Origin of the sequence: Dyadobacter sp. SG02, from assembly GCF_900109045.1 — a bacterium.
Taxonomy (GTDB): Bacteria; Bacteroidota; Bacteroidia; order Cytophagales; family Spirosomataceae; genus Dyadobacter.
In genome coordinates this window covers 288,358-346,028 of sequence record NZ_FNYL01000005.1, presented here as the reverse complement: position 1 = coordinate 346,028, position 57,671 = coordinate 288,358, and the positions used below count along the sequence as shown (strand labels likewise).

The 57,671-nt window shown below is 51.6% G+C and carries 49 protein-coding genes (2 of these 49 only partly in view); 19 read left to right on the top strand and 30 right to left on the bottom strand.

Annotated elements, in window-relative coordinates; genetic code table 11:
- Nucleotides 1-267, bottom strand: the beginning of a protein-coding gene (locus BMW93_RS14390) for an alpha/beta hydrolase (RefSeq protein ID WP_090377136.1). Its footprint begins 1,101 nt before the window's first position; 267 of the gene's 1,368 nt are visible here — the first part of the coding sequence; it begins with the start codon at nt 265-267; the stop codon falls past the left edge of the window.
- Between the two features lie 177 nt (nt 268-444).
- On the opposite strand from BMW93_RS14390, the gene BMW93_RS14385 reads away from it, so the two are divergent.
- Nucleotides 445-903, top strand: coding sequence for a glycine zipper family protein (locus BMW93_RS14385; RefSeq protein ID WP_177194088.1), 459 nt, complete (start codon nt 445-447; stop codon nt 901-903).
- 62 nt (nt 904-965) lie between these two features.
- On the opposite strand, the gene BMW93_RS14380 is transcribed toward BMW93_RS14385, so the two are convergent.
- Nucleotides 966-2,456: a BNR-4 repeat-containing protein gene (locus BMW93_RS14380; protein WP_229240437.1), complete on the bottom strand. Its 1,491-nt coding sequence runs from the start codon at nt 2,454-2,456 to the stop codon at nt 966-968.
- 88 nt (nt 2,457-2,544) lie between these two features.
- On the opposite strand from BMW93_RS14380, the gene BMW93_RS14375 reads away from it, so the two are divergent.
- The gene (locus BMW93_RS14375; protein ID WP_229240435.1) at nt 2,545-3,303 is read left to right on the top strand and encodes a dihydrofolate reductase family protein; all 759 of its coding nucleotides are present in this window, start codon (nt 2,545-2,547) and stop codon (nt 3,301-3,303) included.
- A gap of 96 nt (nt 3,304-3,399) precedes the next feature.
- Nucleotides 3,400-4,164 (top strand): methyltransferase domain-containing protein, encoded by a 765-nt coding sequence (locus tag BMW93_RS14370; RefSeq protein ID WP_090377130.1) that lies wholly within the window; start codon nt 3,400-3,402, stop codon nt 4,162-4,164.
- Between the two features lie 46 nt (nt 4,165-4,210).
- Here BMW93_RS14370 and BMW93_RS14365 read toward each other — a convergent pair whose 3' ends face one another.
- Nucleotides 4,211-5,101: an NAD(P)H-binding protein gene (locus BMW93_RS14365; RefSeq protein WP_090377127.1), complete on the bottom strand. Its 891-nt coding sequence runs from the start codon at nt 5,099-5,101 to the stop codon at nt 4,211-4,213.
- An 81-nt stretch (nt 5,102-5,182) separates the two neighbouring features.
- Between BMW93_RS14365 and BMW93_RS14360 the strand changes: the two genes are divergently transcribed.
- The 5 genes from BMW93_RS14360 (at nt 5,183) to BMW93_RS14340 (ending at nt 9,151) form a co-directional block, all read left to right on the top strand.
- Complete coding sequence (locus BMW93_RS14360; RefSeq protein ID WP_090377125.1) at nt 5,183-5,569, top strand: helix-turn-helix domain-containing protein; 387 nt, start codon at nt 5,183-5,185, stop codon at nt 5,567-5,569.
- Nucleotides 5,570-5,657: 88 nt separating this feature from the next.
- Nucleotides 5,658-6,068: a DUF6157 family protein gene (locus tag BMW93_RS14355; protein WP_090377122.1), complete on the top strand. Its 411-nt coding sequence runs from the start codon at nt 5,658-5,660 to the stop codon at nt 6,066-6,068.
- A gap of 57 nt (nt 6,069-6,125) precedes the next feature.
- The gene (locus BMW93_RS14350; RefSeq protein ID WP_090377119.1) at nt 6,126-7,793 is read left to right on the top strand and encodes a PQQ-dependent sugar dehydrogenase; all 1,668 of its coding nucleotides are present in this window, start codon (nt 6,126-6,128) and stop codon (nt 7,791-7,793) included.
- Between the two features lie 48 nt (nt 7,794-7,841).
- Nucleotides 7,842-8,423 carry a hypothetical protein gene (locus BMW93_RS14345; RefSeq protein ID WP_090377116.1) on the top strand — a complete coding sequence of 194 codons (582 nt, stop codon included), beginning with the start codon at nt 7,842-7,844 and terminating at the stop codon, nt 8,421-8,423.
- A 29-nt stretch (nt 8,424-8,452) separates the two neighbouring features.
- Nucleotides 8,453-9,151 (top strand): aspartate/glutamate racemase family protein, encoded by a 699-nt coding sequence (locus BMW93_RS14340; RefSeq protein ID WP_090377113.1) that lies wholly within the window; start codon nt 8,453-8,455, stop codon nt 9,149-9,151.
- 85 nt (nt 9,152-9,236) lie between these two features.
- Here BMW93_RS14340 and BMW93_RS14335 read toward each other — a convergent pair whose 3' ends face one another.
- The 17 genes from BMW93_RS14335 to BMW93_RS14255 form a co-directional block, all read right to left on the bottom strand.
- The gene (locus BMW93_RS14335; protein ID WP_090377110.1) at nt 9,237-10,805 is read right to left on the bottom strand and encodes a M81 family metallopeptidase; all 1,569 of its coding nucleotides are present in this window, start codon (nt 10,803-10,805) and stop codon (nt 9,237-9,239) included.
- A gap of 87 nt (nt 10,806-10,892) precedes the next feature.
- A complete protein-coding gene (locus BMW93_RS14330; protein WP_090377107.1) occupies nt 10,893-11,939 on the bottom strand; it encodes a YhcG family protein in 1,047 nt (348 codons plus the stop codon).
- Between the two features lie 189 nt (nt 11,940-12,128).
- Nucleotides 12,129-13,436, bottom strand: coding sequence for a glycoside hydrolase family 71/99-like protein (locus BMW93_RS14325; protein WP_090377104.1), 1,308 nt, complete (start codon nt 13,434-13,436; stop codon nt 12,129-12,131).
- Nucleotides 13,437-13,495: 59 nt separating this feature from the next.
- Nucleotides 13,496-14,185, bottom strand: coding sequence for a DUF3823 domain-containing protein (locus tag BMW93_RS14320; protein WP_090377102.1), 690 nt, complete (start codon nt 14,183-14,185; stop codon nt 13,496-13,498).
- A gap of 4 nt (nt 14,186-14,189) precedes the next feature.
- Nucleotides 14,190-16,085 (bottom strand): RagB/SusD family nutrient uptake outer membrane protein, encoded by a 1,896-nt coding sequence (locus tag BMW93_RS14315; RefSeq protein WP_090377100.1) that lies wholly within the window; start codon nt 16,083-16,085, stop codon nt 14,190-14,192.
- 12 nt (nt 16,086-16,097) lie between these two features.
- Entirely contained in the window at nt 16,098-19,241 is a 3,144-nt protein-coding gene (locus BMW93_RS14310) for a TonB-dependent receptor (RefSeq protein ID WP_090377095.1), read from the bottom strand.
- Between the two features lie 225 nt (nt 19,242-19,466).
- Nucleotides 19,467-19,730 (bottom strand): hypothetical protein, encoded by a 264-nt coding sequence (locus BMW93_RS14305; protein ID WP_090377092.1) that lies wholly within the window; start codon nt 19,728-19,730, stop codon nt 19,467-19,469.
- Nucleotides 19,731-19,786: 56 nt separating this feature from the next.
- The gene (locus BMW93_RS14300) at nt 19,787-20,425 is read right to left on the bottom strand and encodes a hypothetical protein (RefSeq protein WP_090377089.1); all 639 of its coding nucleotides are present in this window, start codon (nt 20,423-20,425) and stop codon (nt 19,787-19,789) included.
- Nucleotides 20,426-20,494: 69 nt separating this feature from the next.
- Complete coding sequence (locus BMW93_RS14295) at nt 20,495-22,732, bottom strand: TonB-dependent receptor (protein WP_090377087.1); 2,238 nt, start codon at nt 22,730-22,732, stop codon at nt 20,495-20,497.
- Between the two features lie 106 nt (nt 22,733-22,838).
- Entirely contained in the window at nt 22,839-23,555 is a 717-nt protein-coding gene (locus tag BMW93_RS14290; RefSeq protein ID WP_090377084.1) for a LytTR family DNA-binding domain-containing protein, read from the bottom strand.
- Nucleotides 23,552-24,574: a sensor histidine kinase gene (locus BMW93_RS14285; RefSeq protein WP_090377081.1), complete on the bottom strand. Its 1,023-nt coding sequence runs from the start codon at nt 24,572-24,574 to the stop codon at nt 23,552-23,554. The genes BMW93_RS14290 and BMW93_RS14285 overlap by 4 nt, the downstream gene beginning before the upstream one ends.
- A 144-nt stretch (nt 24,575-24,718) precedes the next feature.
- Complete coding sequence (locus BMW93_RS14280) at nt 24,719-29,725, bottom strand: Ig-like domain-containing protein (RefSeq protein ID WP_090377078.1); 5,007 nt, start codon at nt 29,723-29,725, stop codon at nt 24,719-24,721.
- Nucleotides 29,726-29,801: 76 nt separating this feature from the next.
- Nucleotides 29,802-30,110 carry a DUF6916 family protein gene (locus BMW93_RS14275; RefSeq protein ID WP_090377075.1) on the bottom strand — a complete coding sequence of 103 codons (309 nt, stop codon included), beginning with the start codon at nt 30,108-30,110 and terminating at the stop codon, nt 29,802-29,804.
- Nucleotides 30,092-30,595, bottom strand: coding sequence for a GNAT family N-acetyltransferase (locus BMW93_RS14270; protein WP_090377688.1), 504 nt, complete (start codon nt 30,593-30,595; stop codon nt 30,092-30,094). Before BMW93_RS14270 ends, BMW93_RS14275 begins: the two co-directional genes overlap by 19 nt.
- Nucleotides 30,596-30,636: 41 nt before the next feature.
- Nucleotides 30,637-31,155: a phage tail protein gene (locus tag BMW93_RS14265; protein ID WP_218147693.1), complete on the bottom strand. Its 519-nt coding sequence runs from the start codon at nt 31,153-31,155 to the stop codon at nt 30,637-30,639.
- Between the two features lie 49 nt (nt 31,156-31,204).
- Nucleotides 31,205-31,708 (bottom strand): phage tail protein, encoded by a 504-nt coding sequence (locus BMW93_RS14260; RefSeq protein ID WP_090377070.1) that lies wholly within the window; start codon nt 31,706-31,708, stop codon nt 31,205-31,207.
- Nucleotides 31,709-31,750: 42 nt separating this feature from the next.
- Nucleotides 31,751-32,269 (bottom strand): phage tail protein, encoded by a 519-nt coding sequence (locus tag BMW93_RS14255; protein WP_090377067.1) that lies wholly within the window; start codon nt 32,267-32,269, stop codon nt 31,751-31,753.
- A 523-nt stretch (nt 32,270-32,792) separates the two neighbouring features.
- Here BMW93_RS14255 and BMW93_RS14250 point away from each other — a divergent pair.
- The 7 genes from BMW93_RS14250 to BMW93_RS14215 all read left to right on the top strand — a co-directional run bounded on the left by BMW93_RS14250 (nt 32,793) and on the right by BMW93_RS14215 (nt 46,680).
- Complete coding sequence (locus BMW93_RS14250) at nt 32,793-34,160, top strand: glycoside hydrolase family 140 protein (protein ID WP_090377064.1); 1,368 nt, start codon at nt 32,793-32,795, stop codon at nt 34,158-34,160.
- A gap of 310 nt (nt 34,161-34,470) precedes the next feature.
- Entirely contained in the window at nt 34,471-35,043 is a 573-nt protein-coding gene (locus tag BMW93_RS14240) for an RNA polymerase sigma factor (RefSeq protein ID WP_090377057.1), read from the top strand.
- Between the two features lie 117 nt (nt 35,044-35,160).
- Nucleotides 35,161-36,249: a FecR family protein gene (locus tag BMW93_RS14235; protein WP_177194087.1), complete on the top strand. Its 1,089-nt coding sequence runs from the start codon at nt 35,161-35,163 to the stop codon at nt 36,247-36,249.
- Between the two features lie 234 nt (nt 36,250-36,483).
- Nucleotides 36,484-40,059, top strand: coding sequence for a TonB-dependent receptor (locus BMW93_RS14230; protein ID WP_229240433.1), 3,576 nt, complete (start codon nt 36,484-36,486; stop codon nt 40,057-40,059).
- 10 nt (nt 40,060-40,069) lie between these two features.
- Nucleotides 40,070-41,788 carry a RagB/SusD family nutrient uptake outer membrane protein gene (locus BMW93_RS14225; RefSeq protein WP_090377050.1) on the top strand — a complete coding sequence of 573 codons (1,719 nt, stop codon included), beginning with the start codon at nt 40,070-40,072 and terminating at the stop codon, nt 41,786-41,788.
- A gap of 135 nt (nt 41,789-41,923) precedes the next feature.
- Nucleotides 41,924-45,190 (top strand): DUF1553 domain-containing protein, encoded by a 3,267-nt coding sequence (locus BMW93_RS14220; protein WP_090377047.1) that lies wholly within the window; start codon nt 41,924-41,926, stop codon nt 45,188-45,190.
- 11 nt (nt 45,191-45,201) lie between these two features.
- The gene (locus BMW93_RS14215; RefSeq protein WP_090377044.1) at nt 45,202-46,680 is read left to right on the top strand and encodes a DUF1501 domain-containing protein; all 1,479 of its coding nucleotides are present in this window, start codon (nt 45,202-45,204) and stop codon (nt 46,678-46,680) included.
- Nucleotides 46,681-46,715: 35 nt separating this feature from the next.
- Here the strand turns inward: BMW93_RS14215 and BMW93_RS14210 are convergent, their stop codons facing one another.
- From BMW93_RS14210 to BMW93_RS14190, 5 genes are all read right to left on the bottom strand, one after another.
- The gene (locus tag BMW93_RS14210; protein ID WP_090377041.1) at nt 46,716-47,159 is read right to left on the bottom strand and encodes a DUF3592 domain-containing protein; all 444 of its coding nucleotides are present in this window, start codon (nt 47,157-47,159) and stop codon (nt 46,716-46,718) included.
- Between the two features lie 12 nt (nt 47,160-47,171).
- Nucleotides 47,172-47,522 (bottom strand): hypothetical protein, encoded by a 351-nt coding sequence (locus BMW93_RS14205; protein ID WP_090377039.1) that lies wholly within the window; start codon nt 47,520-47,522, stop codon nt 47,172-47,174.
- Nucleotides 47,523-47,550: 28 nt separating this feature from the next.
- Nucleotides 47,551-48,045, bottom strand: coding sequence for a hypothetical protein (locus BMW93_RS14200; RefSeq protein WP_090377035.1), 495 nt, complete (start codon nt 48,043-48,045; stop codon nt 47,551-47,553).
- Nucleotides 48,046-48,047: 2 nt separating this feature from the next.
- Nucleotides 48,048-48,545, bottom strand: coding sequence for a DUF4468 domain-containing protein (locus BMW93_RS14195; protein WP_090377034.1), 498 nt, complete (start codon nt 48,543-48,545; stop codon nt 48,048-48,050).
- A gap of 158 nt (nt 48,546-48,703) precedes the next feature.
- A complete protein-coding gene (locus BMW93_RS14190) occupies nt 48,704-49,675 on the bottom strand; it encodes a GlxA family transcriptional regulator (RefSeq protein WP_090377031.1) in 972 nt (323 codons plus the stop codon).
- Nucleotides 49,676-49,854: 179 nt separating this feature from the next.
- Here BMW93_RS14190 and BMW93_RS14185 point away from each other — a divergent pair, with 179 nt between their 5' ends.
- The 4 genes from BMW93_RS14185 (at nt 49,855) to BMW93_RS14170 (ending at nt 53,862) form a co-directional block, all read left to right on the top strand.
- Complete coding sequence (locus BMW93_RS14185; RefSeq protein WP_090377028.1) at nt 49,855-50,346, top strand: VOC family protein; 492 nt, start codon at nt 49,855-49,857, stop codon at nt 50,344-50,346.
- Between the two features lie 8 nt (nt 50,347-50,354).
- A complete protein-coding gene (locus BMW93_RS14180; protein WP_090377025.1) occupies nt 50,355-50,762 on the top strand; it encodes a VOC family protein in 408 nt (135 codons plus the stop codon).
- Between the two features lie 268 nt (nt 50,763-51,030).
- The gene (locus BMW93_RS14175; protein ID WP_090377022.1) at nt 51,031-53,295 is read left to right on the top strand and encodes an excinuclease ABC subunit UvrA; all 2,265 of its coding nucleotides are present in this window, start codon (nt 51,031-51,033) and stop codon (nt 53,293-53,295) included.
- Nucleotides 53,296-53,430: 135 nt separating this feature from the next.
- Nucleotides 53,431-53,862: an SRPBCC domain-containing protein gene (locus BMW93_RS14170; RefSeq protein ID WP_090377016.1), complete on the top strand. Its 432-nt coding sequence runs from the start codon at nt 53,431-53,433 to the stop codon at nt 53,860-53,862.
- Between the two features lie 128 nt (nt 53,863-53,990).
- Here BMW93_RS14170 and BMW93_RS14165 read toward each other — a convergent pair whose 3' ends face one another.
- The 5 genes from BMW93_RS14165 to BMW93_RS14145 form a co-directional block, all read right to left on the bottom strand.
- Entirely contained in the window at nt 53,991-54,866 is an 876-nt protein-coding gene (locus BMW93_RS14165) for an alpha/beta hydrolase (protein ID WP_090377013.1), read from the bottom strand.
- A gap of 74 nt (nt 54,867-54,940) precedes the next feature.
- Nucleotides 54,941-55,522, bottom strand: coding sequence for a hypothetical protein (locus BMW93_RS14160; RefSeq protein WP_090377010.1), 582 nt, complete (start codon nt 55,520-55,522; stop codon nt 54,941-54,943).
- Nucleotide 55,523: 1 nt separating this feature from the next.
- Complete coding sequence (locus tag BMW93_RS14155) at nt 55,524-56,360, bottom strand: metallophosphoesterase (RefSeq protein ID WP_090377005.1); 837 nt, start codon at nt 56,358-56,360, stop codon at nt 55,524-55,526.
- Nucleotides 56,361-56,362: 2 nt separating this feature from the next.
- Complete coding sequence (locus BMW93_RS14150; protein ID WP_090377002.1) at nt 56,363-56,752, bottom strand: hypothetical protein; 390 nt, start codon at nt 56,750-56,752, stop codon at nt 56,363-56,365.
- Between the two features lie 28 nt (nt 56,753-56,780).
- On the bottom strand, nt 56,781-57,671 hold the 3' portion of the coding sequence (locus tag BMW93_RS14145) for a hypothetical protein (protein WP_090376998.1). 348 nt of this gene lie beyond the right edge of the window; only the last 891 of its 1,239 coding nucleotides appear in the window; its start codon lies beyond the right edge, outside the window — the gene reads right to left on this strand; it ends in the stop codon at nt 56,781-56,783.

Below are 57,671 nucleotides of genomic sequence, written 5' to 3'. Positions count from 1 at the left end.
ATCTATGACCGGGATTCCTGCTTTGTGTTGCCGGTAACAGATGAAGAAATGCGATTTATCAGCAGCCGAGAGGCCCGAATAGGCATCCAGCTCCACTTTATTGCCGATCACTTTCGTGCCGTCGCTGGTAATGTGCCACAATGCGCGACCGTCGTGCTCGGCGCGAGTGATATTCACTTTGGTTCCTTTTGTAAAAAAAGGCCGCGGACCATTCGGACCGGGTCGCTGCGATTGCTGATCGAGGTTGTCGTTGATAATCCCTTCCATGGAGGTGGTTGTCTAAGAATCAAGGTAGTTCTACAAGTTAGTGAGTATCCCTGATCTACTCAACCGTTTGTTATTTATCGGTAGGCTAATGCGGGAATGCCTGAATTACCTGCTCGGAATGGCATGTCTGGCACAATTTTGGCTTCACATAAGGTATAACCATCCAAAACACCAAAGATGAAAGCTGTTATTTCGATGTTATTCGCCGCCTCTGTTATGGTAGCTTGTAACACGCAGTCAGACAAGCAGGAAGCACTCTTGAAATCACAACAAAAAACCATCGATTCCATGCGTGTAGCAATGGAAAAACAGGCCATTATAGATTCGATGAATGCCCTGCAAGCCCAGCGTAAAGAGGCGGAAAAGTGGGAAGAAATCGAGAAAAATGAGGCAACAAACCACACTCAGGCCGTTTCCAGCGCACCTGCGGTGGCCGCAGCGGCCCCTGCTAAAAAGAAATGGAGCCATACTGCAAAAGGAGCGGTCGTAGGGGCGGGTACGGGTGCGATCACTGGCGCCATCATCAACAAAAAAAGGGTTGAAGGTGCATTGATTGGTACGGTAATCGGTGCCGGTGTAGGTGCTGGTACCGGGGCGATCGTCGACCACAGTGTTAAGAAACGTAAGCAACAATAATCACATAATCGCTATATAAATTAGGATTGCCGGTTGAAAGACCGGCAATTTTTTTTGCCCGCTCATTTCATGGGTTGAGGTATCAGCATAGGTGCATTCCCATGTCTCGGCAATCTGTATACGTCGCCATTGGCATTGGAAAAATAAATGAATGAATCGGACGGTTTCCGGCCGTGGCCATCCGCCCAGACCGCGTAGAATCCGTCTTGCGCGTGCACAGGCTTGCGTACGTACGAGTGGTTCGTCGGGCTGTTCCGGGTAAGCTGCCTTTCCAGGGCCCATTGCTCCCCACCGTCGTCGCTCCGCCACATCGCTACTTCTCCGCCCGGATTGTAGGCTTGTGGACCGTCCACGCTTGGCCCGATCACCCGCCAGCTGTTTCTGGAAACATGGTAAATGGAGCCCATATCGTAATTGTTATCGGAAGTTGTTACAATGTGATGTTGCCAGCCCTGCTTGTCGGGCCGGTACAGTGTCCATTCGCGCGGGCCGTTGGCCGGACCGGCTTCGTAGCCTTTGCTGGCGATGACGAGGATGGCGGGTTTGTTTTGCTGGTCGAAAGTAATGTCGAGTAAGTAGCAGTTCCTTTTTTCGCTCGCATAGTCGTGCACGGTAGCGAGGTTTTGAGGACTGGTTAATGGCAGTTGCGCCATTTCGCCTGCGATATTCTGCCAGGTTTTCCCAAAATCCGATGTTTCGAGGTAATGCAGGTTGGTTCGATAGTTAAGTCCCTTTCCTTTGGGATGGTAGTCAAATGCCACGCCGACCTTCCCGTTTCGCTCCGTACTGATCTGGTAGTGCCCTTCTTCGATATGCGCCAGCACTTTCCATTCGTTCCAATGCACACCATCCGCTGTCGTGTTGTACCCGATCACGCGCTGCCCGGCTTTGTTGTATTTGGTAAAAAGCGCGATGAAACCTTTCCCTTTAACCGGATAGACCTGGAAATAGGAGAAGTTGGTAAATGGTTGCGGCTTACCGTCGACGATTTCTGTTGCCTTTATCATTTCAAAATCGCTGATATCATAAGGCTTTTTGCTCTTGTGAATGTACGAAGGCCGGGTAATGCCATGCGATGTGGAGAAAATCCATATATAGCCCTTATCGTCAATCGAAATCACCGGATTGTCGTGAGCATCGGTCGTTTTCTTATCCAAAATCGTCAGCGGGTTGGCTACTTTGCCGGTTCTGTGATCGTAGTAGGAGACATTATGCATTAAAGTCGAATTGGCGTCGTCCGTACCGCCAAAGCAGAAGAAGGTCTTGTCTACCTGTCTCGCGTAAATGGCAAATGGGCGGTGATTGGCCGGGTAAACTGCCAGTCCGCCGCTGTATTTGTACACATATTCATCGTTCGAAGGCTGGTTCATGTACCAGATTCCCCGGAAGCCGTTGGCCTTTTTCATAACGATTTCCGCTTCGGCAAACTGGCCGTCGGTGTTCTGGGCGGTGGCGGGCGTGGTCGGTAACGTCAGGGAAGTTAGAAATGTCAGAAATGTCAGGGGAGTCAGGTATTGTCTTAAAGACAGGCGGGCGTTTTTTGCGGCGGTCATATTGCGGGCGGTGTAACTGGTGATCACATTGTTTAGTAAAACCGTAAAAACCGGTTAGTTACTGATAATAAGCCGAAACTTGTCGCAAATGACCCTTTTGAAAGACGTTTCGACACCCGTTTCGAATGCGGGCGTCCCTCTAACTTTGTATTACAAAATCAAAGACTATTCAACCATCAACTTTTCGGAACTCATGAGAAAGATCATCACCAACACCTTCGTAACATTAGACGGCGTAATCCAGGCGCCGGGCGGGCCCGAGGAAGACCGCGCAGGCGGTTTCGAGTTCGGCGGATGGTCGTTTCACTACTGGGACGATGTGATGGGCCAGGTAATGGGCGAGGGGATGAGCAAGCCGTACGACCTGTTGCTGGGCCGCAAAACGTACGATATTTTCGCAGCACACTGGCCATTCATCGAAAACGACCCGACGGCTGAGCAATTCAATGCATGCAACAAATACGTAGCAACGCAAACGCTGAAAGAAGCGACCTGGCAAAATACCGTGCTGCTTAATGGCGACACCGTAGCGCAGGTCAAAGCCCTCAAAGCCGCCGACGGCATCGATTTACAGGTACACGGCAGCGCCGATTTCATCCAGACGCTCCTGCGCCACAACCTGATCGACGAAATGAACATCTGGATCTTCCCGCTGGTGATCGGTCACGGCAAAAAGCTATTCGCGGACGGAACATTGCCGTCCAATCTCAAATTAACCAAACACGCCATTTCCGGCACGGGCGTCATCATCACGACCTACGTGCCCGACGGAGAGATTAAAACAGGATCTTTTGCATTGGAAGAGCCGACGGAGCTGGAAATGAAGCGCCGCGACGAAATAGTGTAAACGGTCTTTTTGATTCAATTTTACCTTGTAAATCTAACATCCAGTGTTATAATTACAAGGTAAAATTGTTTCTGAGTAACTGCAAAATCATAGCGAATGGCCTGGAATCCGGACGTATACAATCAATTTAAAACGGAACGCTCGGCGCCGTTTTACGATCTGCTTACGCTTTTGAAAGCGCGGTCCGGGCTCGAAGTGATCGATCTGGGGTGCGGTACAGGCGAACTCACCGCCAAAATCGCCGAAAAATTGCCGAATTCAAATGTTCTCGGAGTGGATTCGTCTGCGGAAATGCTTGGGAAATCGGTTCAGGCAGGTGGAAGTACTCTGCGATTTGAATGCATTCCCATCGAGGAAAAATTGAAAAAAGACCAGCAATGGGATGTCGTCTTTTCTAATGCAGCATTACAATGGGTCCCTGATCATGAAAATCTGTTCCTCACGATCGTTTCGCGTGTCAGGCCCGGCGGCCAGTTGCTCGTGCAAATGCCCGATCAACCGCATAATATAACCAATCGGCTGCTCGCCGAACTGGCAGAAAAATCGCCATATGCCGATGCATATCAGGGGTGGAACCGGGCATCGAACGTACTCAGCATCGACCGTTATGCGGAAATCCTCTTCGAATGCGGCTGTAAATCGATGCAGGTTTTCGAAAAAGTGTATCCGTTGATCTTAAACGATATCGACGCATTGGTGACCTGGGTGTCAGGCACCGCGCTGCTGCCTTACCTGGAACGGTTACCGGAGCCTTTGAAAAAGGCTTTTCTGGACGATTACAAGGATTTACTAGGGGAACATTTCCCGAAAAAACCCGTGTTTTATGCTTTTAAAAGAATTCTGATGGAGGCGACGTTTTGATGGAAAGTAACCAGGACCGGCGATTTGTCGATCCTGGTTATTTGTACTACTGCGCATACGCCCCCGCAAACCTTTTCGCGAAGTCTTCCAGCTTAAAATCCCCCTTCACACCCCCGCCATTTTTCCAGTAATCTTCCTGCATCGTGCCGTTCTGCAACGCTTGTCCCATGTCGCGGTAGAGGCCGGCGAAGCTTTCGTTCAGGCCGGCTTGGAGCATGCCGTTGTAGGCGTCCTCGTCGGAGAATGTGACCCAGGGCGTTCCCTCTTTGCCGACTGCCGCGCCGAGCACCGCCGCGATTTCGGACGGATGGCGTTCGTCGCTGGAAATGTAGGTAATGGTTTGTGCCTCGGTGAATGGCGCCAGAAACTCCTCCGTCGCGACTTTTGCAATATCGTCGGTGTCGGTAAGGACCAGTTTCTCTTCCGTACCGCCGAAGTTACTGCCCGCAATGCCCGCGTTTTTGATCAGGCCGATTTGTGCATACAGGTTATTGAAGAAGTAGGACGGACGAAGGATTTTGACTTGCAAACCCGGAATTTCCGCCAGTTTTTCCTCCATATAACCCAATGCATCGATCGGTCCCGCGCCCTTACGCAGGTGTGCGCCTATGCTGCTCAGGAGTACAATGCGCGTGATCCCGGCCGACTGAATGGCTCGCAGGTATTTATCGGCCACTTCGAGCTGAAATGCGGCATAATCGGTGAGCGAAAAGTCGCCGGGGATCATGAGATAAGCTACGTCGCCGCCTTGAAACGCTGATTCAAGGAATGCTTCGTCTTGCACGGAACCGATGGCCGCCTCTGCGCCGAGACTATTAATCTGCGCCTTTTTGCTTGCATTGCTGCTGATCACAACTACTTGATGGCCAGCTTCTATGAGGTTTTGTGTAACGGGCAGGCTGATATTGCCGAGTGACCCTGTGATGATGTATTTCATGTCGTTTTTTTGATTTGTTTTTTGATGGGACAAAGCTATATTTGTACTTACTTTTTGACAAGTACTTACCCGAGAGTATGTATGACTAAAATCAAAGAAAGCTCGACTTACAATGCAAACCGCGAGATTGTAATGCAGGAATGCCCGGTCACCTATGTGATGAATAAGATCGGCGGGCACTGGAAACCGATTATTCTGTATCATCTTTTGGGAGGTAGCAAGCGGTATAGCGAGATAAAAAAGGCGATGCCGCATATCACCGAAAAGATGCTGATCCAGCATTTAAAACAGCTCGAAAACGACGCCCTGCTCATTCGTGAGGCTAAACCGGTGGTGCCGCCCTACGTTACCTACACCCTTACAGACGCCGGCCGTGAGCTGGAATCGGTGATCAATGCGATGGCTGAATGGGCTTACAGGGATATGAAGCGGAGCAATTTGCCGGTGGCTGAGGAAATGGCGATGTGACCGTCGGGCAAAGTTTTTTTGCTGAACCGCTTGTCTGCTGACATACTGTTGTCAACAGCGCCATTATTTTGCGCCAAAATAATCCCTTATGAAAGTCCATACCACCAACTACGAAAACACCTTCATCGAAGTGGCCGACGATTGTCCGGCTGCGGGCGGGGAAGTGCCGCCGATCAAGGGCGATGCTAAAACTGTGGCCGCCATCGAGTACGAAATGATTAGCAAAAACCCCTACAAATTCACGTCCGACGATGTGCTGTTTCAGGTTTTTGCCGAACGGAAAGACCTGACGGAGAGCGAATTGGAAGAGGCCCGGAAGCAATTTTTTTCAAAAGGACAGGCCTGTATGCGTGCCTCGCCTTTGACCAAGCGCTACGGTTGGGGTGTTCACAACGATCAGGAAGGAAAAATCGCGCTATATGCGTGTGATAGCCCGGAATATAAAAAATTCACGTCAGGTGACATGAAAACGGTGAAGGCGATGAAATCGAAGCGGTGATCGCAAGGGTTTGGGAAAGAGTTCTTTATATTTACAATCTGCCTCTAACCCGAATTCATGAGATATCTCTTTTACCTCCTCCTATTGCTGACGATTGCTTTCCAACATGCCTTTGGGCAGCTTCAACTCGCTATCGAACCGGTCGTTTCCGGTTTTACAAGGCCCGTCAAAGTCACGAACGCGTCCGACGGCCGTCTTTTCGTAGCGGAGATTGGCGGGAAGATCAAAATTGTTAAAAACAATGCAGTCCTGTCACAACCTTTTCTGGATATCGGTTCGAAAATCAACGACCCCGATTGGGCAGGTATTTTTAGCATCGCATTTCCGCCCGACTACCAGACGTCGGGCTTTTTCTATGTCCTGTACGTAGTCAAGAGCAAAACGGAAGTCCAGGTTTCGCGCTTCTCGCGACAGGCGGGCAATGCGGATCTGGCGGATGCGAATTCGGAAGTGAAAATCCTCACAATACCCTACGAAGACGTTCTCGGCGGCCATCGCGGAGGCGACATGGCATTTGGCAAAGACGGTTATTTGTACATTTCAACGGGCGACAATGGCCCCGGCTCCCGGGGCGTGGCGGGCGATCCGAACAATAATTCCCAAAACATGGGCAAGCTGTTCGGAAAGCTGCTGCGGCTCGATACAAACGCGCCGGTGCCCGGCGATAATCCGCTGAGCAAGATATTTGCGCTTGGGCTGAGAAACCCCTGGCGCTTCGGCTTCGACCGCCAAACCGGCGACCTGTGGATCGGCGATAACGGTCAGGATGGCTGGGAAGAGATCAATTATTTATCTTACCCGTTTGGCGGGCCGGCGTCGAACTTTGGCTGGAACTGTCTCGAAGGCACGCAAACGTACAACCAGTCGCATTGCGCACAGGGGACAACCTACATTGCTCCAAAACTTACTTACCCCGGTTTTACGAATAACGGCGGTAAGGACGCCTCGGTCATGGGTGGCTTTGTGTACCGTGGGTCGCGATACCCGTCGATGAAAGGTCATTACTTTTTTGGCGATTATGCGACAGGAAAAATAGGGTACATCGATCCGCTGGGCGTTACAACGCCTGACGCCGGGCTTGCTAACGCTTCTCTGATCTCTTTTGGAGAGGACCAGTCCGGTGAATTGTATACGTTGTCGTTTTTGAATGGCACATTATCGAAGATCACCAACCCGGGCGACCCGCTTCCGGTGAAATTGCTTTTTATCAAACTTACCCTGGCTGACAGCCAATTCCTGATACAATGGAAGACCACGCAGGAAAGTAACTTCTCGCATTTTGAAGTAGAGCGCAGCGGCGATGGACGCACTTTCCAGACGCTCGGAACTGTGCCAGGCAAGGGGCCGGGGAGCGACTACGTATTCACGGATGGCGAGCCATTGCAAGATACCAGCTATTATCGTCTTAAAATGATCGACCACGCGACAGTCGGTGGGGACGGCACTTTTCAATACAGTTCAGTCGTAAGCGGCAGCATGGACGAACGCGGTAAATCCTTCATTTTTCCCAATCCGGGAGGCGGCCAGGTCGCGATCAGACACCTTGCTAAGGGCGATAATGTGCGGATCTACAATGCTTCCGGCTTGCTGGTTGATAGCCAGAATATTGCTTCGAACGGTGATTGGAAAGTAAATATGGATGGAAAACCCAAGGGCATTTACACGGTATTGATCGACAACATATTTACCGGATTCTCTCAAAAGCTGAAAATGGCGTACAAGTAAGTGCTTTTTCGGCGGGCATTTTTTAATTTACCAAAAACTATAAACGCCATGAAAGCAAACATCAGAATCACTCAAAACCTCGCGTGGCTTCGTGAGACGCTCTTATTTTTCCGCAGCCATTACCTCATCGTACTTGGTCTCGGCCTTATTGCCGCCATTGGCCGGATAGTACAGCTCGGCGCGTTTGGGCCGATTTCTCCCGGCCTGCACATCGTCATGGAGGTGGTTATCGAGTCGGCCCGGATGTTACTTTTCGTATATGCATTGGGGCTCACGCATTTGAGGAAAGGCTATTTTAGGATAAAACTTATGCTTACAAGCGGCAAAGCCTGGAAAGAAAACTGGCAAAAAGCAGTCGTCCGTCTGAGGTCCGAATGGCGGTCGTTGCTCGCAAGTTTTGTGATTTACCTGCTGATTGCCTGGGTGATCAACTTGCTGATCGACTACACCGCCTATCAGACCTGCCTTTATTACAAACTCAAAGTCAACAACATCATCGCCGAACAGTCTTCGGAATGGGTGATCATATTGTTTTTCAAAAACCTTTCTGTTATTCCCTTCACGCTGATTTTCAACGCATTATTCCTCCTCTGGTTGACCGGACGTGTTTCGGGCCATGATAATGCCTGAGTATTTATTTCTATCTACACCATAAAAAAATGAAAAAATTAGGCCTCGTAGGCGGTATGAGCTGGGTCTCGACCGTCGACTATTACCGTTTTATCAACGAAGGCATTAATGCGAAATTAGGCGGGCTGAATTATGCCGAATGCATGATCTATTCGGTGAATTTCAATGCATTTGTAAGTAACAACACAGCCGGTAAATGGGACGACACTTTCCGGATTCTGCTGGATGCGTGCCGGAACCTCGAAAAAGCGGGCGCCGAAGGTATTGTACTTTGCGCCAACACCGCGCACGCCGTGGCCGACCGTTTGGAAGCTGAAATTAATCTCCCGATCATCCACATTGTAACAGCCACCGCGTCAGCAATCCACGAAAAGGGGCTTCGGAAAGTTGGATTACTCGGTACGAAGTTTACCATGGAAATGGATTTTTATAAAGACAAACTGGTAAGCCTCGGCATTGAACCGCTCGTTCCCGCCAGCCAGGGAAGCCGTGATTTTATCCAAAACACCTTGCGCGACGAACTGGGAAAGGGAATCATTCTTGAAGAAACCAAGAAGGAATACCTTGCTATCATCGACGAACTGATCCGTGACGGCGCAGAGGGAATTATTCTGGGCTGTACGGAAATTCCGATGATTATCAGTCAGGAAGATGTGTCGGTGCCCGTTTTCGATACGACGCGACTCCATTCGGATGCGGCCGTTGCATTTGCATTGGCGGAGTGGTAATCTATTAAATTTTTATGTGGAAGAATTAAAAGCAAAAGCGGCGTTCCATTGGTGAAACGCCGCTTTTTGCTTTTTCAGGGAACTACTACTTGTCGGACGACGGTACCAGCTTCGCCTTCAAATCAGGCTCCTTCATATCCTTGTCCAGCGGGAACATCGGGCGTTTAATGCGTTTGTATGGCAATCGCTCCAAATCCTGATCTACGCCACCGGGGGTGAGCGACAAGATCCAGTCGGCGCGCATGTTATAAAGCTCCGGTTCCAGATAGCCGATTTTTACAACTACTATGTCCGATTTGCGCGGGTTCAGGCCCAGTCTGGTGAAATCGGCCTCCTTATGATAAGGTTTGCGTTTTTTGGTAACGATCACGCGCACACTTCCCACTTTCACTACCACCTCGGTTTCGGCATTCACGTCACCCTGGTAGATAGCTTCCACCGTTCCGACCAAATGCACGGGCGGCGCAAAGCGCGCATCCACCTTCGCACCCGCATATGCATCGATTTTACCTCCTACACCCGCTTTCACCGCAGCTTCCACCAGTTCCGGACCGGGAATGGACGCGTAGATGAGCGACGGGCCGTTTTCGGCCTTAAATTCCGGACGTTTCAGGATTTCGGTGATCGTCCAGGTAACATCGCCCGCGCCGCCGGCAGTTGGGTTATCACCCGAGTCGCTGATAAAGAATGGATGTTTATCACTTGCGAGCGCCTTGTTTAATGCGGTTTTGAGATCGTCGGTAGGAGCTACAAAATCGAATTCCTTACGCACGTCCCAGAAGCTTTTGGCGAGCATTTCCGCGTTTTTGGTTACCTGGGCTTTATCATCGCCGGTGACCATTACCACAGCGTGGTTACGCGGCTCATCGGCCCAGGCATAGCCCACCCACATGGCCGCATCGATCACACCCGGCTGCACGGAAGCAGGCGCTACCTTCGCATAAAGTGATTTTCCGGGCTCGATGCGGGTACTCGTTTTTTCTCCGGGAAGCAGGATCGGCACCGGAATCCAGGCTTTGTAAGCAGGTTTGCCTTTCCCGCTTTCGAGCCGCGAAAGGAGATTGGCAACGGCCCGGCGCTTGGATTGCATGGCATCTTCGTGCGGAGCCATCCGGTAGCAGGTAATGAGATCGGTATGCTGTGCGAGTCGCCACGACACATTGCCGTGCAAGTCCATACAGGTAGAAATAAGGACTTTTTTGCCAATCACCTCGCGGATGCGCGTGATGAGGTCGCCTTCGGGATCATCCAGCCCTTCTACGCTCATAGCGCCGTGAATATCGAAATAGAGTCCGTCGTACGGACCATTTTTCTTCAAAAGTTCGAGCGTCTGCTTCACCAGCGACTCGTAGGCGGCGCGCGTCACCATCCCGCCAGGCAGCGATTTTCCAACCAGGGCCGGCAACCATTCCGCCCGCTTCCGCAAGTTTGAATCCGCAGCCATGAAAGGGTAGGAGGTGAAGATCTGCTCGCCGGTTTTGGCCTTGAAGGCCGGTTCTTCCGTCCGTGCCGGCGAAAACGTGCTCGATTCAATGCCGAGCCCGGCGATCGCAATGCGGGGAAGGGCTTTGGATTTTTTTTCTCCATCCGCGAAGCACAGCATCTGCGCTCCTGTCAAAAGGAAAGAAATGATCAGGGAAAGTGTAATTTTCATATATTTTGTTTTAACAAACCGGCCAAAGGCCTCTATTTTGTTTAAACATAATGAAAAATGACGAAATGGGGTTAGAACATCGCGGACTCACTTGGGTTGTTTGTTTGATGCACGCTTTGAATGTCCAATCTCCTTTTTGATTTCCAGAATTGATGGCAGGGAGGCTTTTAGATTCTTAGGAATCGCTTCGATCAGTTCGTACTGCGAAATTCCAATCGGTTTGCTAAGATCGCGCAGCGCATATTCGGCGATCACACCGTTTTTATCCTGACAAATCAACAAACCGATACTCGGCTGATCGCCCTCAGATTTCAGTTTATCATCTACTACCGAAAGATAGAAATTAAGTTTACCGGCATATTCCGGCATGAATTTCCCCTTTTTGAGCTCTACAACCACATAGCAATGCAGCTTCACGTGGTAAAAGAGTAAGTCGATATAGAAATCCTGATCACCTACCTCGATATGTACCTGTTTCCCAACAAATGCAAACCCGGCACCGAGTTCCAGCAAGAACTTCATGACATGGTCAGTCAATGCATCTTCCAGCTCCTTTTCCTGGCATAAGTCCGTCAAATTCAGGAAGTCAAAGATGTAGGGGTCTTTCGTGATCTGTTGTACCAGATCCGACTGTGGTGATGGTAATGCAGAGCTAAAATTTGAAATGGCTTTTCCTTTGCGCTTGAAATACCGGGAGTCGATCTGGGCAACCATCACGTCCCGAGACCATCCGTTTTTGTAGGCCTCTTTTACGTAAAAGAGCCTTTCTTCATGACTTTTTACCTTATTCAATAAGGTAATGTGGTGGTACCAGGGAATTTGTGCAAGCGTCGCTTGCACAAATTCAGGGTCGGGATAAATAGCGGCAAATTGCCGCATGTATTTGAGGTTTCTGGCCGACAGACCTTGCATGTCGGGAAATTCCTTTCTCAGATCTTGCGATAGCTTATCGATTACTTTGGCACCCCATTCCGAACGGTTCTGCTGGTTCAGAATCCAATTTCCGATTTGCCAGTACACTTGCAGCAACGCCGAATTAGCTGCCAGGTTTACCTTAAATCTGGCCAGCCGGATTTCCGATTTGATGCGGTCCAGGAAGTCACCATAGTCAACGGGCAAGTTGTCGTGTGTCATAGAAATAATGCGAGGGTGAAGCCACAATTTAGTGGTAATACCATTCGCATTATCGTAATTAATGCATGAATTGTTTAAACTGCCGGCATTAATTAGCAGAAGGTTCAATGCATTTATAACTTATGAATGATTACAAAAAGCGGCAATTTGTGCAAGCGCCGCTTGCACAAATTCGAGACTGTGTATCAATCACTTACGCACCGGTTTCGCAACCCCGTAACCACTTTTTCCATGAAACCATTCGGCCCCTTGCCCTACCAGCCACAGGTAATAATCAGAAGGCAGGTCCGCTTCGATCCCTACAAATTTCCCGTCCGCATTCAGCGGCGTATCGCCTTCTTTCCGCGTTTTGAAAATGGCCGTGCCTTCGTCTACTTCATCGAACATGGCGACGTAAAGGGCCTCGGCGCCGGACATTTTGGCGCCGGCGATTTGCTGCCAGAGGAACTCGCCCTTGTTGCGCGGGATCTGGTTGTAGAGCGACTTGTCGTTTTTGAGGTTACCCCAGCTGAAACCGGGAAAAACGAGCGGAGCGTAGTCGATTTTGTTGGTTTTACACCACGCAACGTCGGCAGGGAGGTTCGGGCCTGCGACCGTCAGATAGGTGGAGGCATTGTAGCGGCCGACGGCCCATGGCATAACGATGTCCGCTTGCTTGATGACTGTATGCAGCAACGGCGAATTCTCGGTGTCGCGGCCTAGTTCGCGCCAGTAGTAGGGCACGCCGAGCAGGATCGAAGCCTTTTTCGTAGGGCCTTTTACCTTTTCCAGGAGCTTCTGAATGTCGGCGATGGTGTACTTGCGGCCGTCGTTGAAGCCCACGCCCCAGATCGCCAGCAATGGGCGACCATTGTGGCGGAGGTAGGTTGGATTTTCCTGTCCGTCGAAGAGTTTGAACAGTTGTTGGAGCTCCTCCCAATCCTTGGCGATGAAATCCATATCCGCCGAGGTAGAACCGCTGAGATCGTACATGATGCTGATCGCCCGGCCGTACTTTTTGGAAGCTTTCAATGCATTGGCGAGCACTTTGTTGAAGTGCCGTTTGCCGCTCTCGCCTTTCACTTCCGAAACAAACCTTTGCATATATACGCCGTCGATCCCGTGCTCCTTCATCCATTTGAAATGCAGGTCCACGCTTTCTTCATCGTAGGGGCTGTATACTTTCGCAGGCTCGCCATTGGCATATTTGAATGCGGTATTATAGGTTTTGGGATAATCGGTAACATCCGGCCAGAAATCAACGGAAGCGAAGCCCGGCTCGAATTTCCCTGCTTTCTGGTAATGGTGCCAGCCGCGGCCCGCGCCATCGCCATCGGCCGTAAACCAGCCCTGGTAACCGGCCATCACGAGGCCTTTGTAACTCTTAAAAAGGGAATGCGATTCGTCGTATTTTACTTCTTCGACAGGCTTGGGATCTTCTGCTTTTGGGTTTTCATCGCCGCCTTTGCAGCTGAACGAGACGATTGAGAGGCAGAACAGGAGTTTAAATAATTTCATGAAATTGAATTTTAAATAAAAAAGCGCCCGGAATTTGAACTCTCCGGGCGCCGCTGATTTTACAATGCGATCCTGACTGCCTTCGCATAATTGAACTTCGACTCCGGTGCATCGATAATGGCCCCGGCGCGGAAGAAATACTGATTGCCTGTTTTCAATACGTTGCTATTCGAGGGAATATCGATTTCCAACTGGTACACTTTGTTCGGATCGATCGCACCGTTGATCTCCTGCTCCGCGAGCGCGACGCGCATAGGCTCGCCCACGGACGGTTCCGGGTGCGCGTACAAGCCGATCTTCCTTACATTGTTCAGCACCGTTTGCTGCAATTTGAATTTGGCAACGATTTTCGTCCCCACTTTTTCAATGCTGGCCTCTTTTACGCGAATATAAGGCTGCACCTTGAAATCCAGCTTCGTTTCGCCCTTGACCGTCACCTCTTGGGCGGCCATCGGAACGAAATTCCCGCGTACGGGTGTGATCGTATACGTGTTCGCGAAAATCAGGTTGTTGCGGTAGGAGCCATCGTTCTTGATGATCATCGTCTGCTTGGTTTGCGAAGCGTAACCGTGCTCGATGAACTCGATGGTGCTGCCGCGGATAATGTCCTGCTCCACCGGCTCGCTGGTTTCGGCGTCAAGAAATGTGCCGTACAGCTGCGAATCAGGGGCAGGGTAATTGTCGATGCTGCATGCCGCTGCGCCAAATAGCAGCAGCAGGGCGGAAATATGAATGGTTAGTTTTTTCATGATTTTAATACTGCGGGTTTTGAACCAGACCGTTTGCTCCGATGCCGGGGATCGAACGGTAATACTGGCGGTAATCGAATGTGGACGGGTTGCTGCGGGGCACATTGACGCGCACGAAAATGTATTTCGCAGGCGTAACGCGCAGGTCGAGGATCGGGAGTATCGCGTGGCGCATCGTGTTGTTGAACAACGTGTGGTATTCGCGACGGCGGATCAGGTCCCACAAACGCTTGTTCTCGAATGCCAGCTCGACCCTTCTCTCGCGGATCACATTGTTGATAGACAGCGGGATTTCGGTCTTGTGGCCAGCGCGGCGACGAATGTCGTTCAATGCTTTCGCGCCTTTCACTTTGTCGCCGGTACCGCTTTCGGCAATCGCTTCGGCGTAGTTCAGCAGGATTTCGGCATAGCGGAAATCGGCGAAATCGGTCACGCATTGGTTCCAGCCCGGTGCGATATTCAATCCCTCATTCAAAAACTTCTTGAAGCTCACGCCGGTGCGGGTATTGTTGCCGCCCCACGTATCGAAGCCGGAGTATTGGGTACGGTCGGCCGAGCCGTAGGTGTAATAGGTTTTACCACCATGGGTGAACGGGTCGCCGCCCATGATCTGCGACGAGCCGTCGGGTTTGATGAAACCGGCCTGTATCACGATCTTCTGTCCTTTCCAGCTCGTGCCGGGCAGGATCATCGTCGCCCACATGCGCGCGTCCTTTCCTTTGAAGATATCGTTTTCAGTATCAAACCTTTTGTATTGTTTGGATGCGTTGAAACCGGTATAATCGGTAGCGTCGTTGGCAGCTGCCGAGGTGGCGAGCGGCGCGCTTTCGCCCGGCTTGTCGTAGCTTTCGTACACGTCCATCAGTTCGAGCGTCGGGTTCATGCGGCCCGGGTGTGGCCAGCCATTGGCAGTTTGGTTCGGCTGGAACCATATACCGTAATTGTGGCCCGTGCCGGAGCCCGGTCTGGCATAACCTTTGATGAAAATCACCTCTTCCGGGGCATTGTTAGGGTCTTCGAAAAGCAACCGGTAGTTGTTGGCGGCTTCCTCGGGTGTGGCCGGCGAGGGTTTGTAAAGATTAAATTTACCCGAACTGATAATCGCTTCCGAAGCATCGGCTGCCGCTTTGTAAAACTCCGCTGCGGCCGCTTTGTCCAGTCCTACCAGTTTCTGGTCTACCGCCGTTCCCGAAATAGGAGCGCGGTCGGCATATTTGGCCAATGAAGCGGCGTGCAATGCGGCGCGGGATTTCAGGGCATAAGCCACCCATTTGGTCGCGCGGCGCTCACCGCCGGGCCATGAATCGCCGAGGTTGGCAATCGCAGTATCGGTTTCTTTCAATACAAAATCCCAGGTTTCTTTCTCCGTGCTGCGTGGTACTTTCAATGCTTCCACGTCGCCTTCATACTTCTGCACGGAAGTGATCAAAGGCACGCCGCCGTAACGTTTCACCAATGCGAAATAGGCATATGCGCGGATGAATGCGCTTTCGCCGATCAGCGCCTTGCGTTCATCGTCAGTAACGTCGAGGGTAGGGATAATGTCGATCAGGATATTCACGTCCCGGATCAATTTGTAGCCCTGGTCCCACCACTGGAAGTCACCATCTCCGATAAAATCACCGAATTCGGTATGCACGGCCTCGTCGGTCGACATCGCCGGTGCGAAACCGCCATTGTTCGGATCGCCGGTGTTCCAGTTGAAGCCCTGGCGGAAGAATGTGAAATCTTCGATCGGCAGCTGGTAATACAGGTTCGCCATGTACAATTTCACGCCTTCGGGGTTAGAGAACAGGTTCTCACCCTGCAATTTATCGAGCGGCTGTTTGTCGAGCACATCGCCGCAGCTCATCGCCACGAGCACCAACAATAGCGTTAGGGTCTTTTTTAAATAGCTCATTATCAATTAATATTAGAATTTGACATTGATCCCGAAGTTGTAGCTCCGTGTAACCGGGTAGGTAAGCCCCGCACCGAACAATCCTTCTACTTTTTCAGGATCGAAAGGTTTCACGAACGAATCGGCCCAGGTGAAGATGTTATGCGCATTGCCATACACGCGGACATCGTTGATACCGATCTTTTTCAGCCATGGGAGGTTGAAGGTGTAACCCAGCTGCGCGCTCTTGAAACGCAGGTAGGAGGCATCTTTCCGCCATGCGCCACTTTCGGCGTACATCGCGCCCACATTGTAGTTGAAGCGGGAAGCAGGCCATTCGCCGGGGATCCACTGGCCGTCGGGCGACTGGTGCCATCTGTCGTAGAAGTACTCGGGCGTATTGCCGCGGAATGCGAACACTTCGGCATACACCTCGCGGAAACGCACGCTGTACTTGCCCGAGCCCTGGAACAATGCCGTGAAATCGAAGCCTTTCCACGAAGCATTCAAAGTAAGACCATAATACATTTTAGGATCGCCGCCGAAAAACAGCGGAATGGCGTCGTTACCATCGATAATGCCGTTTCCGTCCACATCCTTGTATCTGAAATCGCCGGGGAGCTCGCGGGTATTGCCGAGGTCGCCATTCTGGATCGGTGCGTAAATGACCTCGTCCTTGCTCTGGAACTGGCCTTCGAGCTGGTAGGCCCATACCACGTCGTTCCACCGGTTGGTAGCGCCGCCGCGCCATTTGTCCGTGCTGCTGAGGAACTCGCCGCGCTCCACGTAGCGGTTTTGCGTGCGCGCGAAGTTGAAGTTACCCGAAATACCATATTTGAAATCGCGGATCTGGCCATTGTAGGCGGCCGAGAATTCGATCCCGCGTACACGGTCGCTGTTCAGGTTTTCTTCGGGCAAGGTACCGCCGAATGTATTGGGCAGCGAAACGTTCCTGCGTGCGAGCAGGCCTTTGCGGTCGCGCTGGTAAATGTCAAAGGTCAAATCGATTTTGTTATCCCAAAGACCGAGGTCGATACCGATATCCTGGATATTCGACTTGAACCACGTCAGTTTCTCATTTACGATCGCCGGGGAAGCCGCGCCGGTGGTATAGTTGCCGTTGGTAAACTCATACCCACCGCCACCTGTGAGCGAGAAGCCGGGCACGTATTGGAACGGCGCGCCCGCGTCGGCACCCACGAGTCCGTACGAACCTCTCAGTTTCAGATTTGAAATGAATGGAATGCTTTTGATAAAGTTCTCCTCCGAAATCCGCCAGCCGGCCGATACTACCGGGAACAAGCCCCAGCGGCGGTCGGGGTGGTAACGGTATGAACCATCGTACCGCGCAGCGACTTCCAGCAAATACTTTTCTTTGAAATCATAATTTAACCGGCCCACGTACGACTGGCTCGCATATTCCGATTCCGAACCGCTGGTAGTCTGGTTGTTCAGCCCCGCCTGGTCGATCTGGTCGTTGGTGAAGAATGCGTATTCACGGCCAAGCCCCGCCCAGCGGTTGTGCGATTCCTGTTGCTCATATACCAATGTCGCGCCCAGGTTATGGTTCTTCGCGATGACGGTATTGTAAAATAGCTGGCCCTGGAAGGTAATGCGGTTGTTGTCCGTGAAATTGTTGCCGATCCGCGACGGGTTACGCTGAGCGTGGGCGGTGTATTTGTCGGTCGCGGCGTCGTAAGTATAGAGGTTGTAAGCCTTCGAGACCGACTTGGCGCGATAGTTGTTGCTGTCGTAAGCCACCAAGCCCTTAATGCGCAGTCCCGGTACGAATGGGACAGTGTAGGTCAATGCGAAGGTCGATTGGAAGAACTTGTTCACCTCCTGCGAGTAGCCGGTCAGGCCCCTGTCGGCCAGCGCTACCGGGTTATAGCCGCCGCTGAGCAATGCGGGGTATTTCGGGTTGTCGTTGGCATAAGGGCGCTCCGTAGGCAATGCAATGCGGGTTCCTTTATAGATGTTAAAGAAGTTATCGCCCGGCTGCTCCCGCTTATCGAATAGCCCCGAGAGGATCAGGTCCGCTTTCAGGTTTTTGGTTAAATCGATACCAATATTGGAGCGGAAGGTGTATTTCTGGTAACCCATATCGCCGCTTTTGAGCAAACCGTTTTCCTTCTGGTAACCAAAACTCGTGAAGTAGCTCACCACGCCCTCGCCGCCGGATGCGGAAATGAAATGCTGCTGCTGGCTTGCCGATTTATTCAACGTTTCCTTGTACCAATCGGTACCCTGGTAACCCGGCGCACCGCTGCGGAATTTCTCGATTTCCTCGGGTGAATACACCGGGTTCTCGCCCAGGTTCTTCGCCGCGTCGTTCCGCATTTCGGCCCATTGCAACGCGCTCGTCATTTTGGGCACATCGGTAGGGCTCTGGCGGCCGTATACCATATTGTAGCTAAACTGCGGCTTTCCCTGCTTACCCTTTTTGGTCGTTACGATCACCACGCCATTCCCTGCGCGGATACCGAAAATGGCAGCCGAAGCGTCTTTCAGCACCGAAATGCTCTCGATATCGTCCGGGTTGATCTTCTGGAACTCATAACCGCCGTCCCGCGCCACACCGTCGACCACGTACAAAGGCTCGCCAAAGCCGCGTATATTGATACTCGTGCTGAACGAGCCCGGCTCGCCCGAGTTCTGGCGGATCTGCACACCGGCCACCTTACCTTGAAGGCTTTGGGCCAAGCTCGTGTGCGTCGTGGTTTTGATCTGTTCGGAAACAATATTCGAAATAGCGCCGGTGAGCGTTTGCTTGCGTTGCGTACCATAACCCACCACGACCACCTCCTGCAATTCATCCGTGCTCGGTTCGAGTTGTACATTAAAGTTCGTGCGGTTACCGACAGCAATTTCCTGCCTTTTATAACCTAAAAAACTCACGATAATCACCGATCCCGACTTAGGAACGGAAAGCGAAAATTTTCCATTGGCATCAGTAGTGGTACCTTTCGTGGTGCCTTGCAGCACAATGCTCGCGCCGGGAATGGCGCTGCTTTTCTCGTCTTTAATTTCACCGCTGATGAGCGTTTCATCCGCGGCCGATTGCGCCAGCGCGCCCGCTTGCACGAGCACCATCAGGCATAATGCAGTGCATACGCGCCAGAGCGTCGTCCGGACATATTGCCTGCATAAGGGTTTTGATAGAAGTTGTTTGTTCATACCGTAGGGTTAAGTTCCTGTTCGTTTAAATGCATGAAATCGGTCGGCCGAACCGTGGGGTCAAAGTAATCGGGGGCTAATTAAGAAATGGTTAACAAACCATTAATGGGGCGCTTAATCAGGGTGATTTTTACATTATCCCGGTAAAATATTGGGGATTTTTGGGGTGGGGCAATAAAAAACGCCCTGCGGGGAGGCAGGGCGTTGGGTGGCAAATAGAATTCGCTATGGTTTTGTATCCGCCTTCGCGGGATGGTCGTCGCAATGCTCCCAATGTGCGTGGTGGCGAGGCGGCCCTCCGCGGAAGGGCCCCGCACGAAATGCAAAGATGTTCATCAGGATAAATGCGAAGATGACCGCAATAGCTGCGATACGTGCGGCGATGGTGAGGCCGCGGCGTTGGGAGAACGGACCGTAAATGTAGCCGATGATGAAAACCATACAGGCCACAAATAGAATGCGTGCGAAAATCAATAATCCGAAAAACATGGTCTTGGAAATTTAAGTGAAACAATGATGAAGTGTAATCAGCTGGTGAGTGGCGGTTATCGGAGCAGCGCTTCGCTCTCCGCTTTGCCCCAATGCGGCACGACGCCGAATGCCGCGTTACCGAGTTTCTGAATGGCTTTTCCGGCGAGCTCTTTGGCCAGGTCCTTGTCGCCACCCCATAATTTGGGCGTATAGTACTTCGTCCAGGCTTCGAGGTAAATGGCCCGCGGGTTTTCGGCGTCAAGCTTTTGCGCTTTCTTTAAAAACTGGTCGGAAAGCGGCCCGAATTGCCTGCCCATAGTCATAGGGCTGATGAAAACTTTGGTGCGGTAGATCATCGCCTGAACGACATAAATTTCCGCCAGAACCTTGCCGTCACCCTTTGCGAGCGACTCGCTTTTCTTGATCTGAGCCTCGCCCCGGATGCTGTAAGGTTCGATTTTTTCACCGTCGTCTTGCAGGAGAAATCCTGTTTTGGCATTACAAAAAGCGGCATAGTAATAGGGTAGCCATTCGGTTTTTTGGGCATTACCAAGTTGTACAAACGTTTTTTCAAGGAGCTGGAAATCGCCGACGGATTTGGCCTGGTCGAGTTTCTTCACGGAGGCTTCTAACTGAGCGGTGTAATCGCCGTTTTGCGCAAATGTGAATGCTACGGTGCAAATGAGCAGGATGGTGGTGATGAGGTGTTTCATGATGATTGAATGATTGAATGATTGAATGACTGAATGATTGATTGAATTGGTCTGGGTGGTTTTGCACTTTCAGTTCTGATCGAGCAGGTCTTCGGTGCGGTCGATGCCGAGGCTCATGAAGATGCCGAGGAAATAGAAGCGCGTGGCGGGGAGGGTAATGGGCGTTCTGAACTGGCCGTTGTAAGCGTAGGTGTATCCGAATACCTGTTTCGTGCCCAGTACATTGTTGGCGCCGAATGCGAAGCCCGAATAATCCCTGAATTTCGATTTTTTGAAAAAGCGCATCATTTTCGAAACGTGCAGGTTCAGCACGTTGTAGGGGCGGGTGGTGCCGGAATCGTAAATACGGGTACCGGCGTCGGCGCCTGAACGGATGTCGTAATACGGCCGGCCGGCAGCGTAGGAATACGAAACATTGACATTCGTGCTGATTTCCTGGAAAAACCGCTTTACCGCAATGGTAAAGGTATGGGGACTGGTGAACGACGGCCTGATCTTTTCGGGATAATCGAGGTAATTGCGTTTCGTATCCAGGTAAGTGTAGGTCAGCCAGTAATCGAGGTTACGGATGGTCTTTTTATCGCGCCAGAAAAGCTCGAATCCCTGTGCATACCCATCGCCCCCGAGGCCGACGTCCGGGTAGGTTTTCACCAGGTCGCGATATTTTTTGTAATAAATCTCCGTCCTGAAAAACCGGTTGTTGGCCTTTTTCGAATAGTTGAGCACATAATGCTCCGCCCGCGAAAATCCGTGTTGCAGGTTTTGGAACAGATACCGGTTTTCAGGCTTTTGGTAAAAAATACCATACGCCAGGTTTAACTGACTGCCCGTTCCAAGCCGGTAGCCCAGGCTCGCACGCGGGGCTGCGACGGCTTTTCGCAGAAGGCTCGAATATTCGGCCCGCAACCCCGGACGGAACGCAATATGCTCGCCGATGTGCAGGTCGCTCTCGATAAATAGAGCCGAAAGCTGGTCGCGGAGCGGGGTTGCCATGCCATTGAAGTCCTGAACGTCTTTGAAATAGAATGTCTCTGCGCCAAAACGTAAAGCCTGGTTCTGCGCGAAGTTGCGGGTAAGTACCGCCCGACCCTGGGCGAAATGCGAACGGAGAGTAATGTCGCTGTTCCTGGCTGAAAACGGGGCATGGGGTATGGCAATGGGCTCGCTATTTTCACTGAGCAGGCGATTGCGGACCGTATTCTTGTCAAAGGTGTACGCAATGCCCGCGTCCAGCCGCCAGTCGGGCCCCAGGTCTGTCCGGTAGCTTACTGTTCCGTAGATATTCGGGTTTTTCAGCCTGAAATCGGAGCGGAGGGAGGCGCTGTCGGTATCGGGGTTGCGCATGCCGATGTTGCTTTCGGCGAAGGCTACATATGCTTTGAGCATGCCCGTTTTCCCGGTTTTAAGGCGGAAGTTCGCATTGGCGCTGGTGTATTCCGGCCCGTGATAGTAATCGGGGCGCTGCGGCACCACTTTGTTGTACAAACTTTGGTTGCTGTATGCGATCCCGCCGCCGTAGCTGCTCCGCCCGGATTTGGATAAATGCTGGAAACCCGCCCCGAGGTTCGAAGGGAACAGGCTGAAACTGGCTGAGCTTTTTTCGGGCAGATCAATACTTTCGAGGATCAATGCGCTGCTCATGGCCTGTCCGTACAATGCCGAGTAGCCGCCCGTGTTGAACAATACCCCTTTGAAAAGGAACAGGTTAATGCGGGCCGGCTGCATAATACCCGGTACGGAAGCGTAGTTCGGGTTTTTCATGAGCGTACCGTCAACGAACATGCGGGTTTCCTCACTGGTCCCTCCGCGCACGAACAGTCCCTCGCGCTCGCCCACCTGCTGCGCGCCCGGGAGCGAGCGTAGCGCATTGGAAATGTCGCCGCCATTGCCTGCTACCGTGTAGGCGTCGATGGGCGTAAGGGAAGCGCCTTTGGCTTTATCGCTGGCTTCGAAGCTGCCGGCGCTCACAGTCACCGCGTCGAGGGTATTAGCGGCTGCGTCCAGGGTAATGGAAAGCGTTAGCGCACTGTCGGCGATGGTGATGGCTTGCTGATGCGTTTTGAAACCGAGCGACGAGACGACGAGGATCTGGTGGCCGCGCAACGCAGGCACGAAGGAGAAATTGCCGAGCGAGTCGGCTACTGTACCGGATTGGGAGCCTTTGATGCGGATATGCGCGCCGGGAACGGGCTCGCCCAACGGGCCGGTTACTTCGCCGCCGATCTGCGTCTGCGCCCGGACGGCGAGCGCAAGCAACAAGCCGGCTGCCGTCAGGATGAGTTTAAATGTAAATGCATTGGAAATCATGGCTTTGTTTGTTTTTTGACCAAAGCTATGACATGCTCCAATACGTTTCAGGAAGAGTAGACAAGGCGGCTAACGCCTGCGACGAAACGGTAAAATCCTGCGACGACTATTCGGGCGAAATGTGCAGGATTTTGCGGAGATGGTCCTTGTAATGCTCGCTGACGGGAATTTCGACGTCGCCGATCAGGACAAAATCACGCTTGACGGCAGTAATTTTTTGCGCAGCTACCAGATAGGATTTATGGGTACGGACGAATGCCGGTTCCGGTAATTTTTCTTCCAATGCTTTGAAAGTCATGCGGGTGATAATGGGCTTTGCAGCCGACGAAAGATGGATTTTGACATAATCTTTCAATCCCTCGATCCAGGCCACATCTGCCGCTACTATTTTCACCAACGAATATTCGACGTTCACGAAGAAATCGGGTATTGCCGCCGGAGCAATGAGTTCGGGCGTTTTTTGTTTGAGTTGAAACAAGTCATAGGCACGGTTGCAGGCTTTCAGAAAACGCTCCATACTCACCGGTTTGAGCAGGTAATCGACCACGTTCAGCTCAAAACCTTCCAATGCATATTTATCATATGCGGTAATGAGGATCACCAGCGGCGGGTCGGGGAGGGTTTTCAGGAATTGCAAACCACTGAGACGCGGCATTTGAATATCCAGAAAAAGGAGGTCGACAGGCTCGTTTTGCAGTATTTCAATGGCTTCCATCGCATTCCGCGCCGTTTTCACGAGTGTCAGATAGGGCACTTGCCGGATATTATCGACGAGGAGGTCGAGCACCAGTTTTTCGTCATCAACGGCCAGGCATCGCATCATATTAAATTAAGCTTGAATATGACCCGGAATACGGTGCCTTCATCGCCGACAACAAGGCTGTGATTTCCGGGATAGATCAGTCTGAGGCGTGTCCTCACATTGTCGAGTCCGATGCCCGAATTGCCGTCCTTGTCATTAAACGGGTCCGGATCGTAAGTGTTTTCAACGGATAATGTGAGTTTGCCGCCGGCCGCTTCAAGGCGGACATTCACAAAGGGGTCTTCAAGCCCTGTCGCACCATATTTAAATGCATTCTCGACGAAAGGTATCAGCAGCATCGGTTCGATGAGCAGGCCGGCGGTTTCATCATCTAACCGGATTTGAACGTCAATGCGAACCGAGTCTGAAAAGCGCAGTTTTTGCAATTCGATGTAATTTTTGAGATACTCCGCTTCCTGCTTCAAGGTTACCCGGGTGGCTTGCGATTCGTACGTCATGTAACGCATAAGGTCCGATAGCCGGAGTAACGCATCTTCCAGCAGGTCGGACTTTTGGCGGGCCAGTGCCACCATGCTTGTAAGTACATTGAAGAGGAAATGCGGGTTTATCTGCGACCGCAGGAATTTCAGCTCGGCGGCTACCTGCTGCACCTCATATTCTTTCCGCGCCCTTTCCTTCCGGATTCCGTCACTGACCCGCCGGTAAACCAGGCTCGCGGCGAATACCAATATGGACGGGCCGAATATCAACCCGGCCGAGTTTCTGAGCACGACCTCCGGAAACCATTGGGCGACGAGCTGGTATTTGAGGGGAAATGAAGCCACTACCAACGCCATAGAGCAGGGGATATACAGCCACCAGCGCCAGCCATGGGCAAGTTTGGGATAGAGATAAAATGCATTGAAATAGAAGATCCCCGCATGGACTATCCCTGCAAGCATAAAGTAAGCGGCCGGTAAACCACCGATCCGGTATCCTTCGCCGGCGGACGAGACAAAGTAGGGCAGGAGAAGGATAATCACCCATATACCGATATGGATCGCAATCTCCCGTTTCTGCTGCATTTTCAAGGATGTCATCTGGAAGTGTAAAACTCAAATTTATACGAATCACCTGCGAATCAAAAGAAACAGGCGGTTATATAAAAAAATCAGGCGGAGAGAAACTCCCCGCCTGATACAGTTAAACCTAAACAACACTTTAATAACGCATTGGTGTCGTAATTATCGGTTGATCAGCACTTTCCGGTTAACAACTTCACCGTTCTTATGCGTGATCGTCAGAATATACATGCCTACCGGCAGGTTCTTCACATCGATGGTTTTCGCAATGGCCTTACCCGATCTGTAAACGGAAAGTCCGGTCAGGCTATGCAGTTCCACCGATTTCACCTGGCTCCAATCCGTACTTTTCAGGTTGAGGATGTCGGAAACCGGGTTTGGATAGAACTCGGATAGCAATGCTGCATTGTCGAAACCGACTTTGATAATCTTGCTGTAAGCGAAAGTCTGATCGGCATCTACCATTTTCAGGCGGTAGTAGTTATCGCCGGAAGCAGGTTTTTTGTCAACAAAACCGTAATTCACCTCGGCGAAACTTTCGCCCCGCGATTTCTGAGCCCCGATCGTTGCCCAGCTTTTGCCATCGGCGCTGCGCTGTACATCGAAATGGTCGCTGTTGGTTTCTTCCGCAGTATTCCATTTCAATGCAATCGTATTTTCAACTTTTGCACCGCTGAAATCGATCAGGGTTACCGGCATCGAGCAGTCTTTGAAAGCTGTAAGCGTGTCGGAACAACCATTCAGCGTGGCTACGATAAGCGCCGTCTCTTTACTTGGGATGCCTGTTACCGTGCTTCCGTTAACCGTTCCCTTATCGGTGGTGATGACCGCGCCCGGGGTAGCCGTGAAGAATACCGTGTACGTTTGCGGGTCCGCCACGAAGTCGCATTGGTATTCTGCGCCGGTCAGGGCGATGGTCGGTTTGACGTTGACATTCACCGTCGCAGTCTGCCCGGCTATCGGCGTTGTAGCACCTCCGGCACCGCTTACGTTGGTGAGCGAGTAAACGAATGTACCCGTCGCAGAGGTTGGTACATTCACCGTCGCCGTCGTGTTGGCGCCGGTAGTCGTTACCTGCTGATCGGTTCCACCATTGATTTTGTAGGTAAATGTAAACGGCGCGATACCATTCACTGCTGTAAACGTAATCACAGGTTCAGTCTCGTTTTCGCAAGCAGTGGTGCTGCCCGAAATCGTCGCGGTGAGGTTATTCGCTACGGTTACAGTGGCTGTCTGGGCCGAAGGCGGCGTCAGCGTACAGTTCTGCGCGTCCGTCACACTCACGAGCTCGTACGTGAACACGCCTACGGTAGTGGTAGGCTGGCTTACGTTAGCGGTCGTGTTGACACCCGTTGTGCTCACGGTCTGGTTCGATCCATTGTTGATCTTGTAAGTGAACGTGTACGGCAATGTACCGCCGGTAGCACCGAACGTAACGTTTGGCGCAGATGCCCCCTGGTTCACGGTAGTAGTCCCGGCGACGCTCGAACCGGTGATCTGGTTCACAGTCAGCACTGCCGCGTCGGAAGTAGTGTTGTTACAAGGGTTTGTAATGATACAGCGGTATTCCGAAAGGTTATCGGAAGCCGGTACATTGCTCAGCGTCAGCGTTGCGTCGTCCGCAGTCGGGTTGGTACCTGTCGTAATATTCGAGAATGAGCCGCCGAATGGTTTTTTCTGCCATTGGTAAGTTACGCCCGTTTGCGAAGTCGCCACCGTGAACGACGTTCCGGAACCTGCGCAGATAGTTGCAGCATCAGGCTGGTCGGTGATCGGAGGTGCCGGGGTAGGGGTTACCGTCACGGTGAACGAGCAGGTAGGAGCAGTTCCGATGCCGTTCGAAGCCGTCACGAGCACGGTGGTGTTTCCGGCAGGGAATGCATACGGGAATGTGATCGGATTGCCGCCCACGCTGTAAGTAATGGTAGGGGCAGGGCATCCGTCCGCTGTCGCCGTGAAAGTTTGTGTCGACGTACAGGTTCCCGCGTCGGGCGAGACAGTCTGGTTGCCCGGGCAGAAAGTGATTACCGGAACCGACGTAACCGGCGTAACGGTCGGGTTGCTGCTGCCTGCGGTGTTCGGATCGTCGGTCAGCACAGGGGAGAAATTGGTACCGGTTACGGTTCCTTGTGTCGATACCTGACAAACTGATGTCGGGATATTGTTATTAATGGTCGCTTTGAACTTGATGACCACGTTTTTACCCGCAGGAATATTGAAACCGCTGCCGGTGCCATTGACGTTGATCGTTTCGCCTGCCTGGGTTGCTTCTGTACGTGCAGGGCTTGCAGTTACCGCCGGAGCTTCCTGTTTAGCAGGTTCAACAGCTTCTTCAACGATTGTTGCTGCCTGTGCCGTCTGCTCTTCTGTTGCCCCCTCCGTCGAATCCTGTTCGGCAGCGATTCTTGCTACTTCCGGCTCTTCGGCGCTCATGCGCAGGGTAGGCAGTAACGGCACGCTCGCGGACGCGCAGGTTACACCTGGGCCAAACGTAAATGTACCGGCGCCACTCTGATTTGTAACCGCAGGAGCGGGAGCACTGGGGGTAGTAGGCGTGTTACCTCCTGCAATCCAGACCTGTTCGGTGGTTGACCCGGTTCCCTGCATTAAAATCTGTGCGACGGTCGGAGGAGTAGTGTTTACGCCCGCCCTAAACCGCGCGGAGTAGCCGTTGAAGCTTGGGGTTGTGTTGGGCGTCACTTTGTTATTCGTAACTTTTGCACAGATTTTCGCCGTATTCGGAATAGCGCTCGTCGCCACCACGTCGATACCGTACAAAGCAGTCGCTGCGCCGGTCATAGGCAAGGTATTGTTGTTGATGATCGCGTTGGTGAGCGCACCGGTTGAGGAAACGGATTCGACAACGATACCGGCTCCGTCAGACCATGGGTTCAGCACATTATTCTCGATGTTAACAGTTGCATGGCTGCCCGCGTCGTTGGTACTTACGCGTATCCCTGATCCCGCCTGCGCAACCTTGGTTAAGTTGTTGCCGTTGACATTGCCCTCGAGATACCCGTTGCCTGTTCCATAAAAGTTAAGCCCCGGACCGTTGCGTGTAGAAGCGGTGTTGCCGTTTACATTGAATTTAGCGGTTGAGTTACCGGCAGCGCCAATGTCAACCGCGGTTCCAACCGAGCTTTGTGTAATATTATTGGTCAAAACGTCGGCTTGGAGCTCTCCGGTGTCGGTGGAGTAAGCTTCCACACCGGAAGTTCCGCAGTTGGTGAATGTAGAATTGGTGACACGGAGTTTCATTTTCGAAGTTCCGCGGGCATACATTTGCAAACCGGCATTAGAGGCGGAAAAGCTGGAACTAATAACCGAAAGTTGGTCCAGGTTGGTGTTTGTGTTATCGAAATACACCGCCCTGCCGGCTCCGTAAGTAAATGTAACAGAGCTGATTTTGCAGGTCCCAGACGTGTTGATGGCGTAAATACATCCTTCCTGGCTGGCCTGGACAGGATCACCCACACTGCCTGAGCTGGCAACCGATCCATTTGTAAACGTGAAGTCCTTCACGCCGTTCATGTTGATTCCTTCCTGTACAATCGTGCCGCTGATGACAACCCTGTCCAGAGTAAGGCCATTGACATTAAGCGCGTAAATAGCGGCGTTGGCGCCTGTATTCACTTGCGACGCGGGAAGTGTTCCTTCTGCGGTGTTCGCATTGTTCAGGTTCATGTTTTTAATGGTAACACCCGCTACTCCCGACAGTTCGATACCGCGTGCAGAGATGTTCTGGATTGTACCGCCCGATCCGCCGGTGGTACCTGTTCCGGTGATTTGGAAAGTTCCGGTAGTACCCGAAATGGCGATCCCTTTCGCTGTCCCTGAACTTGATACCGATACAAATGAGGCGGTCAATGCAAGCGAGGTGCCGGAGATCGCGATGGCTCCGTTGTTGGTAGCGTTAATACTACCCGTAGCGATTTTGAGCGTTCCGCCGGTCGTTAATGCAACCGTTACGGCAGCACCTCCCGACGTGGATGTTGACGATACCTCGGAGAATTCCGCATCCAATGTAGCACCTGATATGGAAAGAGCCCTTCCGCTACCCGTCAGAGCGGCCTCGCGGATGAACAGACTACTGTTGGTAAACGAGCCGTTGATTTTTGAGTTGGTAGTGTTGCCGACGTTAAGCCCTCGAATGGTATTGCCGGTGTTTACTGTTATGGCATTCGCGGAAGAAGTAATGTCAGGTCTTGTTCCGCCGAGGACTGGTAGTAGGTTCGTACCGCTTGGTTGAGCAAACGGACCGATCGTAAGCAGGTCGCTACCAGATCCTTCTCCGATCAGTTTTTGGTTGCTAAGCAGTGTGAAGCTGCCGCTGTAAGCTCCTGAATAAAGGAAGATCGTATGCCCCGTTTTTGCGTGCAGGTTTCCGTTGTCGTTGATCAGCTGAAATTGTGAAATCGTGTTGAATGGCTTGGAAAGCGTTCCGGTACCGCCGCCAGGCGCATTGTCGTTTATAAACCATATGGCTCCGGTGGCAACAATGGTAGCGGTGGCAGTGGATGTCGCACCGGAGTTGTTGGTAATCGTGTAGTTGAATGTGTCGTTTCCGGTATAACCGGCAGGAGCATCGTAGACGAACGCGCCGTTCGAGGCGTTAACCGTCACGGTTCCCCCTTGGGCGGTTGTGATCGTGGTGGATCCTGTAATGGTGAGGGCGGTACCCGCAGGACTGATGTCGTTACTCAGCAAGCCGCTTCCGGCAGGAATGTCCAGCCCGACGTTTCCAATCGTATTATAAGAGTCGTTTACGGCGATCGGACTGGCTGTAACAGAGCCTGGTACGAGCGTGGTGTTGGGGTCGAGCGTTTCCGTGAATGACACTCCGTTTGCATCGGTACCGCCATTCGTAATTGTCACGGTATAGGTAAGCTCATCCCCCGCCGAGCCTCCGCTCAGGCCGGTGTCGTTGGATATGACGTAGGTGTTTGTGGCGGTTATACTCGGTATTAACATCATCCGCGTTCCCTTCTGGGTTTTACGTACGCGGGCATAAGGTATTTTTTCGGTAGAAGGCGCTACGGCAAGGATTTGTTTGTCCTTTTGGGTAACCCATTCATGATTTTGGAGGGTATCCCCGGCAAATCGGCTGACCATTTCGGCCCCCGATGCCAGCAAGGCAATTCCCGTGAGATACAAGTAAAGATTTTTCATGATCCTAGTTTTATTGATGTATGTATTTTTCTTTTTTTCATTATCATAAGTTGTTCATTTGTAAAGTATTATGCTTTTATGAAAACACGGCCTCATACCTCATGCCGCTAGCATCCGGACCAATTGGTACCAAGAAAAGATCAAGCTCTTTGATGTCCGGATGTAGGATTTGGTAGATGCCCTGTGGTCGGTGCGTGTGGTCCCCGGTGGTTTGTAATTCCACTGAGAAAGGGCCGCGCTCAATGGGTGTGTAGCTGTTAAGCGCTGTAACTCTGGTCAAGACCGCCGGTGTTGTTTGTGCATCTGTAAAACGCACGTCCAGCGTCTGATTAAGGTACTTGCTGAAATCGTCGATGGTAATTTTGCTTAGGTCGTATGCTTCCATTCCATTAAATGATAAACTCCATTGGTTTCACTGATTGTCTTGAATCCAAGGCGGGTATACAGATTTTTGGCAGGATTGAAAGTTTCCACATGTATGGTCAGCGGCCGCGCGAGTCCGGCGGCCCTGTTCATGAGGTCCCTGAAAATACCCTGTCCCAAACCATTGTTCCGGTATTCCGGAAGTATGGTAATGTCAATAATCCGCATACCCTTGCCCTGGAAGTTTTCGTGAAGGTATAGCCTCCCGATAGTTTTGTTCTTTGATTCTATTACCCAGAAATCGGCACCTGTATAATTTTTTTGATAGTATTCATGCTGTGCATTAAACTGGCTCGACAGAAACTCATATTTCATCAAATCTGTCCAGTTCGTAAGCCTTTCCATTTCGCTGTCGCGCGTACTCGAGTAAATCTTTTCAAGCATGGGCAGATCCCGGGATGTAATGGGTCTCAATGAAAGGTTCGTATTGGAAAGCGTGAATTTCATGGTAATCAAAAAAATGTAAACAAGTGATTCAGGGTACTTTATTAATGACGCGGCGGGAAAACCCCTTGCATTGCAATGTTAAAATAGCAGGTTAAATAAGGCTGCATGTTATTATGAGGCAGATTTCCACCCGTCATAGAGAGCGTTGTGATCGCCATGTTTACATTGGGGTTTCCCGGCAGGTATACGCTACCTTCCTGGGAAATGGAAACCAGGGCCGTACCACTCGGTGTCGAGGTTTCGGCACTATCCTGTACGCCACGGATTGTGTGGTTATGCAAAGGTATTTCCGACTCAAGCAAAGTGACTGTTTCGCTGCCGCTGGCCTCTCCGAGGTCGCGGAGCGATAGTCCCGGGCCCTGGCCCGGGTGCATTGGTACCGAACCCTGAAGGTCTGGTAGCGCGAAGGTCGATTTTCCGTCTCCTCCATAGGTAGTGCCCAGCAGCGAAAACAGCGCGGTATTTTGTGAAATAGGCAATAATTGGCCATTGCACCAGGCCCAGCCCTTCGGGGCAAAATTGAAAGGGAAGATTCTTATCTCAGCAACAAATGGATCCATGATCTTTCTTTGGGTTTAAAATTTTACATATACTCAGCAGGAGCGAGACCTAGGTCTGAGATGGGAATACTCCGAAAAGTGATATGATAAAGTTTATGCAGAGGAACGGTTGTATGTTAGTATGTGGTTGGCTGCCACCTAACACCGTTACCATATTGGGCGCCATCGAGGTCGATGGAGGATCTGAAAAGAATATTTTTGCCTTGGTGGACGTAGCAACTACGGCATTGGCCGGGTTAGGCACGTTGCCGATGTCCGTCGAAACCATAAATCCGTGGGTGTGGTTCGGGATTTGGTTGGTCGTCAAAGTAACTTCTTCTACTCCCGCAGCTTCCCCCACCTGATAATTGCCACCCTGGTGAACCGGTACGCGGCTTTGTAAGTTAGGAAGCGCAAATGTAGACTCACCGTCACCACCGTAAGTGGTTCCGATCAATTGAAAAAGCACTTCATTTTCGGAAATGGGTAATAATTGTCCCGAGCAGAACTCCCAACCTGCGGGCGCAAAGTTCCCCGCAAACATTCTTATTTCTCCTACATAGGGTTGTGCCATGTCTTTTCTTTTTTTACGTGATAAATGAAATAAGCGGGTTAATTAGTTAGGACTCGGGAAAATACCCTGAAGCGCCACAATGAAGGTGATGACGAGGAACGGCTGCATGTTGGTGTGGGCCTGGCTTCCTCCGACCGGCGTCACTGCTTGCGGATTGATCGGGATCAGATTGCGGTTGATCTGGTCGGAATACAGATTGGACGGTTTGGAGTTGGAAAACCAGTTGTTGGCGGGAGTGCTGACGTTGGAATCGGCGTTACCCGTGTCGAGTGCCTGCACAACGTGGGTGTGCTGAGGTAATTCCCCGATGCTGAGTGTGTGACTCTCCTGTCCGCCGTTTTGTCCGAGCAAAAACCCGTTACCGACGTGAATAGGAACGCGTCCCTGGAAATTAGGCAAGGCGAAGGTGGTTTGCCCGTTTCCTCCGAAGGTGGTACCCAGGAGTGCGAACAAAGCCTGATTCTGATTGATAGGGAGGAATTGCCCGTTTGCCAAAGCCCAACCTTTTGGTGCAAAGTTGAAGCTGGCCATTCGGATCTCAGAAAGAAACGGTTCTGCCATAAAAGAAATGGTTTAATTGATGGATAATATAAAGTATTGACGCTGCTCTGCCGGTTACCGGCAGTATCGATGAAGTGCAGTCAGAATCGGGTGTTGATGAGCAGTATGGGACGGGAATGTGTATATCCTGCTAAGAAGATACCCGTAAAATTGTAAGGGTAACAACGGGAGATGTAGAAGTTATTTTCATAGGGAGGTACGTCTGGTTTAGGTTATGTAAAAATAGTACTTCAATATTAGTGATATATCACCATTTCGATGAAATAAATTACTTAACGGTCATAATTATTCTACGTATAATCTTGTAAAATATGTATAATTAATTAGATTAATCCGTTGAAAGTGAGATGATTGCAATTATTTAAGGGCTAGTAAAAATTTTTATCCGGGCGTCCTGGCTGTCATGCGTTTCGATAGCGGCGTGTCACTCATTTTTTTGTTAGATTATTCAGGTACTGGATGTTAAGAATCGATCGCTCCCTGCTTTATGCATTGATCATACTTAGCTAATCCGGCATTTTCCATGAAACCTAACTGGCTCCTCATTCTGGCAGTCCTCTGCTGTTCGCTCGCAGGTGTACGCGCACAACACTATACGGTAAGCGAAAACAAACGCTTTTTACTTAAAGAAGGCAAACCTTTCTTCTGGCTTGGCGATACGGCCTGGGAGCTTTTTCACCGTCTCGACCGCTCCGATGCCGATTATTACCTCCAAAAACGAGCCGAACAAGGTTTTACCGTTATCCAGGCCGTAGCGCTGGCCGAGTTCGACGGTTTGGGAGAGCCTAACCCTTATGGAGAGAAACCGCTGGTGAATAATGACCCTACGCAGCCGAATGAAAACTACTTCAAACACGTCGACTACATTATCGACAAAGCCGCAACTTATGGCCTGACCATCGCCTTTCTACCTACCTGGGGCGACAAGGTTTTTAAAAATACCTGGGGCAAGGGTCCTGAAATTTTCAATGAAAGCAACGCGAAAGCCTACGGAAAATGGCTCGGTAACCGCTACAAGGCCAAACCGAATGTCATTTGGGTGCTCGGCGGCGACCGTCAGCCGCGCAAGGACAGCCGCGACGTGGAAATCTGGCGTTCCATGGCCACCGGCATTGCCGAAGGGGTAGGAGGCCACGACAAGGCATTGATGACCTACCATCCGCAGCCGAACAAGGAGGGGTCGAGCGAGTGGTTCCACGAAGACGAGTGGTTCGATTTCAATATGTTCCAGACCGGCCATTGCCGCGATTCACCCGTTTACGATAACATCCAGCGCTCGTACAACCGCACGCTCGTGAAGCCCGTACTCGACGCGGAACCTATTTACGAAGATCACCCGGTATGTTTCAATGTGAAGGAAAACGGTACTTCAAGCGCCTACGATGTCCGTAAATCGGCCTACCTGGATTTGTTCGCGGGCGCATTCGGGCATACGTACGGGTGCCACGACATCTGGCAAATGTACTCGCCCAACCGCGAGGCCGTGAATGGCCCGCATATATTCTGGCAACAGGCCCTCGATTTGCCCGGCGCATTGGAGATGAAGTATGTAAGGAAACTGATAGAGTCCCGCCCGATCACCGACCGTGTTCCTGACCAATCCATTGTCGTCGAAAATGCATTGTCCGCGCCGGATCGCGTACAAGCGACGCGCGGGAAGGATTACCTTTTTGTGTACACGGCATCGGGCAAACCATTCTCTGTGAACCCCGGCAAAATTTCCGGCGAAAACCTGGAAGCATTCTGGTACGATCCGCGCAACGGCAAGGTGCGGGACGCCGGGAAATTTGACAATAAATCGGTAAACAAATTTGTACCGCCTACCTCGGGCTACGGCCACGATTGGGTGCTGGTGGTGGATGATGCGGCGAAAGGTTACAAAAAGCCTTGAAGGCGACGGATGGCTTGTATGAAATGTATTCCGACCACTACCTGTCGGTTGAGGTTAAAGACCCGGGTGTCCGGAGGGCAAATCGGGTTGGCAGGGCTTGAAAACGGGACTTACCTCATCGCTACCAGTGAAACGGCGCCGAAAAGTACCGGGCAAAAGCTGGTTATCGTACGGTAAAAACAACTTTGTCTATACATTCAAATCCTCCTTGTTCGGAGGATTTTTCTTTTTTGCAGTAATTCCGGGTAAAATTTTACTTAATAAAGAAATTCGATCATTCGTAGCACTCATTTTGTACACTGGCTGACCGATGGAGCAGGACCTGGAACGTTGGAAGAAGTTCAAAAATGGCGACGCGGCCGTTTTTGAAGACATGATCCGGCGTGAGTTTCGTGCGCTGTTCGAATACGGCTCCCGCTTTATCCACGACCGCGATACGCTGAACGACTGCATTCACGACCTTTTCGCCTCTCTCTGGGACCGCAGGCGATTTCTGGCCGACACCGACAAAATCAGGCCTTATCTGCTGAAAAGCCTTCGCAACCGGCTGCTGAAAGAGATCGAACGGACGCACGCGCTTACGCCGTTTGAAAGCTGGCATGAAAACCGGGATGCCGAGGATGATATCGAAACCCGGCTGATCTCCACCGAAACCGATGAGCGCCGTAAGCTGCAAATCGGGACGGTACTGCATTCGCTGACGCCCCGCCAGCGTGAAATCATTCACCTCAAATTCTTCGAAAACCTCTCGCACGAGCAGATCGCCGAAGTGCTCGACATTTCACGACCAGCCGTTGCAAATCTGCTCTCGCAGGCTTTGCGGCTTTTCCGGGACAAGTGGCATACGATTTTGCCTTCGCTTTTCATGATTTTATTTTATTGAATATCAATGCTTTGAATGCTTTTAGTTCGGCGTCGGAAAAATAGTTTACTTTTTTCGATGATGATTGGAGCATTTACCGATTATCCTCCCTGTAAACACACCAAATGGTGTTTTGTTATGAAATACTATAAAGATTACGATCTGGAAGACTTCCTGCAAGACGACAGTTTCCGCCGTTGGGTAGCTGGCGAAGCCGATGCCACCGAAGGACTTTGGGAAGAGATCGTACGCCTCTATCCGGATAAAAAAGTGATCATGCAACAGGCCCGGGAGCTGGTACTCACCTGGCAGGAGCATTCGGCCATCGTGACCGACCAGCAGCTGGAAGATCAGGTACAACGCATTTTGCATACCACCCAGGCGCATACGGAAGTGACTGAACGACGTTTTGCTATAACAAAATATCTCTCGGTAGCCGCCGCGGCTGCGGCCTTAGTGTCAGGGTTGACATGGTTCTATTTTGCTGCCGACAGGGATACGACCCGATCGGGCCGTGCGAATTATCCGGCGGCTATTCGGCCGGATTCGAAAACGCAGGAACTAGTCAACAACCTGGAAAAGGAAATGCGGCTTCGGTTGCCGGACAGCAGCGAGGTGCGGCTGAGTCCTGGTGCGCGCATTACCTATTCTCAAAACTTTGTCCACAATAAGAAACGCGAGGTGTTCCTGTCGGGTGAGGCGTTTTTCGACGTGACCAAAGACCCGCAAAATCCTTTTTTTGTGTACGCCAATGGCCTGGTGACCCGTGTGTTGGGCACCAGTTTTTTGGTTAAAGCGACCGATACGAACGTGGAAGTGCTCGTAAGAAGCGGAAGGGTATCGGTACTGCCTTTGAAAGACATCGAAAATCCGACGGACCGCAATACCGAGCTGCTTTTGACGCCCAACCAGCAGGCGATATTCTCCGTGAAGGACAATGTGATTTCGAAATCCATTACCAACATGCCGCTCGAACTCATCAAGCCCGATGCGGAAGCCGGGTTTGTATTTGAAAATCAGCCTGTGAGCAAGGTATTTTATGCTTTGGAAAAAGTGTATGGCATTCCGATCGTGTATGACGCGGCGGTGATGGAAAAATGCTCGCTTCGCGTGGAGCTCAGTAACGAGCCTTTTTTTACCAAACTAGACATTATTACGCAGACCCTCGGGGCCGCTTACCGTGTCAGCGACGGGCAGGTGGTCATTTCCAGCGAAGGCTGCCGATAGCATTACCTATTCCTGAACCCCTAAACCTTACTGCATGATTAAACACCAGTTATAAAAAGCAAAAAGCCGGGAACGGGTCCAGCGTTTCCGGCTTTGAAAATTCCCCTGAATTTAAGCGAAACTTAAAGCTCCCGAAAAGGGAGAGAGGAAGGCCTTTGTCGTTTGTGAACACCCAAAAACCATCGTAAAAGTATGAAAAAAAATAGTTTACCATTTAAATATTTGGTAGCTGCGATGAAAGTTACATGCATACCATTTCTGGTGTCACTCTTCTTTCAGAGCCTGGCTCTCGCCAACGACGGCGTGGCACAGGAAATCCTGAACCGGGAGGTCACGCTTCAAGCCAGGCAGCAGGACCTGAAACAGGTGCTGACGACGCTTGAAAAGAATGCTAAAGTCAAGTTTTCGTACATTCCATCCCTGATTTCCAACCAGAAAGTAACCGTGGAAGCTTCGAACCAGAAGCTGAGCAAAGTATTGAAGGAGCTCCTTAGTCCATTACAAATCCACTATTCTGTGTCAGGCAATTACATTATCCTGATCCGCAAGCCCGACGAATCGTTTTCCGATTCACCCAAACTGCTCGAACCTGTGCCATTGCCGTATTTGCACCAGGTCGATATTCCTGTAAAAGGGAAAGTGACAGGCTCGGATAACAAGGAGCCGCTACCGGGTGTGAGCGTGGTCGTGAAAGGTACGCAGCAGGGCGCCATTACCGGTGGCGACGGCAGTTTCGAGCTCGTGGTACCCGACGACAAAGCTGTTCTGGTATTCAGTTTTGTAGGTTATGTTTCGCAGGAAATTGCGGTGGCGAACCGCTCCGTGATCAACATCGCCCTCGATCCGGACATCAAGGCATTGAGTGAGGTGGTGGTGACGGGTTACACCACGCAGTCGCGGAGGGATATTACCGGCTCGGTGAGCGTGATCGATGCGGAAAAGCTGCTTTCGGTGCCCGCTACCAACCTCGCGCAGCAGTTGCAGGGGCGCGCCGCGGGCGTGACCGTAGGTACGGATAATACGCCCGGTGGGGGTGTGGCCGTACGTGTACGCGGGTATGGTACGCTCGGGAACAACGACCCGCTCTACATTATCGACGGCGTGCCTACCAAAGGTAACCTCAATACGATCAACCAGAACGATATTGAGTCGATCCAGATATTGAAGGATGCGTCTTCGGCCTCCATTTACGGTTCGCGGGCGGCGAACGGGGTGGTGATCATTACGACGAAAAGAGGCAAATCCGGTGCACCGAAGCTGACATTCGATGCCTATTACGGCGTGCAGAAGCTGGCCAAAACGATGGATTTGCTCAATACACAGGAGTATGGCGAATACCTCTGGCGGAGCAAGAAGAATGCCAATGTGGTGAACCCGACAACCGGTAATCCCGAGCATTCGCAATATGGTAATGGGCCTACGCCGGTGATCCCGGATTACATCATTCCCGATGGTGCCTCCGAAGGGGACCCACGGGTAAATCCAGCCAATTACAGCTACGACCGCTATACCGACCCGCAGTTTGGCAAAACCAAATTCTCCATTACCAAAGCCAACAAGCAAGGTACCGACTGGATGCGCGAAGTTTTCGACGACGCGCCCATTCAGAATTACCAACTGGGCGTTTCGGGCGGATCGGAGGTGAGCCGGTATTCGTTTTCGGCCAATTATTTCAACCAGACGGGTATTTTGCTTTACAATGGCTACAAACGCTATTCCGTAAGGGCGAATACGGAGTTTACCATTAAAAAGAAGCTGCGAATTGGAGAGAACTTGCAGGTGGCTTATGGAAAACGGCAAGGTAACTACGGCAATAACAGCGAAACGAGCCAGGTTTCGAACACCTATCGCGCACAGCCGATCATTCCGGTGTACGACATTGGCGGCAATTTCGCAGGGACGCTCGGTAGCAACCTCGGTAATGCGAACAACCCGGTGGGTCAGCTGGTACGTAACAAGGATAATGGATATAAAGACCTTCGCTTGTTCGGTAATGCTTATGCGGAGTTTGATATTCTCAAAAACCTGACAGCCAAAACCAGTTTCGGGCTCGACCTGACGGCTTCCGCCGGGAAATATTACACGCCGGTCGAAATAGAGCTCGCGCACGGGACCAATGTGAACAGCCTGAGCGAAAACCGCGGCTACGGCTATTCCTGGACCTGGACCAACACCCTTACTTATGACAAAACATTCGGCGAGGCGCACCATTTGAATGCATTCGTCGGCCTCGAATCCATTGATTCCTTCGGTGATTTCGTGAATGCCTACCGGCAGGGTTTCTTTTCCAACAACATCGATTTGCGGTACATTGACGCCGGTAACCCGGCTACGGCTACCAACAGCGGTTACGCATCGTCGTCCTGGTCGCTGTTCTCGTATTTCGGGCGGGTGGATTATGCTTTCGACGACAAATACCTGCTTCAAGCGACCGTGCGCCGGGATGCGTCCTCGCGGTTCCAGGCGGCATCGCGTTACGCCACATTCCCGGCGGCAAGCGTAGGCTGGCGTATTTCGAAGGAAAGCTTCATGTCGGGCGTCGATTTTGTGAGTGATTTGAAGATACGCGCAGGCTGGGGGCAGACCGGTAACCAGGAAATCGGGGATTTTAATGCATTCTCTACCTACCAAAGCAATCCGAACAGCAGCGGTTACGGCCTCGGCAGCAGTCCGATCGGCTACACGCAGGGCTTCGACCTCGCCCGTTTCGGTAATCCTAATGCCAAATGGGAGACAACGACGACAGTCAATGTGGGTATCGACGCCAATTTGTTCAAAGGCAAATTCGATCTGAGCCTGGATGTGTTCGACCGGCAGACGAAGGATTTGTTGTATACCAAAGCCTACGATCCACGGCTCGGCGACGCCGCGATTCCCTCCCAGAATATCGCTTCCATGCAAAACCGCGGCGTAGACCTGGCTTTGAACTACCAGGATAACGCATTGGACGGGCAACTGACTTACAGCGTCGGTGTCAACTTCTCGACTTACCGCAACAAAATCATCGCCCTCGATCCGCAAAACCCCGACGACTTCCTGCCCGGCTTCTCGCTGCGCACACCGGCGGTGACGCGCTCGATTGCGGGGCGGCCGATCTCCTCGTTCTACGGTTACATCATCGACGGCATCATGCAGAATGAGGAAGAAGTACAAAATCACGCGAAATTCCCCGGCTACTACGATTCGAACATTTATATCGACGGGAAGCGTACGCAAGGTGTGGGTAAATTCAAGTATCGCGACGTGAATGGCGACGGCGTGATCAATGCACAGGACCAGACTTACATCGGTAACCCGCACCCGGATTTTACCTACGGCCTCAATGTAAATGTGGGCTACAAGGGATTCGATCTCGCAATTTTCGCGCAAGGCGTGCAGGGGAACGACATTTTCAACCACGTGCGCTACTGGACCGACTTCGAGGTTTTCCAGGGAAACCGTTCCAAAAGAATGCTCTACGATTCGTGGCGGCCCGATAATCCAAATGCGAAACTGCCTATTCTCGATGCCAACGACGCCCAGAGCGGCGAGCCTTCGACCTACTTCGTGGAGAAAGGTTCTTACCTGCGTTTCAAGAATATCCAGCTCGGCTACACCCTGCCAAAATCGGTTTTGTCCAAAATCGGCGCCGACCATTTGCGGATTTACATTCAGGGACAAAACCTGCTGACTTTCACGAAATACACCGGTCTGGACCCAGAAATCAACCTCCGCAATTTCAACAGCGGCTCCGACCGCCAGATCGGCGTCGACGAAGGAGTTTATCCGACACCCAAATCATTCATCGTAGGTATCAGTCTCGGCTTTTAAAATCGAACCCATGAAAAAGATATTCATACCGGTATTACTGCTCATTGCAACCTCCTGCGGCGACGATTTCCTCGAAAAGCGGCCCCAGGGGCAGTACAGTCCTGATATTATCCTCACTACCTCGGGCATCGAGGGCGCGCTCGTGGGCGCATATGCATTGCTCGACGGCATTGGTACCAGCGGCGTTACCTCGTGGCACGGTGCGGTTTCCAACTGGATTTTCGGCAGTGTCGTTTCCGACGACGCCTATAAAGGTTCCGACGCCGGCGACCAGCCCGAGCAAACGTTCCTGGAACGCTACGTGTGGCTTTCGACCAATACCCATATTTATGGTAAATGGCGCACGCTATACGACGGCATCGCGCGCACGAACGACGTTTTGAAATCGCTACCGAAAGTGCAGGGCCTGTCGGATGCCCGGAAAATGCAGATTACCGCCGAGGCCAGGTTTCTGCGCGGGCATTACCATTTCGAAGCAAAGAAAATGTGGGGCAATATTTCATACCTCGACGAGCAGACCTGGGACCCGGAAAACCCGGAAAGCGTGCTGCTGCCCAATACCGAAGACGCCTGGCCTAAAATCGAGGCGGATTTCAGGTTTGCGGCTGAAAATCTGCCGGTTTCGCAAACCGACCCCGGCAGGCCTACTAAAAATGCGGCTTACGCCTACCTCGGGAAATGCCATATGTTCCAGGGTTTCCCGAAAGGCCAGCCGAATGCGCAGCACCTGACGGCTGCAAAAGAGGCATTGCTGCAAGTGGTCAACAGCGGAAAGTACAAGCTGATGGAGCGTTTCCACGATAATTTCGCCGCCGAGACCCGAAATAATGCCGAATCTGTTTTTGAAGTACAATACACCGTAACGGCTGCCGACGGCTCGGGCGGGAACGCGGGCGACGAGCTTACCTATATGTACCCGAATGGCCCGGGTGGCTGCTGCGGGTTTTTCCAGGCATCGCAGAACCTCGTGAATGCTTATAAAACGGATGAAAAGGGCTTACCGCTGATCAAGACATTCAATGAGCAGAATGTCAAGAATGACGAAGGTTTGCTTTCTTCCGCACCATTCGAGCCTTACACGGGCCGCCTCGATGCCCGCCTGGACTGGACGCTCGGTCGCCGCGGCATTCCTTACATCGATTGGGGTGTGCATCCCGGTCGGTTCTGGATCCGTGATCAGTCATATGCGGGGCCGTATTCTTCCAAAAAGCAGATTGTAAGCAAAGCGGAATCCGGCAAAACGGGCAATCCGCGCCTGAGCACCAATAATTACCGGCTCATCCGCTACGATCATGTGCTGCTGTGGCTGGCCGAATGCGAAGTAGAACTGGGCAACTTCGAAAAAGCGCGGGAATATGTCAATATGATCCGTAAACGAGCCGCTAATCCAGATGGTTTTGTAAAAACGGATGCTGGTAAGGCTGCCGCCAATTACGTAGTGGGGCTTTACAATGAGCCTTGGAAAGACGCCGCCGCCGCGCGCGAAGCCGTAAGGTTCGAAACGCGGCTGGAATTCGCGATGGAAGGGCACCGGTTCTTCGACCTGGTTCGTTGGGGAATTGCTATGCAAGTCCTGAACACTTATCTCGAAAAGGAAAAGAACCTGCGCACCTATTACAGCGGGGCCAAATTCGAGGAGCGGCACCAGTACTATCCAATCCCCCAGCAGGCGATTGTTTACAGCACAAAAAATGGCAAAGCCACATTAACCCAAAACCCAGGCTACTAACAAGAATCCCCTTGCCGTCGACTGAAGTCGACGGCAAATTGATTAAATTTGGATTAAGGGGATGGAGAATTGGATTCCTTCATGCTTTTTCGTTGTTGTCTGTTGTAAGCTGTTTGCTTGTAATAATGTTTTTAGATGATGTTGAATTCCCTGCTTAAATATTGCCTGCTGGTCGCTGCTGCCGGATTTTTCTTAATGTCCTGCGACAAAAAGATCGATCTCCCGGACGATGTGGCCGCTGAAATGAACACCCTGGTTGCTCCGGTGGACTATACCTATGACGTGAAGCCGATTCTTTCGGACCGCTGCTTTGCCTGCCACGGGCCGGACGCCAACCATCAAAAAGCCAATTTGCGCCTCGATATGGCCGAAGTGGCTTATAAAAAAGAAGCTGAAAGTGGTTTGAAGGCCATTAAACCCGGCAAACCGGGAAGCAGCGAGCTCGTGCACCGCATTCTGTCGGCCGATCCGGACATTGTGATGCCTACGCCGGAGTCGCATTTGTCGCTAACAGCCCGCGAAAAGGCTATTCTGATCCGCTGGGTAGAGGAAGGCGCCGAATACAAGCCGCATTGGGCGTTTACGAAAGTAGAGAAGCCTGCATTGCCAAAATTGAAGAATGAGGCGTGGGTACGCAACGATATCGACCGGTTTATCCTTAAAAAACTGGAAGACAAGAACGTAAAACCTTCACCGGAAGCCAGCAAAACCACTTTGCTGCGCCGCGTTTCCCTCGACCTGACCGGTCTGCCGCCAACACCGGAAGAGGTGAAAGCATTTCTAAACGATAAATCCCCGAATGCGTATGAAAAAGTAGTTGACCGACTGCTGGCCTCCCCGCATTATGGCGAGCATATGGCTGTGCCCTGGCTGGACGCAGCGCGTTACGCGGATACGCATGGGTACCAGGACGACGGCCTGCGCACCGCCTGGCCGTTCCGCGATTGGGTGATCAGCTCATTCAACAAAAACCAGCCTTACGACCAGTTCGTGACCTGGCAGCTTGCCGGCGATATGCTGCCCAACCCGACCCGCGATATGATGGTCGCTACGGCATTCAACCGGATGCACCAGCAGAGCCAGGAAGGCGGTATTATTCCCGAGGAGTACCGCAGCGCCTATGTTTCCGATCGTGTGGATACATTTGGCAAGACATTTCTCGGCCTTACCGTCGAGTGCGCGCGCTGCCACGACCACAAGTATGACCCGATCAGTCACAAGGATTACTATTCATTGTATGCGTTTTTTAATAACAATGATGAAAACGGCCAGATCCCGTACAATGGCGAGGCGAGCCCGGCTATCACATTGCCCACGCCGGAGGCCGATGCGCAATTGAAATACATTCATGCGAATCTTGCGAAGGAGCGTTCGGCTATGACTGCGAATGCGGCTGCGTACGAAACGGGCTTCCAGCAATGGCTCGCCACCGCCCGTACCGCGCCGGAAAAGGCATTAGTACCTGAGAAAACCGATTTATTGGGCCATTTCACGTTCGACGAGCCTACCGGTAAGGAGTTTACGAACCTCGCCAATCCGAAGCATAAGGCCAAAGCGGAGGGCGACGACAGCCTTTCCAATGTGGCTTCGCGCAATGGCCGCATCGGTAAGGCGCGGTATATTTTCGGGGAAAATGCGGTGAGTTTCGGCGATAACTTCGCATTCTTCGAGCGTAACCAGCCTTTCAGCATTAGCATATGGCTCAATTTGCATGATCCGGCGGTGAGCGGCTCGTTGCTGCACAAATCCAACGGGGTGATGAACGGGTACCGCGGCTGGAATGTGTTCCGCGAAAAAGATGGCCGCATCCGGTTGACGATCAGTCACGTGTGGCCGGAGAATGCCATTGAAATACAAACCGTCGACAAGTTTCCGATGAACAAATGGACGCAGCTGGGCTTTACCTACGACGGGTTGAGCAAAGCGGCGGGCCTGAAACTGTTTGTAAACGGTCAGCCGGTGAAGATTACCGTGTATAATGACCATTTGACGGAGAGTATTTTGTTTGGGAAAAATAAAACGAACTGGTACGTCGACAAGCTGAATATCGGCCGGTTGTCGGACCAGCGGACGAAGAATTTCGAGGTGGACGAGTTCCGGATTTACACCAGGGCGATCAGTCCGCTGGAAATGCAGGGGTTGTTTACTTTAAAAGATGAATTGCTGGCTGCATTGAAAACGCCGTCGGCACAACTGAAACCGGTACAACTTGCTTCATTAAAAGAATATTACCTTACCAATATCGATGCCGGGTACAAAAAGGAACTGGCAGCAAGCCGCGCATTGATCGGCGAGGAGACCGAGATCATGGACAAGCAGATCGATGTGATGGTGATGAAAGAGCGCAAATATCCGCGTAAGACATTCATCCTCAACCGCGGAGCCTACGACGCACCAGGCAAGCCGGTGTCCACGGATACACCCGATGCATTCTTTAAAATACCCAAAGAATATCCACGAAACCGTCTTGGCCTGGCTAAATGGCTGCTGGACAAAGACCACCCGTTGTTTACCCGCGTGACCGTGAACCGTTTCTGGATGATGTATTTCGGCAAAGGGATCGTGATTTCGAGCGACGACTACGGTAACCAAGGCGAGCTGCCAACCCATCCCGAGCTGCTCGACTACCTGGCTGCCAGTTTCCGGGAATCGGGCTGGAATGTGAAAGCGATTCAAAAGCTGATCGTGACTTCGGCTACCTATCGGCAGTCTTCCAAAATCGAACCGGCCGTGAAAGATCTCGATCCGGACAACCGGCTTTACGCGCGCGGCCCGAGCTACCGCATGAGCGCCGAACAGATTCGCGACAATGCATTGGCATCCAGCGGGTTGCTCACGCGCAGGGTAGGGGGCAAGAGCGCCTACCCGTACCAGCCCGCGGGCCTGTGGGAAGCGCTCGCGACGCGTAACGAGGTGACTTACAAGCAACAGCACGGCGATTCGCTGTACCGCCGGAGCCTTTACACGATCTGGAAACGCAGCTCGCCACCGCCGATGATGCTCAATTTCGACGCTGCCGAACGGCACTTCTGTATTACCAAACGGCAGAAAACCAGTACGCCATTGCAGGCATTGGTGGTCATGAACGACCCGCAGTTTGTGGAAGCGTCGCGCGTGCTGGCACAACATATGCTTAAAAATGGTCAGACCATCGACGAGCAGATCGACTACGCGTTCACCGCATTGACGAGCCGATTGCCCGATCCGAAAGAGAAAATGGTATTGAAAGAGCTGTACGACGAGGAATTGAAGGATTTCAGCCACAATCCAAAACGGATGAAGTCGATCCTGGCCGTGGGAGAATACCCGCTCGATAAAACCCTGAATCCGGCACAATTGGCGGCCGGTACCATCGTGGCGAGCACGGTAATGAATTTTGACGAATTTTTGATCAAGCGATAACAATCAAAGCAATGAGCCTTTACAGAGAACTTGAAAACCATGTCCACGAGCAATTGAGCAGGCGTAATTTCCTCTCGAAAACAAGCCTTGGCCTCGGTGCGGCAGCGATGGCATCGCTTTTGAGTGCGGATAATTCGGTGGCCAAAAAAGTGGCCGAAAAAGGGGCGGAAGCCGCCGGGTTGCCGATCGGGCACCCGCATTTCGCGCCCAAAGCCAAACGCGTGATCTACCTGTTCCAAAGCGGCGCGCCGTCGCAGCTGGAACTGTTTGATTATAAGCCGAAACTGGAACAAATGTGGGGCAAAGACCTCCCCGAATCGGTGCGGAAAGGGCAACGCCTGACCGGTATGACGGCGGGACAGAGCAGCTTCCCATTGGCCGCTTCGAAATACAAATTCCAGCAGTATGGCGATAATGATATGATGATCAGCGAATTGATGCCCTATACTTCGGGCATTGTGAACGACGTCACGTTTATCCGCTCCATGTTCACCGAGGCTATTAACCACGATCCCGCCGTGACGTTCTTCCAGACCGGCAGCCAGCAGGGCGGGCGGCCTTCCTGGGGCTCGTGGGTGAGCTACGGGCTGGGTTCCGATAACCAGAACATGCCTTCGTTCGTGGTGTTGCTTTCCAAAGGCCGCGGGGGCGACCAGCCATTGTACGCCAAACTTTGGAGTAATGGTTTTTTGCCGTCCATTCACCAGGGCGTGGTGTTCCGCTCGGGCCCGGACCCGGTTTTTTACCTCAATAACCCCGAAGGAATCGATCGCACCAGTCGCAGGCGTATGCTGAACTCGCTCGCGAAATTGCAACAGGGCCAGTTCGAAAAACTGCTCGATCCGGAGATCAACTACCGGATGGCGCAGTACGAAATGGCTTACCGGATGCAGACGGCGGTTCCCGAAACGATGGATATTTCCAAGGAGCCCGATTATATTTTCGATATGTACGGCGAGGATTCGCGCAAGCCCGGCACATTTGCGGCCAACTGCGTCCTGGCCCGGAAGCTGATCGAAAAAGACGTGAAATTTGTGCAGCTGTACCATCAGGGCTGGGACCAGCACGGTAACCTGCCGAACGACATTAAAATCATGGCCAAGAGCGTGGATCAGGCTTCGGCCGCATTGATCAACGATTTGAAACAGCGCGGCTTGCTGGACGAAACGTTAGTGGTTTGGGGCGGAGAATTTGGTCGCGGGGCCTATTCACAGGGTAAACTGACCCGCGATAACTACGGTCGTGACCACCATCCGCGCAGCTTCTCGATATGGATGGCCGGAGCGGGTGTGAAGAAGGGATTTGTGTACGGTCAGACCGATGATTTCGGGTATAATATCATCAAAGATCCGGTGCATGTGCATGATTTTCAGGCAACGGTCATGCATTTGATGGGCATCGACCACGAGCAGCTGGTGTTCAAGCACCAGGGGCGCCGCTACCGCCTTACCGATGTGCATGGCAAGGTGGTGAAGCCGCTTTTGGCTTAATTTTGCCTTTTTGATACAATCCTCCTGGCATTAGGTCAGCCGAAAAGCCAGTGAAATATCGCTTTTATGGCCGAGCCTACGTACCAGATGGAAAACAGCCAGAACACCGCGCCCATTCCCGCAAACACATACACGAAAAAGAAGTTGCCCTTTAAATGCACATTGTTTGGGTCGTTCGGATCGTAATACAATGTCACTTCTTCGCCGATCTGGTATTCGGGCGGGTTGCGCGCTTCCGAACTGTGAAAAATGTGCTCGGTACCATCCTTTTTGAAATACCTGATAGACGGTGCAAGCGGGTATTCCCGGGGCTTTAACCGGTGCAGGTCGATGACAATGCCTTTGGTTTCGACACCATTTTCGATCAGGTTGCGGCTGTTGCGGTAGATTGAAAACGAGATGATCGCAAAAACGGCCCCGACGGTGAAAAATAGCAGCATGAATAGTTCAAAACCCGGTATTCCTTTGTTAGCGTCCATCGTTTCGGAGCATTAAAGCCAGCGGTAAATTTCCTGCAAACTGCCTTCGAACTGCTTGGGAGGCGTATTCATGGAATTCGCGAACGGATAGGTGCCTCTTACCGCCGTACCGGTTTCGGCCTTCATGTCAAGGCGAAGATCGCAGTATTCTCGGCCGGGGTAGAGCCTTGTTTTGAGTTCGACCGTGGTGTCGTCGATCCATTTGGCTTCGTCGCAGCTCCAGGTGGAAGGCATATCGAATAGCAACTGGTTGTTGGAAACACGGTAAATGCCCGGTTCGGTAATCCAATGGCTCATACGCACTTCATAGGCGCCGAAACGTACGGTGTAGGTATTTTTGGGAGAAGGTACTTCGTCGATCATAATAGAGGATAGTAATGATTAGAATTGTCTACTTCGCCTTTGCAATGAGGTTGATCAGCATCCAGAGCACCGCCAAAACGCCCAGCCCGATACCGGCCCATTTCACCACAGGCAATGCGTAGGTCCTGAATTTGATGAGAAGACCGGCGCCGATCATGCCCAGAAACAAGAAGATCACCCCGAAAGTCACCAGCATGATCCATAGCGTGCCCACGCCCGAATTCCGGGAGTCGTTATAATCGATAGCGGCGCAAAATGCGGTGGCGACGGAGGTGATACCGATCAAACCGGCGATGCCTATACGCAGCATCCACCAGCCGAAGCCGCTTTGCGACCAGTAGAGCGGCAGAAACGAAAGAACGATTGCCGCCAGGAGCACGTACCAGGCCAGACTTTCCAACCGGACGTTGCCCGCCTCGGTAGGAGGCTGGTTGGGCGCCACCAGGAGCAGCGCCAGGCCGTACGTCAGCAGCCAGCAAAGTTCGGGGCCGAGGAGAAACGTTGTAATGCGACCGGTGTTCATTGTCAGAACGGCTTGTAATCCTTCACGTTCGACTGCAAATCGGCGAGTAATGCTTTGAGTTTGGCATCGAGCTCGGTAGCAGCGGCTTTGTTGTCGGTTTTCTGGATGAACGTTTCCAGAGGCACCGTGCGGCCACTTCCGTCCCGGTATTCCACATTCGCCAGCGATGCGCGGTACTTGCGGTTGGCGCATTCTACCGAAAGCACGTAGCCGAATTTGTAAACACCGCCCGCATTGTTTTCGGACCGCGGAATGGTGATGGTAATGTGCCCTTGCGTAACGAGGTCGCCGGTTTCCTTGTCGTCGACGAGCGTCTTGTTGTCCGGCGCCGACTGGCTTACCCACAAGCGGGCGCGTCTGAAAATGTCGATGAGGGAAACGCTGCCGCAGTCGACGGTTTCGGTGTAGGCGATTTTACTGGTCATAGCTGGTAGGATGGAATTCGCGTGCGCGGAACCGATCATGCATGCGAGCACGACGATCAAAATAGATTTTGACATGACTATAAATTGGTTCGATTTGTAAAATGTGGTGCAAAATTGCGCATTTGGGAGGGAGGACGCAAATAAAATGAGCTACCGGTAAATCAGTGTTTTCGTTTGAAAAACAATTGATTAGCACAATACCATTCAATAAAAAAAGCGGCTGGTAGCCGCTCTTAATTCTCTTTGCTGTATTTGTTCCGATATTCGATGGGCGTCAGGCCGGTTACCTTTTTGAATACGTCCCTGAATGCCTTGGTGTCGGTATAACCCACGTCGTACATGACCTCCGTCACGTTCTTGCGCGATACTTCAAAGCTCCGCTTGGCCGCTTCCACCCGCACGCGGCGCACGTACTCGTTGATGGTGTTGTTCGTGGCATTTTTGAAGCGCCGTTCGAAGCTCCGGCGGCTCACGCTCGCAATGTCGGCCAGCTCTATGATCGTCAGTTTTTCGGTGTAGTTCTTTTCAATGTAATCCTGTGCGGCGAGGATGCCGTCGTCGTTGTGGTTTTTCTGGCCTTTGAAAATCGTGAATGCGCGCTGGTTGTCGCGGTCGATGTCGATGGCGAAGTATTTGGCCGCCAGGATGGCTATATCGCGGCTGGTGTATTTTTCGAGAATGTAAATCAAAAGGTTCCAGATCGAATTGGCTCCTCCGCTGGAATATACTTTGCCCTCGTCGGTGATAATGGTGCCGTCTACGACTTCGATTTGAGGGTATATTTCTTTAAATTCCTCGTAATAAGCCCAGTGTGTTGAGCATTTTTTGCCGTCGAGCAGGCCGGTAGCGCCCAGCAGGAATGCACCGAGGCAAAGTGATGCGATTTCCGAACCTCTTTCCCGCATTTCAAGCATCCAGGGAATGGCCGGGCGGTCGAGTTCGACGGATTCGCGCAGGTTACCGCATAATGCGGGGATGATGACGAGGTCGGTTTTGTTGACTTCGCTGAGCAACTTGTTGATGCGGATCGTGTATTCGCCGTCCTGCGCCTTGATATCGTGGCTCAGCCCGACGAATTCCACATTGAATTTAGGCTCTTTGCCCGACGCCCTCAGGAAGTCGTTGGCCGTGTTGAAGAGCCGGTAAGCAGGCGAAACCGCTTCGATGTAGGAGCATTGGGGGACATATACCGAGATATGTTTCATAACGATGTTGGATTTAGAACCGTAAATATAGAAAAATATTCACTTGGCATTTTTACCCCTTTGGTTAGGCGTTTTTACACCCTGTTTATTTTTAGATAACCTGCCAAATTTGTAATGTCGATCATCGGCAAACTAAAAACCATTTTTATCCAAACCATTCACCTTCAACAATCGAAACAATGAGCGAATTATCAACCACACAAAACATTACCCCGTTTCTATGGTACAATGGCGGCGCTGAGGAAGCGATGAACCTGTACACCCGTATTTTCCCGAATTCGCAGATCAAATTGCTTAAAAAATGGCCGGAAGACAGCCATATGCCTGCCGACCAGGTGATGATGGGCGTCATCGAGATCAACGGACTGACGTTGCATCTGTTCGACGCCGGGCCGATGTTCAAGTTCACGGAGGCCGTCTCGTTTTTTGTTTCCTGCAAAGACCAGGAAGAAATCGACTATTACTGGAATTCGCTCATCGCCGACGGTGGCGAAGAAAGCCAATGCGGCTGGCTGAAAGACAAGTTCGGGCTGTCGTGGCAAATCGTACCCGCCATGCTGAACGAGCGGTTATCCAGCGGCGACCCGAAGCGTGCGGGACAGATGTTCCAGGCAGTGATGGGCATGCAAAAGCTCGATATTGCCGAAATGGATCGCGCTTATAATCAATAAATTACCCAATGGCGATTTACCCCTTCCTTACATTCAACGGCAATTGCAAAGAGGCGATGCATTTTTACCAATCCTGCTTCGGGGGCGAGCTGCAATTCACGTACCTGGGCGATACGCCCGACGGGAAGCAGTTTCCGCTGGAAATCAGGCGGTTGGTATTGCATGCGAGCCTGGTGTCGGAGCACGTCCGGCTGTTTGCATCCGACCTGGGTGGCGAGGAAGGGGTAGCCTCGGGCAACAGTATTTCGCTGTGGATCAGCATTACCGCGCCGGGCCAGCTGAAATCGGTATTCCAGAAACTGGCGAAAGAAGGCGAAGTAACCGCGCCGCTCTCACCCGGCATCCTCAAAGGCCAATGGGCCACTCTCACAGACCGTTACGCGGTGCAGTGGATTTTTTCCGCCGCGGGGGGGTGAGTGGATTTTGAATGAGTGAATGATTGAATGATTGAATGATTGAATGATTGAATGAGTGAATGAGTGAATGAGTGAATGTGTGAATAATTTTAATTGGTGAATTTTGATCGAAGTAATATTCAACAGATATTCACCGATCAACGATGCTACTAAAACTATTCAGTCATTCACTCATTCACCATTCACTCATTCAAAATTCACTCATTCACTCATTCACTCATTCACTCATTCAAAATTCACTCATTACATTTCATCAAACCTCAAAGCCATGAATCAGCAGGAATACATCCGCATCCGCGGTGCAAGGGAAAATAATCTCAAAAATGTTTCACTCGACATTCCCAAGCGCAAAATCACCATTTTTACGGGGGTTTCAGGTTCGGGAAAATCTTCCATTGTTTTTGACACGATCGGCGCCGAGGCGCAGCGCCAGCTGAACGAGACTTTCAGCATGTTTATCCGCAACCGCCTGCCGCGCATCAGCCAGCCGGAGGCCGACGCGATCGAAAACCTTTCCACTTCCATTGTCATCGATCAGAAGCGCCTCGGAGGTAATTCGCGGTCGACAATGGGGACCATTACCGATATTTCGGCAGTACTCAGGCTGCTTTTTTCAAGATTAGGGCAGCCGCATGCGGGTTTTTCCAATGCATTCTCCTTCAACGACCCGGCCGGTATGTGCCCGGAGTGTAATGGTTTAGGCAAAAAGGTGGAAATCGATCTGGAAAAATTTCTGGATACCTCCAAATCGCTCAACGAAGGGGCGATCCTCTTTCCCGTTTTTGCGGTGGGAACGTGGTATTGGAAAGCCTACACGTTTTCTGGTATGTTGGATAATGATAAAAAGCTCGACGACTATTCGGATGCCGAAATGCACACTTTGCTTTACGGAAAGGGTACGTACGAATCCAACTACAATGGTATGACGTTCGATACGAAGTACGAGGGGTTGGTCGATAAGTTCAACCGTTTGTATATTCAAAAGGACAGCAGCGAGATTTCCGAAAAGACCGTTAAAAAAGTAGAACGCTTTCTTAAAATGGGCGATTGCCCCGCGTGCAAAGGCGCGCGCCTGAATGCGAAGGCGCTCGCCTGCCGCATTGGTGGTTTGAATATTGCGGAAATGTCGGCAATGGAGGTTTCGGAACTGGTCAAAATCATCCGCGAAATCCACGATCCGATTTCCAAACCGATGATCGATACGCTCTCCGAGCGGTTGGAGCATTTGGTCGACATTGGCCTCGGTTACCTTAGCCTGGACCGCGAAACCGGCACATTGTCCGGCGGTGAATCGCAGCGGATCAAAATGGTGAAGCATTTGAACAGCAGCCTCATCGACATTACCTACATTTTCGACGAACCGAGTATAGGCCTGCACCCCCGCGACGTGCACAGATTGAACGAATTACTTCAAAAACTGCGTGACAAGGGCAATACGATCCTCGTCGTCGAGCACGATCCGGATGTAATCCGCGTCGCCGACTATGTGGTGGACGTGGGACCAAAAGCCGGTAGTGGAGGTGGGGAAGTGGTTTATTCGGGCGATTACCAGGGACTCCTGCAAGCCCCCACGCTCACCGGAAAGTTTATCAATCGTGATTTAAAGGTCAAATCCACGTTCCGGCAGCCAACAGGGATATTAAAAGTTAAAAATGCCAAACGGCATAACCTCAAAAATGTGTCGGTTGACATTCCTACCGGCGTTTTTACGGTTGTGACCGGCGTGGCGGGCTCGGGCAAGAGTTCGCTGATCAACGGCGTGTTCCTCTCGCAGCATCCCGAGGCCATCGTGATCGATCAGTCGGCGGTAGGAGCATCCATTCGGTCCAACCCGGCGACTTATACCGGCATAATGGACGATATCCGCAAGCTTTTTGGCAAAACTAACAAGGTAAGCGCGTCGCTGTTCAGTTTTAACTCCGATGGGGCATGTCCTGAATGCCAGGGGCTTGGATTTATATTTACCGACCTGGCATTTCTGGAACCGGTGAAAACGGTTTGCGAAACCTGCGAAGGCAAGCGTTTCAAACCGGAAGTGCTGGAATACAAAGTCAATGGTAAATCAATCAAGGACGTGCTGGATATGCCCGTGGAAGAAGCACTCGCGTTTTTTAAAACCAAAGACATCATCCACAAATTGACGGCGATGAATCAGGTAGGGCTCAACTACCTCACGCTCGGGCAGCCCCTGAGCACATTGTCGGGCGGAGAATGCCAGCGTATCAAACTTGCTGGCGAGCTGCACAAAAACGGTACAATTTACGTGATGGACGAACCTACGACCGGGCTGCATATGTCCGATACCGGCCATTTGCTCGAAATCATCGACCACCTCGTCGACCAGGGCAACTCCGTGATCGTCATCGAACATAATACCGAAGTAATGAAACACGCGGACTGGATCATCGACCTCGGTCCGGAAGGCGGCCACAAAGGCGGCCAGGTATTGTTCGAAGGCACCCCGGCCGATTTGCTGAAATCGAAGGATTCGCTGACGGCGGAGTATTTGCGGGGCGGGGTTGCGGTCGGCTGAAATCGGAAATGCCGTCAGGCATGTAACAACAAGATTAACGCGGACTTGGCCGGAACAACCCCTCGAATGTCGCGTTTCCCCAACACCGGGCATTCAAACCGTCGCTAGATTTGCCGATCAACTCAATAGCGACATATGGAAAAGATCGAGCACATCAACTACATTAAAGCCCCAATAGCCACAGTATACGAAGCACTGACGACCCGGAAAGGCCTCGGCAGCATTTGGACGACAGATTTAACTGTCGAAAACGAAGTCGGCGCCATCAGCGACTTCGGCTTCGGTGACGACGACCGCGTCCTGATGCAAATCGTAGAACTCACCGAAAACAAACGCATCGAATGGCTCTGCACGCATTCCGACCCTGAATGGATCGGTACTGGTGTGTCATTCGAGCTTTTTGAGAGGAAAAACGGCGTTACGGCCATTGTTTTGAAGCATTTCAACTGGCGCGAACTGACCGAGTTTTACCAATGGTGCAATTACAACTGGGCTATGTTTCTGCTCAGTTTGAAGGATTATTGCGAGAAAGGGAAGGGGCTAGCTTACCAGGAACGGGAGTTTTGATGGTCAGGTGCTAATCGGAATTACTCACTAAAATTATCGTAATAGGTGAAATCCTGCGTGATCTTCCCGTTTTCGATTGTAAAGATGGTACAGATCGGCACTGCAAACCTGGATTTATCTGGCACAAATCATTTCAAATACCCATTATCCCCGAGCCAGTCGGCCATGCGCTGGGGCCAGGATTTGATGCTTTGCAGCGGCGAGCGGTCGCCCATGTTGAAACCGTGGTCGCCTTTGGTGTAAAGGTGCGCTTCTACCGGGCGTTTCGCTTCGCGGTACTTGACGAGCAGGCTGGCTGTGGTAACGCCGCAGCACGGATCGTCGTTGGCGGCGAGCAGGAATGCCGGCGGGGCGTCGGCAGGGACGGTTTCAGGGATGCCCAGCGGACCAGGGTAGATCAGCATTTGAAAGTCGGGTTTTCCATCGAGGCGGTCGATAGGGTCTTTAGCGCCGGGATCGCCCTTACCGGACACGTAAGCGACCGATGCCACCACCTCGCCGCCAGCGGAGAAGCCCAGCATTCCGACGCGACCAGGATCGATACCATATTCTTTCGCACGGTTGCGTACCTGCCTGATCGCCCGTAATGCGTCCTCGCGCGGGTGCTTGTCGAGCGAGTAGGGTGAGCCTTCTTCGCGCGGCAGGCGATATTTCAAAACAAAAACGGTAATGCCCAGTTTGGCCAGGTATTCAGCCGGTTGCACACCTTCGGCATTATAGACCAGCAGCCGGAAGCCACCGCCCGGACAGACAACCACCGCGGTCCCGTTTGCCTTACCCGCGGGCGGGGCGAACACTTGGAGCGATGGGCTATGAATGTTTTTGACCCAGTAATCCTTCGCCGATTCGGGCTCATTGCGCCTGTTTTCGAACCCCGGCACGCCGTTTTCCCACAATGGGATGATTTTCGTCTGAGCGCGAGTGGTCGAGGGAACGAAACAAAAGGCAAGCACTGTGACGAAGAGCGCTTTAATAAGGGCCGACGGGGTTTTAAGGATATTCATAAGTTCGCAGGTTAGCAGCCGCGCGTATACGGGCCAATGCATACATAAAGCACAGAACCGCTATCTCTACCTGCCTAAAACCCCACCCGAATCCCGACTCCCGCCTTCACCACTTCGCCGATCCGCAACGACCCCGCATTCAAAACGTAACTGACCAGGTACAGATCGTTGGTATTGAATTCAAGATAGGCGCTCAGTGTCCGGATACCTTTATTTGCAGTCAATTTGTAGGTCAATGAAGATTCTGTTGCCAAATGCAGGCGGAATGCGGGTTTCCACCAGTAGTAGTTGGGCGGATAGCGGGAGGGAAGTTTGAAAAAGTAATCGTTACCGAATTGGTAACTGCCTTTAAACCCAATATCCAACGGGTTGACTTGCAAGTGACTGCCCGCCCTAATGCGTGCCGGCTGGTAAAAAACTGCACCGGAGAATAAATGTAACGGTCCGCCCTTCGATGGGGGGACATATCCGTACTGAAAATGGGTCCGCAAATGCCGGTTGAAAAATTCGTAACCGGCCCCGAGGCCCATCCAGCCATTGCTGCCTGCATATTGGATTTGTGCAAAATCAGGGGCAAGTTTTCGCACGAATTGGGCATAGGAAGTGCTGGCTGCTCCCGTTAAGAGAAGCGCCGCCAGCAGGAGCATTCGTTTCATGTCAGTAGTAGATGATGGATTTCAGGACCTTGCCTTTGGAAATTTGGAGGAGTACAAATGCGCTTTGTTCGAAAGAAAAACTGGTCATGTAATGCACCTTGTCGCCAAACGGATAGAAATCCTGGTGCTGGTGTACATGCCCGTGCAGGGAGAGCAGCAGATTCGGGGTGTTTTGCAGCAGGTTGGTGTACGGTTTTACCGATTCGGTACCAAACTCCTGGGCATTGAAGGGCGGCACGTGCGAAACGGTAACGATGTAATCGGCGCCCTCGGAATTCTGCAATTCGCGTGCTAGCCAGCCGACGTCGGGAATCGGCTCGCCGGGCGCTTCCAGCCCGTTGGTATTGTGGGCGACGAACTTGATGGCGCCATACACAAATGAGTAATTCAAAGGCCCGAACATCTGCCGGAATATCTGCCTGCCGTTGGCCACCATATCATGATTACCGATGATCCCGAAGTAAGGTGCGCGCAATGCGGAGAGCCGTTTTTGAACCCATTTGAACTCCTGCAATATCCCAAAATCGGAAATGTCGCCTGCCAGCAGCACCAGATCGACGTTTTCGAGGCTATTGACTTTCTTCACAAATCGCTCCTGCTCGTCATACCACCGCTGCGTATCGCCCGCGAAGACAATGGTAACGGTATCGTCTTCCGCGTTCTGCCGGAGCCGGGCAAGGTTTTGGGCGTTCAGGTTTGAGGGGCTGGAATGGTCGAACGACTGGTTGGGGCTGAATTCGAACTGGTCGCAGGAAATAAAAATGGTCAGGAAAGTCAGGATTGTCAGGTATTGCTTTGCATTGTGCACTAGTTTGAGCAGGTTTTTCTTGTTTTTCATGGCTAGTCTGTATCGTTGATTTTTTCAATGCGTTCGATTTCGCGGAGGACTGTGGCTAACTGTGTTTGCCGGTCAATGAGGCGTTCCAATTTATTTAGGCTATCAGCGGAAAACGCGGTTTTTCGATGCTTCAAAACATGAAAAAGGACGTCGCGGTCTTCCCACAAACTTTTTACTTCGAGCATGGTATTCTGCGAAACAGGAATTTGCCGGGTGCTATACTCGTGTCGTAGTTGCATTAGTCGCCAGCCGATTTGCATTCGGATGAGATGGTACTTTTGTTCCCAAATGCCTTGCATGCGCGAGTCTTCCATATTCCGTTGAAAAAGAAATATGAGTGTGATGACAATGGACAAAGCGATGCCAACCCGCTTTTTTGTAGTGCGTGTCATAATTCTTAATTATAGTGAGTTGTAGTGCCTAGAAAGCCAGACCCAGCGTGATATTCGTGCGGAATCCGAAATCCGTTTCAGTACTTTTTAAATAATCCTGAAAATTGTAAGAGGTGTTGCAATCGAAATAGCCATGGTTGAATAGCCGTAGCTGAAAGCCAACCAGCGGACCTACATTCACAATATTGTCTTCTCTGCGCAGATCATCTGGTTGAATGTCGCTGTGTTTGCCCTTGTAATAGTAGTATTGCATATTCAATCCTGCATATGCGCCCGACATGCCATTTGTGCTTCTACCTTTCAGCTGCTGTTTTTTTGTGAAAACATAATATCTCGGTTGAACGGAGAATGAGACGATTTTCTCCCTGGAATATACCTGCATGTATTTGCGAAAATAACCCCAGCTCATATTTTCATACCTTATCAGGTTGAAACCATTGTTCATGGCCGCATCGAGTTGAAAATTAAGTGTCAGTGGCCACGCGCCCAGTCGTTGTTCAAATGCGACGCCGGCTTTCAGCCTGTTGAGGTAATAGCCGACCGTCACTTCGGGCAGACGAACCTTCCACTGGTTCCTGACCTGCGCGTCGCAAAGCAGGATATCACACAAAGGGGCCTTGTCGACCCGCTTCCAGTCGCCTAATGCAAAACCAAGACTCGCCTGCGACGAAAAGGACGGGCCGCCGTCATAGCTGCTCTGGTGCACGGCAATGCTGAAATCCATGAATCCGTGATTCAAAAACCGCCGCTGAATGCCGAATTTTAAACCTATTTTAGGATTGTAGTTGTCAGCAGTGCCAGGCAGATTATAGAACACGGCGACATAATTCCCGCTAAAATTATTCGCGCTCAGGCCTTTCTTTATACGCTTTCGCATTCCGACAAACCACCTCAGCTGTGCATCCATGACCGTGTAGGA

Bases quoted from the DNA above. Each gene is read 5' to 3' on its own strand.
- BMW93_RS14385 (WP_177194088.1), top strand. From the start codon at position 445: ATGAAAGCTGTTATTTCGATGTTATTCGCCGCCTCTGTTATGGTAGCT.
- BMW93_RS14380 (WP_229240437.1), bottom strand. From the start codon at position 2,456: ATGACCGCCGCAAAAAACGCCCGCCTGTCTTTAAGACAATACCTGACT.
- BMW93_RS14375 (WP_229240435.1), top strand. From the start codon at position 2,545: ATGACCCTTTTGAAAGACGTTTCGACACCCGTTTCGAATGCGGGCGTC.
- BMW93_RS14370 (WP_090377130.1), top strand. From the start codon at position 3,400: ATGGCCTGGAATCCGGACGTATACAATCAATTTAAAACGGAACGCTCG.
- BMW93_RS14365 (WP_090377127.1), bottom strand. From the start codon at position 5,101: ATGAAATACATCATCACAGGGTCACTCGGCAATATCAGCCTGCCCGTT.
- BMW93_RS14360 (WP_090377125.1), top strand. From the start codon at position 5,183: ATGACTAAAATCAAAGAAAGCTCGACTTACAATGCAAACCGCGAGATT.
- BMW93_RS14355 (WP_090377122.1), top strand. From the start codon at position 5,658: ATGAAAGTCCATACCACCAACTACGAAAACACCTTCATCGAAGTGGCC.
- BMW93_RS14350 (WP_090377119.1), top strand. From the start codon at position 6,126: ATGAGATATCTCTTTTACCTCCTCCTATTGCTGACGATTGCTTTCCAA.
- BMW93_RS14345 (WP_090377116.1), top strand. From the start codon at position 7,842: ATGAAAGCAAACATCAGAATCACTCAAAACCTCGCGTGGCTTCGTGAG.
- BMW93_RS14340 (WP_090377113.1), top strand. From the start codon at position 8,453: ATGAAAAAATTAGGCCTCGTAGGCGGTATGAGCTGGGTCTCGACCGTC.
- BMW93_RS14335 (WP_090377110.1), bottom strand. From the start codon at position 10,805: ATGAAAATTACACTTTCCCTGATCATTTCTTTCCTTTTGACAGGAGCG.
- BMW93_RS14330 (WP_090377107.1), bottom strand. From the start codon at position 11,939: ATGACACACGACAACTTGCCCGTTGACTATGGTGACTTCCTGGACCGC.
- BMW93_RS14325 (WP_090377104.1), bottom strand. From the start codon at position 13,436: ATGAAATTATTTAAACTCCTGTTCTGCCTCTCAATCGTCTCGTTCAGC.
- BMW93_RS14320 (WP_090377102.1), bottom strand. From the start codon at position 14,185: ATGAAAAAACTAACCATTCATATTTCCGCCCTGCTGCTGCTATTTGGC.
- BMW93_RS14315 (WP_090377100.1), bottom strand. From the start codon at position 16,085: ATGAGCTATTTAAAAAAGACCCTAACGCTATTGTTGGTGCTCGTGGCG.
- BMW93_RS14310 (WP_090377095.1), bottom strand. From the start codon at position 19,241: ATGAACAAACAACTTCTATCAAAACCCTTATGCAGGCAATATGTCCGG.
- BMW93_RS14305 (WP_090377092.1), bottom strand. From the start codon at position 19,730: ATGTTTTTCGGATTATTGATTTTCGCACGCATTCTATTTGTGGCCTGT.
- BMW93_RS14300 (WP_090377089.1), bottom strand. From the start codon at position 20,425: ATGAAACACCTCATCACCACCATCCTGCTCATTTGCACCGTAGCATTC.
- BMW93_RS14295 (WP_090377087.1), bottom strand. From the start codon at position 22,732: ATGATTTCCAATGCATTTACATTTAAACTCATCCTGACGGCAGCCGGC.
- BMW93_RS14290 (WP_090377084.1), bottom strand. From the start codon at position 23,555: ATGATGCGATGCCTGGCCGTTGATGACGAAAAACTGGTGCTCGACCTC.
- BMW93_RS14285 (WP_090377081.1), bottom strand. From the start codon at position 24,574: ATGACATCCTTGAAAATGCAGCAGAAACGGGAGATTGCGATCCATATC.
- BMW93_RS14280 (WP_090377078.1), bottom strand. From the start codon at position 29,725: ATGAAAAATCTTTACTTGTATCTCACGGGAATTGCCTTGCTGGCATCG.
- BMW93_RS14275 (WP_090377075.1), bottom strand. From the start codon at position 30,110: ATGGAAGCATACGACCTAAGCAAAATTACCATCGACGATTTCAGCAAG.
- BMW93_RS14270 (WP_090377688.1), bottom strand. From the start codon at position 30,595: ATGAAATTCACGCTTTCCAATACGAACCTTTCATTGAGACCCATTACA.
- BMW93_RS14265 (WP_218147693.1), bottom strand. From the start codon at position 31,155: ATGGATCCATTTGTTGCTGAGATAAGAATCTTCCCTTTCAATTTTGCC.
- BMW93_RS14260 (WP_090377070.1), bottom strand. From the start codon at position 31,708: ATGGCACAACCCTATGTAGGAGAAATAAGAATGTTTGCGGGGAACTTT.
- BMW93_RS14255 (WP_090377067.1), bottom strand. From the start codon at position 32,269: ATGGCAGAACCGTTTCTTTCTGAGATCCGAATGGCCAGCTTCAACTTT.
- BMW93_RS14250 (WP_090377064.1), top strand. From the start codon at position 32,793: ATGAAACCTAACTGGCTCCTCATTCTGGCAGTCCTCTGCTGTTCGCTC.
- BMW93_RS14240 (WP_090377057.1), top strand. From the start codon at position 34,471: ATGGAGCAGGACCTGGAACGTTGGAAGAAGTTCAAAAATGGCGACGCG.
- BMW93_RS14235 (WP_177194087.1), top strand. From the start codon at position 35,161: ATGAAATACTATAAAGATTACGATCTGGAAGACTTCCTGCAAGACGAC.
- BMW93_RS14230 (WP_229240433.1), top strand. From the start codon at position 36,484: ATGAAAGTTACATGCATACCATTTCTGGTGTCACTCTTCTTTCAGAGC.
- BMW93_RS14225 (WP_090377050.1), top strand. From the start codon at position 40,070: ATGAAAAAGATATTCATACCGGTATTACTGCTCATTGCAACCTCCTGC.
- BMW93_RS14220 (WP_090377047.1), top strand. From the start codon at position 41,924: ATGATGTTGAATTCCCTGCTTAAATATTGCCTGCTGGTCGCTGCTGCC.
- BMW93_RS14215 (WP_090377044.1), top strand. From the start codon at position 45,202: ATGAGCCTTTACAGAGAACTTGAAAACCATGTCCACGAGCAATTGAGC.
- BMW93_RS14210 (WP_090377041.1), bottom strand. From the start codon at position 47,159: ATGGACGCTAACAAAGGAATACCGGGTTTTGAACTATTCATGCTGCTA.
- BMW93_RS14205 (WP_090377039.1), bottom strand. From the start codon at position 47,522: ATGATCGACGAAGTACCTTCTCCCAAAAATACCTACACCGTACGTTTC.
- BMW93_RS14200 (WP_090377035.1), bottom strand. From the start codon at position 48,045: ATGAACACCGGTCGCATTACAACGTTTCTCCTCGGCCCCGAACTTTGC.
- BMW93_RS14195 (WP_090377034.1), bottom strand. From the start codon at position 48,545: ATGTCAAAATCTATTTTGATCGTCGTGCTCGCATGCATGATCGGTTCC.
- BMW93_RS14190 (WP_090377031.1), bottom strand. From the start codon at position 49,675: ATGAAACATATCTCGGTATATGTCCCCCAATGCTCCTACATCGAAGCG.
- BMW93_RS14185 (WP_090377028.1), top strand. From the start codon at position 49,855: ATGAGCGAATTATCAACCACACAAAACATTACCCCGTTTCTATGGTAC.
- BMW93_RS14180 (WP_090377025.1), top strand. From the start codon at position 50,355: ATGGCGATTTACCCCTTCCTTACATTCAACGGCAATTGCAAAGAGGCG.
- BMW93_RS14175 (WP_090377022.1), top strand. From the start codon at position 51,031: ATGAATCAGCAGGAATACATCCGCATCCGCGGTGCAAGGGAAAATAAT.
- BMW93_RS14170 (WP_090377016.1), top strand. From the start codon at position 53,431: ATGGAAAAGATCGAGCACATCAACTACATTAAAGCCCCAATAGCCACA.
- BMW93_RS14165 (WP_090377013.1), bottom strand. From the start codon at position 54,866: ATGAATATCCTTAAAACCCCGTCGGCCCTTATTAAAGCGCTCTTCGTC.
- BMW93_RS14160 (WP_090377010.1), bottom strand. From the start codon at position 55,522: ATGAAACGAATGCTCCTGCTGGCGGCGCTTCTCTTAACGGGAGCAGCC.
- BMW93_RS14155 (WP_090377005.1), bottom strand. From the start codon at position 56,360: ATGAAAAACAAGAAAAACCTGCTCAAACTAGTGCACAATGCAAAGCAA.
- BMW93_RS14150 (WP_090377002.1), bottom strand. From the start codon at position 56,752: ATGACACGCACTACAAAAAAGCGGGTTGGCATCGCTTTGTCCATTGTC.